This window comes from Bacillus sp. A015, from assembly GCF_053851875.1.
Genome location: NZ_JBSPZB010000005.1, coordinates 114888 through 172558, shown reverse-complemented (window position 1 = coordinate 172558; position 57671 = coordinate 114888). Strand labels below are relative to the sequence as shown.

Genomic DNA, 57671 nt, shown 5'->3' with positions numbered 1-57671 from the left:
GTGCGCTTATGTACCTCTTATTTGACCAGTATCGATGATTCACACATAATAAAAGGAACAAAATCGTCTATGAAAGGGTTGAATAATGGACAAGCTCTCTGCTCTTTTTAACAAACAAAAAGTCTTTCACAAGCCGGCGGTTCAAGAACGTATCCGCATCCTTAAAGACTTGAAAGCAGAAATCAAACAGTTTGAAAAGGATATTTTACAGGCCTTAGCCCATGATTTACATAAATCCGAACAGGAAGCCTATACAACAGAGATTGGGATGGTGTATGAAGAAATCAATCATACCATCAAGCACCTTCATAAATGGGCAAAGCCATCCCGCACGAAAACACCACTGACTCATATTGGATCGAAAAGTATGATCATCAAGGAACCTTACGGAAGTGTTCTCATTATTGCCCCTTGGAACTATCCTTTCCAACTGGCCCTTTCGCCATTAGTCGGCGCGATTTCTGCGGGAAATGCTGTGATCTTAAAACCGTCTGAGCTGACGCCCCATGTCTCACAAGTGATCAGCACAATGGTGGAACGTGTCTTTCAAGAAGATCATGCGGCAGTCGTAGAAGGCGGTGTAGATGTCAGTACAGAGCTGCTGAAGCTGCCCTTTGATTATATCTTCTTTACTGGAAGTGTGGCTGTCGGCAAAGTCGTGATGGAAGCCGCCGCAAAGCATCTGACACCTGTCACACTTGAGCTTGGCGGAAAAAGCCCTTGCATTGTCATGCCTGATGCAGACATCAAGCTTGCTGCGAAGCGAATCACTTTTGGGAAATTCACCAATGCGGGGCAAACATGCATTGCACCAGACTATTTACTCGTGCATGAATCCATCAAAGAAGACCTTTTGCGGGAAATGACAGCCTGTATCCGTGACTTTTATGGTGAACACCCCGAAACGAATCCGCACTTTGGGAAAAATGTCAGCCAGCGTCATTTTGACAGACTCTCACAATTTCTCTCAAATGGAACAATCGTCACGGGTGGACAGCGCAATGAACAGGAGCTCAAAATCGCACCGACCATTTTAGATCACATCACATGGGAAGATCCCGTGATGCAGGAGGAAATTTTCGGACCGATTCTGCCTGTCATGACCTTCGATTCGCTGCACGAGGCAGCGCAAATGATCAAAGCAAGGCCGAAGCCGCTTGCCCTTTACTTATTTACAACTAGTAAAGAAACAGAAGCATATGTCCTAGACAACCTCTCATTTGGCGGAGGCTGTATCAACGACACACTGATGCATGTGGCCACGCCTTACTTGCCATTTGGAGGCGTCGGAGAAAGCGGCATAGGACGATATCATGGGAAGGAAAGCTTTTTCACCTTTACGCATGAAAAAAGCGTCCTGCGTCAGACCAATCGCTTCGATTTTTCCTTCCGTTATCCAAATGCGAAAAACGGACTCGACTTGATCCGTAAATTTTTAAAATAAACAGGACGAAGGGGCTTTCCCCTCGTCCTATTTTGTTTCGATATCCTTGATACACCAGTTGATTTCTTCAATCCCCATTTGCTTTAAATACGCGTTTACCTGAGAAAACGGACGGCTGCCAAAAAAGCCGTTTCTTGCAGAAAAAGGACTTGGGTGAGGTGATTCAATGATGTAATGCTTGCTTTGATCAATGCGTTCTTTCTTATTTTGGGCATGTCTTCCCCATAACACAAAGACGACGGGCTGATCCCGTTCATTCAGCACATCAATCACCCGGTCTGTCACGCGTTCCCAGCCCTTGCCTTTATGCGAATTCGCCTCACCCTTTCTCACAGTTAGCACGGTGTTTAAGAGCAGCACACCCTGTTCTGCCCAGCTGACAAGCGAGCCATGGTTTGGGACAGGACAACCAAGATCATCCTTTAGCTCCTGAAAAATATTTCTCAAAGACGGCGGCTGTCTGACACCAGGCTGAACAGAAAAGCTTAATCCGTGTGCCTGTCCTGGGCCATGATAAGGGTCTTGTCCCAAAATCACCACTTTGACCTCTTCATACGACGTCAAATGAAGGGCACGATAAACGTCATCTGGTTTCGGAAAAACGGTCTGCATGCGATATTCTTCCTTCATCCACTCACGTAATTCCTGATAATATGGCTGTTCAAATTCACTCTTCATGACAGCCCACCAGCTATCATTTAAAAATGGCTTCATTGCGGTTCTCCTCCTTCTGTCTGCTGTGCCAATCTTGAGATCATCGGTTTTCCATCCCACACAATCTCACTCTCTGATTCTCGTTTTTTCATCGCTGGTTCTTCTAGTAGGACAGCAAAGTTAGCTGTCGGCAGATCGCCCAGTTCATGCTTTTCACTTAAATCATTTAAGTAGTTCTTCCTTGTTTCACCAAGATCACTAGACTGATTTCCACCGCCATCAAAAAACGCATAGATCACGCTGGCAGCTGGTACTCGTTTGACCCGGGCATGCTGTGATACACGCAAGAAAAAGTCCCAGTCCCAATAATGATGCATGGCTGGGTCAAAGCAGCCAATTTCTTCGTGTATGTGGCGTTTGTACATACTGCCGGAAGGAACATATGTAGAAAAAACACGCATATCCTCAATGTCCGCTGTATAAGCAAACAAACGTCTCGATAATGGAAAACGGGTAACTCCTTTTTCTTCAAATGAAACAATTTCTGCATCAGAAAAGACAAAATCGGCGTCTTCCAGCGCCTTGCTCATACGTTCGATATGACAAGGTGTGAAGTAATCATCGTCGTCACTCAGCATGATGACATCGCCTGTCAGCTCCCGCACCCCCACATTTCTTGCATTGACATGCTGGACATTCTCATCTAAATGAATCAAGCGGATCGGAAGCTCAGGATAGAGTTCCTGAATGATGTCCACTCGCTCCCCTGCATCATTCACTACTACAATTTCAAAAGGCTGTACGGTTTGTCTCGAAATGGATTCAAGCAGCTCACACAGCGCGCTTAGTCTGTTATGTGTCACAATTAATAAGGAAATCTTCATATTCAGCTTACTCCTTTAATAGATTCGTCTTTTTCCATTAAAACATAAATTGGCTTTCTTCTCATGATATAAAAGGCGGTTTGATCTTGTGGGAAAATGGGGATTTTTGATGAAAAGGAGTGATCACTTTGGAATATATCACGGTAGAGAATAGCAAAGAAGCGAAACAGACCATTGAAAATAAAGGATGCCGTCTTCGTTTTTGCGTACGATCCAGAACGCTCTGATACTGTAACTGAGTATACAGATGCCAAAAGCATGACAGCAGTCGATCAAGGAATTTTAGATCAAGTTGCCAATGTCATTCGCACCCGGGATGATGAGCTCATGGCCAAAATGATGTCGGTTGGTGCTGATCAGGAATTAGCTTTAACGCTTTTAGATGAGTTAAAAAAAGGAAAATTGGTGATTTGTAAGAGGTAAGGAAGGCGTTCCAAAGAGTGGGACGCTTTTTTATGCCGTTTCATTGTGATAAATGGAAAAGCTGATTATAATAAGGGGTAGAACAATAACTGTTACACATCACATTGGAGGTTCAGCAACTATGTCTATGAATAAAGCACTCACCATCGCAGGCTCGGATTCAAGCGGCGGTGCAGGTATCCAAGCAGATTTAAAAACGTTTCAAGAGAAAAACGTCTACGGGATGACAGCTTTAACAGTTGTCGTTGCAATGGACCCTCATAACTCATGGGATCATCAGGTGTTTCCAATCGATACGGCGACCATTCGTGCGCAGCTCTCTACAATTGTGGAAGGCATTGGAATAGATGCTCTGAAAACAGGCATGCTCCCAACGGTCGACGTGATTGAACTCGCAGCTGAAACCATCAAAACATATGATTTGAAAAATGTCGTCATTGATCCTGTCATGGTTTGTAAGGGTGCAAACGAAGTCCTTTACCCAGAGCATGCTGAAGCTTTACGTGAAAAGCTCACGCCACTGGCAACCGTCATCACACCTAACCTTTTCGAAGCAGGTCAATTAAGCGGGATCGGTGAAATCAAAACGATAGAACAAATGGAAGAAGCAGCAAAACGCATCCACGAACTTGGTGCAAAGTATGTCGTCATCACTGGAGGCGGTAAGCTTAGCCAAGATAAAGCGATTGATTTGCTTTATGATGGACAAACCTTTGAACGCCTTGAATCTAATAAGATCGACACACAATACACTCACGGCGCAGGCTGCACATTCTCAGCGGCAGTCACAGCTGAACTAGCGAATGGATCAGACGTGAAGGAAGCCATTTATGCAGCAAAAGAATTCATCACTGCTGCCATCAAAGGCTCTTTCCAGCTAAATGAATATATCGGACCAACCAAACATTCCGCTCATCGTTTTGACAAATAAAACAGTAAAAACCGATTTACCTTTTTAATGGGTGAATCGGTTTTTTGTTGAAGATTTTATAAGCTCTTGTATACCTTTTCTATTCTCTCAAATTCGTCACTCAAATCACTATCATCAGGTCTTCCCGTAATTACCTCTAAAAACTCGATAAATTGACGACCTGATTCAATCAGTTGATAGACAAACTCCTTAAAATTCGCCACCAATATCTGATTTTCAAGTGATAACATGATTTCTTGATCAGATTTTTTCTCTAATTGTATTTCTAGGGGTAAACTCGGATAATAAACCTTTCCATACCCTTCTTCAATGTAATCTATTAATACATTTTTATAATAATGCCATAACTCTTCAATAGAATCTGGATTTTCGAAATCCTCTATTTTCCCCTTTTTACCATGATCAAATGTAATTGTTCCCTCTAGATTTGTAAATCCCTGTTCCATAAAATCTTCTTTCGTAGCAACGAATTTCTTGATGCTTTCAATATCATTGATCGTTACAAACTTCTCCTCGTCCTCCAAATAAATATAAGTTTCTATCTTCAATTGTCAGCACCTTTCCTTTTTCATTCCATGAAAAAAAGCGCACCCGCACCCGAGTACACTCTTTTGCCCCTACATGAATACCTACTTTTGCTGATCCGATTCTTTCGCTATTTTTCGAATAAAGGCTTCAATGGATTCAACAAATAAGGCATATTCTTTCATTTGTTTATACGTATCTGACAGCTTCTCCTTTAATTCTTCCTGCTCTAGAGAAGGTTCACCGAGAATAGATTGGACTTGAATGAGCAATTCTTTATATTCTTCACGTTTATCTTCAACATGATCTGCCATTGTCTCCAAGCGCTTTCTAGTCGTCGGCTGCTGTTTTGAATTCAAGTAAACAACCCCTTTTGTCCTGCCGCATTTGGATAAACGTCAGCCTCAGCTGTATATATTTTAAAATGATACCATAATTCAACCTGTTATCATATATGTAAAACGTCATCAAACCGCTCACCACCGCCTGAGGCAACTCTTGTTTATATGCGCTATAGGATTTAAGATACAGGCTGATCTCACTAGAAAAAAGCAGATCAATGACCTGCTTCTTTTTGTAAATGCCATGTCTTTAGTTTAAGCTTCGTTTCATTTCTGCCACTCATCGAGATTGATTTATTTCCCGGGGAAGGAAAGTAACGTGAGGTAAATACTTCCCTGCCTCCGTTTACAAAAATCTCAATCGACGATGCATCGATAAAGATATGCAGGTCCTGTAATTCCTCTATTTCTACTTCACGAATTTCCTTTGCTCGATCTTCAAATCGATCTCGTTCTAATGTCAGTTTCCCCTCATCTTTATCATAAAAGATACGGGCAGCCGCACGAATACAGCATTCAAACCCTTTTTGTGTTTCAATTTGATCAATGAATACCTCTGCGCTCGTAATATCATCTACAGGAATGGAATGAACAGAGCGCTTAATATGAAATACATGCTCTTGTTCATTTGTCCGCATGGTCTGAAGCTCAGTTACTGGCTTTTGAATAAGATATCCCTCATCATCTAAGCGGAGCTCTCTCGGAATCGTTAAACAGTGTATCCATTGATAGGAAATCGTCGGGTGATGCTCTTCTCCTTGATCAGGCACACCCATCCATCCAATTAAAAGACGTCTGCCTGATTCGTCTTGAAAGGTCTGCTGCGCATAGAAGTCAAAGCCTCGATCCAGCTCCTCAAATTCTCCGTGTGTATATTGGTAAGAGCTATCATCCAATGTACCAACAAAATAGCCTGATTGATGTGTATTTTGATATTTTAAGCCATCAGGCTTCAACCCTTGCGGTGACACAATCAATACATCACGGCCGTCTAATTCGAACAGATCTGGACATTCCCACATATATCCGAAATCTTCTAATCCATTCTTTCCACTGCCTGCAATCATGCCCTGAAATGTCCAATTGTCTAATGTATCAGAGGTGAACAAGACAAGATGTCCTTTGAGGTCTTGGCTTTGTGCACCTAGAACCATGTACCACTGACCATTTCGCTTCCATACCTTCGGATCACGAAAATGTGCGGTGAATCCTTCTGGCAATGTCGCCACGACACCCTTTTTCTGAAAATGAATGCCATCGTCTGAAACAGCTAAACATTGATATGTCTCACGGTTCCCTTGTTCATCACGAACATTTCCGGTATACATCACATACATGTTTCCATCGTCAATGACGGCACTGCCAGAATAACAGCCATTTTGATCAAACCAATCACTTGGGGCAAGAGCGGCTTCTTCATGCTGCCAATTCACTAGATCTGTAGATGTGTAGTGACCCCAGAATTTTGCACCATGTCCCGTTTTGAATGGCTGCCATTGATAAAAGACATGGTAAATCCCCTTCCACTGAATCAATCCATTTGGGTCATTTAAAAGACCAACTGGCGGCATCAAATGAAAATGCTGGCGGTACACATCTTTTTTCACCAAATGCTCATAGTTTCGAATACGGTCTGCTACTTTTTGACGAAGTGCTGCGTCAATTGTTGTCATGACTGTGACCACTCCTTGATTATTTTTCGACTTCTTTTACTTTAAAGATGATGGTGAGAATAAATGAAACAGCAACAGCGATTAACATACCAATAACATAATTTACCACATTTTGTAAACCGAATGGTGCTGCAATGGCAATCATCGGAATACCTGTTAAACCATAAGCGTTAGCTGCTACCTTCGTGAAGACAACGAATGCCCCGCCTAATGCGCCTCCGATCATTGCGGCAATAAACGGCTTACGATAGCGCAGGTTCACACCGAATATCACAGGCTCTGTAATGCCTAAGAAAGCAGAAAATGCGGCTGGAAGTGCGATTTCTTTTGTTTTCGCACGCTTCGCTATGAAAAAGACAGCCAACCCCGCCCCGCCTTGCGCTACGTTGGACATCGCCCAGATCGGCAGCAAATAGTTCCGTCCAATGTCATTCAGCAGTCCTGCCTCAATCGCATGGAAGCTATGATGAACCCCTGTGAGCACAATTAAAGAGTAAGCACCTCCGAAAATGAGTCCTGCTAAGAACCCTGCATGGTCATAAACAAATGTCAGTGCATTTGAAATTCCTGTACCGAGCATTCTTCCGAGCGGCCCAACCGCTATAAACGTCACAAATCCAGTCACAATCACCGTCACAAACGGGGTCACAAGTAAATCAATACTGTTCGGCACGACTTTTCTTAAATTCTTTTCAACAAGACACATGATATACACAGTCAATAAAACCGGGATGACTGTTCCTTGGTAACCAAGAAGAGCAATATCAAAATTGAATAAATGCATATACTCTGGTTTCGCCTCTGTCAGTCCCCATGGGTTGAGCAGGTTCGGGTGAATCATAATTCCCCCAATGACGGCACCTAAGTACGGATTTCCACCAAACTCTTTCGCTGCACTGACACCAATTAAAATCGGTAAAATGATAAAGGCAGCACTTGAGAACATATCAAGCATTTGGAAGATCGCGGAGCTTGGATCAACCCATTTAAATGCTTTCATCATGCCTAGAAGACCCATTAATAAACCGCTCGCAACAATCGCCGGAATAATTGGTACAAAAATATTCGATAACGTCTTGGCAAAACGGGCAAGTGGATTCATTTTTTGTTTCACTGCTTCATCATGGCTGACAGGCTTTTGTTTCTCGTCGTCTGTCTCAAGACCGGTCTCACGAGCAAATGGCTCATATACTTTGTTGACAGACCCAGTCCCAAAAATGACCTGAAATTGTCCTGAGCTTGAGAAGGCACCCTTCACACCATCAAGCTCTTCAATGGCCTCTTTGTCAATCAGATCCTCATTTTTCATCACCAACCTGAGCCGTGTGGCACAATGCGTTGCACTGATGACATTTTCTTTACCACCTAATAATTTTGTTAATTCTTTCGCTGTTTTTTGATAATCCATGTTGTCTCCTCCTTTTTTAAAGCAAAAAAGACCTAAAATTCACCAACGATCAAAGGACATACACGTCCCATCGTTACGCAAATTTTAGGTCTTGCCTGCCTAACAGTCACAATCCCACGATATCGAATTTTGATTACGCTTTCATCATAGTATAAGAATGTGTCCTGCGTCAATCTATTTTTTCGAATCAAATGACCCATATACACTAATAAGAGTAGTGTGCATAAAAAAAAGCCTGCATGCAGGCACAACCATTAAACCAATTCGGCATCTTGCAGACGCTGGACATGCAGCGTGATGTAGCCGATCTCCGATTTAGGGAGATGAAGTCCATATTCATTTTTCAACAACTCAGCGAGTCCAAGTGCACACTGGTATGCCGAATCATACTTTGTTTGGATAAAAATCAGCATCTCATCGTCCATAATTTGAAATGCCTCATTCGATTCCAACCTGCCTAATGCATACCTCAAATGTGTCACTAGCCGCTGATAGGAAATACTATCCTCATCAATCGAGTGATTAAAATAGCTTTCAATATGCTCGATCATTTCTTTGATCATCGTTGTGTATTTGACGGTCTTCTTCATGGACTCCGTATTCATTTTGGCCGTATGAATATGAAGCGCCACATATCCTGCCTCATCGTCCGGCAGTTCAACCCCAAGCCGCTCCTTTACATAACGAATGGCATACTTTCCAATGTCATATTCCTGCTTATATAAGACTTTGATCTCACCAAGCAATTTATTATATAGCACAATGCCTTTTTGAACGCGTTCAATGGCGAAGGATAAATGATCCGTCAGTGATATGTGGATATGATCACTGAGCGGCAACATGAGTTCACCCTCTGCATAACTGATAATATGCTCTGCCACCTCAATATGCGCTTCTGGCAATGTCGCAAGAATTTGTTTGAATTTCTCATTTTCTTCACGCACAACAAATATTTTCTCTATTTTTTGAACGGGAACGACGTCATTTTTCCCCTTCTGAAAAGCAATTCCGGGCCCCATCACAATTTTCTCCTGATCCCCCTCCTTTACAACCACTGCATTGTTATTCAATATTTTATATATCTTCAAGGGGTATCCTCTCCCACCAGATAACGTTTCTTATGTGGGATTTTACCCTGTTTCACCTCTTCTGTAAAGGTAAAGCGGACCAGCACGCGCCTCTCTCGTCGTCTTCTCATCAAGCATCATCAGACTTTGCTGAAACAGTTTCTCTGCCCTGCGCTTCTTCTTATTTTTCTCTGTCAGCTTCTCTCGCTGTCTCTCTTTCTCTACTTGAAAGAACTCAACATCCACTGCGACCGCTTTAAACCGCTGCTGCTTCATCATCACACCAGGATTCACAAACACATTCATCATGAAACCAAACCATACACTCAACCAGCTTTTCAATTTCTTCACTGAACATCCCTCCGCTTTTCTTAGAATCTAGCAGCTCTAGCAAAATAACTGCTCCTATCATATCCCGAGAAAAAAGAGAGGTTTGTCACAATATGGGTGAAAAAACAAACTAGTTTTCAGAAGTTTTGTTGAAAAGTGCAGAAGATCATCACGTTCCATGATCTTTTAAGAAAAATATTATACACACACTATCCAAAAGATAAGCACACCTTATCAACAGAGTTTATCCACATATCAACACCCTCTCACTAGATTTTGTGTATGGATTTTTTTTATTTTCCATATATGTATCCGGATATTTGAGTTATCAACAGACAATTGTGCATAAGTGCGACTTTATAAACAAAATAGTTCTTTATAACTATGTAAAATAAGACCATTTTAGTAAAGGAATTGTTTTCATCGTATTGAATACTTAATAACGGGCAGTGAATCTTTCCTATTTATCCACAAAAAGAAAGGCTATCTCCCTAAATACACAGCTAGAAAGGGGAAAATTAATTGAAAAAAGGAATCTCTCGTTCTTCTGTTCTATTGTTCTCCACTATTTTTATTTTATCCACATTCTTTTCAGGTCAACAGGCTATTGCCGCTCCATCTAACAAACAGATGGAACTTGAAAAAGCAGAAATCTTCGGCGAAATCAATGTCAACTCAAGAAAACAAACCACTGTCATTGTTGAATTAAAGGAAAAATCCTTAGTTGAAGCCAAACAAGAAGGCGAAGCACAAACGAAAGCCTCCCTCAAAAAATCTCGAACAAAAGTCAAGAAGGCAGCACTCAAAGAGGTAGATAAAGCGAGTGTTCGACAAGAATATGAAAAAGTCTTTTCTGGTTTCTCTATGAAACTTCCTGCTAACGAAATCCCGAAGCTGCTCGCAGTTGACGGAGTAAAAGCCGTTTATCCGGATGTTACATATAAAACAGATGAAGTGAAAAAGGAAAGCATCCAGCTACCCAATGAGGATGTCTCCCCGCTTATGGATAAAAGCGCTCCATTTATCGGTGCACCAAAAGCATGGGATGCCGGCTATTCTGGAAAAGGGGTAAAAGTCGCTGTCATTGATACTGGCGTAGACTATACCCACCCTGATTTAAAAGGAAACTTCGGTTTATACAAAGGCTATGATTTTGTTGATCATGATTATTCTCCGCAAGAGACGCCTAAAAGAGACCCTAGAGGCGAATCCACAGATCACGGCACACACGTCGCAGGAACGATTGCGGCGAATGGACAAATCAAAGGTGTCGCAAAAGATGCCACGCTTCTTGCGTACCGTGTACTTGGACCAGGTGGATCCGGGACAACTGAGAACGTCCTTGCAGGCATTGACCGTGCTGTCACTGACGGAGCAGATGTCATGAACCTATCTCTTGGAAACAGTGTCAATAACCCCGACTATGCAACGAGCATCGCACTCGATTGGGCCATGTCAGAAGGCGTTGTCGCTGTCACATCAAATGGAAACAGCGGTCCGAACAGCTGGACAGTCGGTTCTCCTGGTACGTCAAGAGATGCCATTTCTGTCGGAGCAACTCAGCTTCCGTACAGCCTTTACAATGTGAAATTCCCGAACTATTCTACGGCAAAAATCATGGGCTATTATCAAGAAAGTGATTTAAAAGCACTTGACCAAAAACAAGTCACACTCGTCCCAGCAGGTATCGGTGACGAAAAAGCATTTGAAAACATCGATTTCAAAGGAAAGGTTGCGGTGATTGAACGCGGAGCCATTGCCTTTGTTGATAAAGTGGACAATGCAAAAGCCGCTGGTGCAATCGGCGTTGTGATGTATAACAATACCGATGGAGAAATTCCAGTAGATGTACCGGGTCTCGCTCTTCCTACGATTAAGCTTTCAAAAGCTGAAGGAACAGCGCTTGTCAAAGCCATTGAGGCTGGAAACCATACAACGACTTTCTCCATTCAATTTGTCAAAGAACTCAGTGAGCAAGTAGCTGACTTCTCATCTCGCGGACCTGTTGTGGATACGTGGATGATTAAGCCTGATCTATCAGCGCCTGGCGTCAGCATTGTGAGTACGATCCCAACACATGATCCTTCGCAGCCTTACGGATATGGCTCTAAGCAAGGAACAAGCATGGCATCTCCACATGTGGCAGGGGTTGCAGCGATCATTAAGCAAGCGAAACCATCGTACTCTACTGAACAAATCAAAGCATTGCTCATGAATACAGCGGAAAAACTGTTTGACGCAAATGGCAGCCCATTCCCTCACAACACACAGGGAACAGGCAGCGTTCGAATCATCGAATCACTCCAAGCGTCTTCTATTGTTTCTGATGCCAGCTATTCTTACGGCACTTTCTTAAAAGAAAAGGGCGTTCAAATCAAAGCGAAGAAATTCAAGGTAGAAAACCTTTCAAAAGCACCGAAAACCTATACCATTGATTACAAATTCGACGGCACCGGCATTAGTACAAACGGAACGAAAAAAATCACCGTCAAAGGGAATTCCACTGGATCATTTACTTCTGCGGTACAAGTGAATTACGCAAAAACCAAAAAAGGAACGTACCAAGGCAGTATCACGATCCGCGAAAATGGCAGAAAGGTCACTGAAATCCCTACTTTATTGATTGTGAAAGAGCCTGATTACCCGCGCGTCACTTCGGTTTCAGTTGAGCCGGATAACCGTGCTGGAAGCTATGTCATTAGCAGCTATCTTCCTGGTGGTGCTGAAAACCTCGCATTCCTCGTCTACTCGACAGATGGAGAGTATTTAGGTGAAGCAGGTGTTTATCAACATGTTGATAAAGGGCAACAGCGCTTGAAATGGAACGGCACGATCAATCAAGGCCAAAAGCTAGAAGCAGGTGAATATATAATGCTTGCGTATGCGAGTTTGAAAGGCAAATCAGATACCGTTCAAACGAAAGAACCTTTCGACATTTATCCTGAATAAACGAGAATCACATAAAAAGCCTTGTATGAGCGGATAAGCTCATCAAGGCTTTTCTATCATGTATGGAGGAAAGAGAGATTGATGTTGATATTGCTATGGATCGTTTCTTTTTTTACTGCTTTTTTTCTTACGATCATCTTGGTTTGTTTTTTGACCTTTTTACACGCAAAACAGCCTCGTCCTTTTCATCAAGCATGCGAGCTGACTGTCTATGTCTCCTGTATCTATCCGCTCAGTTTGCTGGTGACAGCCGCCTTTATTTTTGCTCCTTTTCCCCTTTTACTGGCTGCGTGGACGGTAAATATACATATTATGCATCAAATGCTTCCTTTAATAAACGATACGATGTGAGCCGATCTTGCATATGATGTGTGATGGTCACAGCGATCAATTCATTTGTATGATAAGCCTTTGCTAGTGCTGTAAGCTGCTGTTTCACAGAAGATGGCGTCCCAACCACCATCCTCTTCCGATTGGCAGCCACTCGTTTTTGTTCATATGGACTGTAGGAATAAGCCTGTGCATCTTCATATGAAGGAAAGCCCCCAAGATTCTGACCCTGTTCATTGGCTAGTAAGGATAAATCTAGGCTGACAGCCAGCTTCTCTGCCTGCTCCTCTGTTTCTGCACATAAAACGAAGACCGCAAGACTGACGCGCGGCTCATCACCGAATGCTGAAGATTCGAACCGGTTGATATATTGCTCCACAGAGTCTTCTCCGCCTTCACCATTAATAAAAAGAGCAAACGTGTAGCCAGCACCTGCTTTCGCTGCAAGCCTTGCACTCTCTCCAGATGAACCAAGCATCCATACCTCTGGTGCGGTTTCTACCTTCGGAGAAGCGGTCAGGTGAGGCAGCGGGTAAAATTCATCAGCTAGATCATGTAAATAAACCTTCAATTCTTCTACCTGCTCAGGATATTGATCACCTAGACGCTTTCGCTCACCATGATGAAGTGCAATGGAAGAGATCGGCATTCCCCCAGGAGCACGCCCAATTCCAAGGTCTATTCTGCCCGGAGCTAACGCTTCGAGAACTCTGAAGTTCTCTGCTACTTTATACGCACTGTAGTGAGGAAGCATGACACCGCCTGAGCCAATGCGTATGTGTGACGTAACGGCTGATAAATGGCCGAGAAGCACCTCTGGGCTCGATCCTGCAAGCCGGTTTGAAAAGTGATGCTCTGATACCCAAAAACGGTGATAGCCCCACTTTTCCGCCTGCTTTGCCAGCTCAACGGTTTGTCTCAGCGCTTCAGCAGGCGTGGCATCTCCAATCAAAGGAGATTGATCCAGTATACTTAATTTCATGATGCTGCACCTCTTACAAACATCCCCCTCTCTCAATCGAAAGGGGGATGTCATTATTTATTTTCGATTAAAGCCCTTCTCTTTCACAAAATCTCCAAGGAAGGCACGCTTTGGCTTGCTAAAGCCCCGAAGCATCTGCTCAGACCAAGTATCTTTTCTCTCGCCGTTTGTTCGTTCTTCATAGTATGCTGAAATACGATCATCGTATTCTTTTAAATAACGATCCACATGGGCTTCATCTTGCTGATATGAGTTTTCATGATAAATCAGTTCAACTGGCAGCCGTTCCTTTTGTGAAGATGGATTAGCTGGATGCCCTACAACTAGACCGAATAACGGCAGCACATAGGAAGGTGTTTCAAGTAATTCAGAGACTTCTTTCAGCTGATTACGCAGTCCGCCGATATAGCAGATCCCAAGTCCCATTGATTCTGCGGCTACACTGACATTTTGCGCAGCCAATGCCGCATCAATCACACTAATGAGGAAGGCTTCCGTATTTTCAAGCGCCTCCTGATGGTTCTTACCTGCTTTTTGAGCAATGTAATCGTGACGTTTCAGGTCTGCGCAGAAGACAAAGAAATGCCCATTCTTTTCAACGTATGGCTGATTCCCAGCCAGTTCAGCAAGCTTGGCCTTCTTCTCCTGATCTGTTACACCAATGATGCTATACGCCTGCACATAGCTTGATGTTGAAGCGGCCTGCGCACTTTTCACAAGTGTCAGCACCTCTTCCTTTGTCAAACGCTCGTCTGTAAACGAACGGATGGATCGATGATTTAATATGGTTTCTATTGTTTTGTTCAATTCGAAGACCTCCTTCACTTCTTCTATCATAAGACAAAGTCATATTGCTTTTCAAAAATTAGAACTCGCACAAAAAAGACAGCCTATGCTTAGACTGCCCTTTACCCATTTATTTAAATAAATAACTTTGATATTTCGTTAATTGAACACTTGCGTTATATGCGATCCCGAATCCAATGAGAACAGATAAAACAGAGCTTCCCCCGAAGCTGATAAATAAGAGTGGAATCCCTGTTACAGGCATCACGCCTATGTTCATCCCAATGTTCTGGAACGTATGGATGACAATGAGTGCTGTATATCCCACACAGAAAAATGACGCAAATCGGCTATAAGGATGGATACGGTCGATCAGTACGACAAGCCGGTAGATCAGGAAGAAGAACATGATCACAACAAATGCACAGCCGACAAAGCCAAAGGCTTCTCCTATAATCGAGAAAATCATATCTGTTTGCGCTTCTGGGACATAGACTTTTAAGTTCTTAATGCCATTCCCAAAAATTTGACCTGCACCAATGGCCATGATGGCCCGATCAACCTGAAACTTGTCACTACTTGTAGCATCTTGTATTTTAGTTTGTTCAGTATTCGCGGAGCTATCTGGGATCCAAGCAGTAATTCTATTGATTTGATATTGCTTAACACCGAGACTTTCTTTAGCGAAATCAGGAAATAAAAGTACTACAGAAAGAACCGTGATTATTAAAAGTACAACAACAGAACCAATTAATGAAATTATCTTCCAATTAACACCAGACAAAAATACCATTACCATTACAATAAACATACATACTGCAGCAGTACCTGCATCCTGCATAAAGATAAGTCCCACCGGCACAGCAGACACACCAGCGATTTTTAATAGAAGAATAATATCATCTTCTAATGTCCGCTTTCCTCTAGGGGTTGCCTTTCCAATGACAGATGCGAGCATCATAATCAAACCAATTTTCATGAACTCTGAAGGCTGAAATGTTCCAATACCCGGAAGTATAAACCAACTTTTTGCTCCGTTTTTTATAGGGGCAAAGTCTTTACCAGCAATCTGAGCTGGACTCAGTTTTAGAATAATTAAAAGAAGTATCCCACCTAAAAAGATGTATATACTCAACTTTTCAAGTTGCTCAAGGTCAAAATAATTAATAGCTACAATGCAAATTGCTCCAATAAGATAATAAATGATTTGCCTTGACCATGCACTACTACCATATTGTTCAAACTGACCAGCCGCATATATAGAAATGACACTGATCGCAAAGAACGCGAAAAATATAAAAATCAAATCTCCCTGATAGTAAGGAGATGTATTCTGCTTGTTCATGAACTAACCACCTTATTACAAAACATAAAAGCCCTTATTTATATTAGATTGAAATTTTCACAAAAGCAACTCACCTTAAATATGACGGAAGATACGTCCGAAAGGTTCCAATCAATTTTCTAAAAATGAAATACTTTTCATCCTAACAATAGGAAAAAATTCCTTTCCACTCTTTCATTTCAACCCATCACAAGTCCTTTAAAAAGATTATTTTACAGATGTTAAGGGGAAAATTCAATGACCTATGTGGCGATATGACAAGCAAACATCAAGCCAGCATAAAGATGTACTGAGGAATGAGGAAAAAACCATTTTCTACGGAATAAGGCCCATTTCCCAATGATTGAGTTTACTTCAAAGTCAATTGTGGTATAATACTTGTAACAAAATGTTCACAATATTCCCTAAAAACAGACACAATTGCATCCTGACCTCTCATTTGATTTGAACATCAACTAACAAAGGAGTTGGATACGATGGATATGTTCTTTGCGTACCTATGTATTGCAACGGCTACACCCCTGTTTTTATGGTTAGAAAACAGAAAAATCGCATTAGCTTCAATTCCACCTATTTTGATTATGTGGATTTTCTTCGGTCTTTACATGACAAGCAGTTTATCTCCAACAGGACATACCTTCATGATCGCATTCTTTGCCATTAACGTGATTCTGGCTCACATTGCAGCGTTCCTCATCTATGGACTTCCATTCATTCGCAAAAGATTCAGCAGCAGATAGATATCGCACCACCAATTGGAAGCGCTATCGCAATCATCATAAAAACCACTCATCTTCGATAGATGAGTGGTTTTTTATTATTGATCTGAATGCTCAGACTGCTTTGGCGCAGACGGTGAATATCCGTCTTTGCTGTTCTCTCCGTGGCTGTAGTGAGCCGCGAAGATCCAAACAGATCCGATGACGAAGATAATCGCACAGAATAGACCAAATAGTGTATTTCCGACTTGAACAGTCCCGTTCTCGCTCTCTGTCATGTGCATGAACATGAACAGCTGCAAGAATGCTTGAATGAATGCAAAACCAAAGATAATCCATAGTTTTGCGGCACTGCCAATTTCAGCTCCAATGGCAATCCAGAATGCTAAGATTGTTAGCACGATGGATAGGATGAAACCAACTACGTGTTTCCAAGGGAAGTGATCGTGCTCTGCTGAGGAATGTGTTTTTCCAGCCATATCACAAAAGCCCCCCTAATCCGATCAAGTACACAGCTGTGAAGATGAAAATCCATACAACATCAAGGAAATGCCAATATAGACTTGAAATAAAGATCTTCGCTGCTGTTTGTGGAGTTAAACCACGTTTTTTAATTTGGAACAAGACCCCAGTAATCCAGAAGATACCGATTGATACGTGTAGTCCGTGAGTTCCTAAAAGAACAAAGAATGCAGACCAATACGCACTTGTATGGATGCTGGCACCCTCGTGTACATAATGGAAGAACTCATAAATCTCAAAGCCAACGAATCCTGCACCTAGAAGCAGTGTAAGAATTGTCCAAATGACAACCCCTTTTGTACTTCCACGGCGCATTTCATGAACGGCAATCCCACATGTAAATGAGCTCACTAATAGCAGGAATGTCATGATCAATACAAGCTTCATATCAAATAGCTCAGCTGGTAAAACGCCGCCAGCTGTTCTGCCATGAAGAACAAAGTAGGTCGCAAAAAGTGTTGAGAATAACACGATTTCCGCGCCAAGGAATATCCAGAAACCAAGGATGTTTAAACGTCCGGTTTCAGACTGATATTCAAGCGGTGCATTTGCATAGCTGCTATCATTATGTCCCATTACTTCTGCGCCTCCTTATTCTTTTTCTCTGTTTCAATCACTTCTTCAACAGGAATGTAGTAGCCATCGTCATATTCAAATGAACGTAAAATCATTGTTGCGAATACACCGATTAAGCCGATAACGCCAATCCAGTACCATTCAAATACAAGACCGAATGCACCAAGTCCGAAGAATGCAGACATGATCAGTGGTCTGCCTGAATTGTGCGGCATGTGAATTTTCTTGAACTCTTTTTCTGGATGAACGTCCACATTGTTTTTCTTCCAATGATGGAATGCATCTGGTGTTGTCACTTCTGGAAGTGCTGCAAAGTTATAATGCGGCGGAATTGCAGAAGATGTCGCCCAGTCAAGTGTACGTCCTTCTCCCCAGCTGTCTCCAGACACTTCACGTTTTGCGTGTCTCCAGCTGTAGTAAATGTTATAGCAAAGGATGATGAATCCGATACCCATCATGAATGCACCAATTGTTGAAATAAAGTTTAGTGCAGTCCAGCCATCTTCTGGTCCATACGTATAAATACGTCTTGGCATTCCTTGCAGTCCTAAGAAGTACTGCGGGAAGAAACAGATATTGAATCCGATCATGAATACCCAGAAGAACCATTTGCCGATTCTTTCGTTTAACTTGTAGCCAAACATTTTTGGATACCAGAAAACGAGACCAGCGAAACAAGCAAATACAGTACCTGCGATTAATACATAGTGGAAGTGGGATACAAGGAAGTACGTATTATGGTACTGGTAATCCGCAGCTGCCATCGCAAGCATAACCCCAGTTACACCACCGATCACGAAGTTCGGGATGAAACCAAGTGCCCAAAGCATTGGTGATGTAAAGCTGATACGACCGCGATACATCGTAAAGAGCCAGTTAAAGATTTTAACACCTGTTGGTACAGAAATCGCCATTGTTGTAATCGAGAAGAATGAGTTAACCGCTGCACTGTTCCCCATTGTAAAGAAGTGGTGAACCCACACAAGGAAGCTCAGAACAGAGATTGCCACAATCGATACAACCATCGCTTTGTAACCAAACAACTGCTTTCTTGAGAACGTCGCAAAGATTTCTGAGAAAATACCGAAAGCCGGCAGGATCACGATATATACCTCAGGATGTCCCCAAATCCAGAAAAGGTTCGCCCAAAGCATTGGCATACCGCCTGCTTCGAGTGTAAAGAATGCAGAACCGAATAAACGATCAAATGTCATAAGTGCTAAAGCAACTGTTAATACAGGGAAAGCGAAAACGATGATGACAGACGTAATCAATGTTGTCCATGTAAACATTGGCATACGCATAAGTGTCATACCTTTTGTACGCATTTTTAAGATGGTCACCATGAAGTTAATACCTGTCATCAGTGTACCAATACCTGCAATTTGGAGCCCGAGCAAGTAGTAGTTTTGTCCAGGTCCTGGTGAGAAATCATTTCCGGCGAGCGGCATGTAACTCGTCCAGCCTGCACTTGGTGATCCTCCAATAACGAAGGAAATGTTGAACAGCATTGCTCCGACCATGAATGTCCAGAAGCTAAGGTTGTTCAAATACGGGAATGCAACGTCACGTGCACCAATTTGAAGAGGAACAACGACGTTGATTAAACCAATTAAAAATGGCATCGCCATGAATAGAATCATGATCGTACCATGTGTCGTGAAAATTTCATTATAGTGGTTGGAATCTAAAAACGTATTATTAGGAAGCGCCAGCTGTGCGCGCATCATCAGTCCGTCTACCCCACCGCGGAAGAACATAATCACAGCAGCAAGGATATACATGATCCCTAGCTTTTTATGGTCAACTGATGTTAGCCATTCTTTCCAGAGCCATTTCCACTTTTTGAAGTATGTTAAAACAAAAACGATGGCAATGGAAGTAAGAGCGATAGAAATTTGCGCACCAAGAATTAATGGGTCTCCAGTTACAAAAAACTCATCCCATTTTAAATGCATAACGGCCTCCTCCTTTCCTTAGTCAGTTTATTCACTATCTAGTTTTCTTTTATAGTTCTTCACATTCTCGAAAGGATCTGTTTTGGAATGCGGAGAAACTGATTGATAACCTAAACGTTTGCGTGCTTGGAGTGCATATTCAGAGTCCTCTCCATGCTTCGCAAAAGATAAATGTGTTGATGAGAATGTCTGCACATCTGCTGCATCAGGAAGCATCAGGATGTCATACGTTTTTTTCGTTAACTTTGGTGCTTCTTTTTTCGTTTTGTTTACCCATTTATCATAGTCAGACTGCGTCATCGCATTGACTTTGAATTTTTGCTGAGCAAAGCCCTCACCTGTGAAGTTGGCGTTTCTTCCTTCGTATGTGCCTACTTCATCAGCTTGAAGATACTGTTCCATTTCCATTCCAGCCATCGCATACTTCTCCCCGCCTAGCTGAGGAATCCATAGTGATGCCATTGTATCAGCGGAAGTGATTTTGAATAAAATCGGCTGTTCTTTTGGAATGTTTAAGTAGTTCACTGTTTCAATATTTTCCTCTGGATAACTAAAGATCCATTTCCAATCAACTGCTGTAGCATAAATGACAAGTGGATCTTTATGGCTTGTTGCTTGAGGTGCCTCTTCCAAAGAGTAAATTGTTTTGACAGTTGGAACTGAAAGGGCAGCAACGATTAATATTGGGATCACTGTCCAGACAACTTCTAGAAGCGTATTCCCGTGTATTTCTGGGTTATAAGAGGCGTTTCCAACGTCCTTACGCTCACGGTATTTAACCAAAATGATGGTAAACAGTACAAATACCGCGCCAACGATAAAGAGCATAAATCCGATAGATAAAAGGATTAAGTCTTTTTGTTGTGCTGCGACAGGTCCTTTAGGATCTAAAACAGCGATATTGCTGCAACCTCCTAATACAAAAACACTCACGAGCATCGCTAATAAAAGCATAGGTTTAATGGCTCTGAACAAGAAGATCACCATCCTTCCTTAGATAATGTATAAATTGCTGAATAATTGTGAAAAGCCATCTGCCTTCGAAAACTTTTCTTCCCTTTGTAATGCTATCAAAATCTGTAGGAGTTAGCTTCCCTTTTTTCAAAAGTTCATTTATTTTTCAACAGATTTCTATTAAAATGTCATAAATTCGACATAAATTTATATTATTGCATACACAATAAATTTACAGGAATTTGAAAAGTTGAGAGTTGAAGGCAAAGGACATACAATCTAGAACTTTGTCAAATTTAGGTTTACCACAATAAAAAAGTTTGGTCAAATTTCAATTTAACTTAATGAAATTTTATCTAGGTAAACAATTTCGAGATAGGTATCCCCACATTTAACAAAAACCTTACTCATTTTAACGCAAGTTCACAAGAAAAGAAAGGATCGATCTTCAGTCTGTGCGCTGTAACAATTGGTAATGCTGATGAATAAGTGGAATCTCACTAAAGACTTCCAGCAAAAAACCGGCTCATCGCCGGCATCCTGCATTTATTCATCTCTTACCAAGATGTCAGGTCGTCTATAGATGTCCCCTTCATGCTCGATGTCAATGTACGTCCACTTGCCCGTATAGGTTAAAAAGCGATTCTTCTCTTTTTCTACTACCATCGTATCCTCTGATTTCAGTCCAGGCAATGAAGGATTCCAGGTGAACACTTGATGAAGCTGAACCTCCTCCTTCGATGAGGGAACGGCAATGATTTCTCTAGATACAAAGCCAGTCTTTCCCCCTTGGTGAAGTTTTTTCCAACTATCTGAAAATCCTTCTTTTTCGTACTGAACAATTCCTGCCTTCAGTACATCTCCAATGGTTTTTCCGGGACGGGTGGCCGCATTCATGACCGTGTCAATTCGCGCAAGCCGTTCCTTGTTTTCTTCAAGCTCCTTCGGAAGCTGACCAAAGTAAACGGATCTTGTCACATTGGCCACGAGTCCGTGCCGTTCAGCACAAAGCACAACAAGTGCATGCTTTTGAAGCGCCTTTTCTGTTGGAGTCGGATGACGGTATTGATGGATACGGTCATCTGTTGCCACGAGCAGCACTTCAATCGTCATGCCTTGCGCAATCGCTTTTTGGGCGACAAGCGAAGCGATTTCATGCTCCGTTTGCCCTGGAACGATTTCTTTACAGACACTCTCTACAATAACAGCTGTTTCATGGCAAAGGGTTTCATATTGACTGAGCTGTGATGCCGAAAGGATCGATCGAACGTGCGACAAATCTGGCTCGATCCACTCAAACCCTTCCATTTGAATGTCTGCCCCTATTCGTTTGCCTTTTGTGAGTGTGTGAATGTAGGGGGCATCATCCTCATACCAATCCATTGTGACCACTTGAAAGGGATGGTCGAAATACGCCATTTCTTCTTCAATGATCCGCTTTTCTTCCATTTGATTCACAATCAGGACAATGTCGTCTTTCAACACGAGCAGCTGACACACGCCCTCTGGCGTATTTAACACAATGTGATTCCTTCTTCCTCCTGTGAGCCAGGAGAAGTTATTTCTCTTTCGGATCAGGACACCGTCGAGTTGTTTTTCTTCCATTAAGGTTCTTACCTGTTCAATCATCTAATCACCTGCCTGTATGGAGTGTTTGAATGAAACGTTTAAAAGCTGTTTTCCCTTGCTCGGTTCTTTTAAACACACCCGCCTGCGAGAGAATTCGAGAAAAAATATAGCCGATTTCTTTTTGTAAAATGGCTTCTGTATTGTCCTCTGTGAAGATGTTCTCTTCAAGCAGGCGCTTCGCCCATGTTTCGTGCTTCGTGATTGCAGGGCGGGCTTTGATTTCTTCAAGTGGTTTTTTGGATAGCAGCGCCGCTTTTAACTGGCTTAATTCCTCAGCTAATCTGCCAGGAAGGACGGCAAGACCCATCACTTCAATTAACCCGATATTCTCTTTTTTAATATGATGGACTTCTTCGTGCGGGTGGAAGATCCCGTCTGGGTGCTGTTCGTCTGTACGGTTATTACGCAGCACTAGATCTAATTCATAGTCATCCCCATGGCGGCGTGCGATCGGTGTAATGGTATTGTGCGGAGTCTCTCCTGTATGAGCGATCAGCCCCACTTCTTCATCTGAATACATTTTCCACTTGTTTAAGATAAAGTCCGCTGCGCCGGCGAGCGTTTGCCGGTCGTTACTTTGAAGCCGAATCACAGACATCGGCCATTTTACAATGCCAGCCCTCACATTTGGAAACGCTTTGATTGAAAAGACGTCTTCCATCTCTGCTTTCGCCATCGGAAATTCATGAGCACCGCCTTGAAAATGGTCATGGCTTAATATACTGCCTCCAACAATAGGAAGGTCGGCGTTCGATCCAATGAAATAGTGCGAGTATATAGATATGAAGGAAAGCAGACGTTCAAAGGTCTTTTTTGTGATGTTCATCGGCTCGTGTTCGCCCTTGAACACAATACAATGCTCGTTGTAATACACATAAGGTGAAAATTGCAGAAACCACGATTCGTCTGTGAGCGTGACAGGGATAATCCGGTGGTTCTGTCTCGCTGGATGATTGATCCGCCCCCCAAACCCAACGTTTTCTTTACAAAGCAGACAAAGAGGATATTGCTTTTGACTGAGCTTCTTGGCTTCAGCGATCGCTTTTGGATCCTTTTCCGGTTTCGATAGATTAATAGTGATTTCCAGCACACCATCATCTGTTGTTGTAAACCACTGCACATTTTTGGCGATTCTGCCTGTATGAATATAATGTGCATGCTGCTGCATCTCATAGAACCAGCTTGTGGCAGCCCTTGGTCCTTCATGCTTGCGTTTCTCTTCAAACTTCGCATAGATAACACTTGGAGGCGCCACCAAGCAGCCCATGATTTTTGCATCTAGTAAATCACGATACGTATCCGTCCCCTCAGGAATAAGGCCTGTTTCTACTGCCCAATCAAGTATCGGCATTAAGATGTCTTCAAGGTCGTTTCCAGCTGAGACCGTCCTTGTTTCAGCGTCATCGAGCCCAAGCACCTCAAGCAGTCGATTCCTTGTATAATCGATATCTAGTGGTGATATCAGCTCTTTATTGATCCCGTATTGAATCAGCTGTTCCAGCTTTTCAAAAATATCAATCGCCATTCCCTCTGTCCCCTCTCTTGCCTGCCTGTTATGCTTTATTCACTTTGGTAGCCTTCTGGATGTTTCTGAAACCAATCCCACGCACTTTGAATGATGGTGTGAAGATCTGCATATTGAGGCTTCCAGCCCAATTCTTGCAGTGCCTTTTCAGAAGAAGCAATCAGCTTTGCCGGATCTCCCGCACGTCTTTTGACCACCTGTGCCGGGATGGCATGCCCCGTTACTTCCCTTACGGCTTCTACGACCTGCTTCACAGAGAAGCCTGTGCCATTTCCTAAGTTGTATGTCGCACTTCCCTTTCCTGCACGCAGACGATCAACGGCTAAGATGTGCGCCTCAACTAAATCCATGACATGAATGTAATCTCTGATGCACGTGCCGTCCTCTGTCTCATAATCATCACCGTAAATCATGATCTGATCCCGTTTTCCTAAAGCAACTTGAAGAATAATCGGAATCAGATGTGTCTCAGGCTGATGATCTTCACCGACAAGCCCTTCTGTATGAGCACCGGCTACATTAAAATAGCGAAGCACAACGTATTCCAGGCCATATGCTTGCTCAGACCACTTCAACATTTTTTCAATCGCTAGTTTCGTTTCTCCATAAGGATTCGTCGGGTTCGTCTCATCCGTTTCAACAATCGGCACACGCTTTGGTTCACCGTACGCGGCAGCGGTTGAAGAAAATACGATGTGCTTCACATCAAATTCATTCATCACCTGAAGTAAAGCCGTTGCCCCTCCGACGTTGTTGTCATAGTACTTGAGCGGGTCCGTCACACTCTCACCAACAAGTGAATCTGCTGCAAAGTGCATCACCGCTTCAATTTGATGCGTTTGAAAAACCCGTCTTAAAAAAGCTTGATCTCTTAAATCTCCTTCTTCTAATACAGATCCCTCTACAACAGCTTCTTTATGACCTGTCTGCAAATTATCAACTACCACCACTTGTTCGCCTTTATCTAAAAGAGCCGCTACCGCATGACTGCCAATGAAACCTGCTCCTCCACAAACTAAAATTGTCATCAATCTTCCTCCTTCGTTAATTCTCTTGCGCCGCCTCCAATTCCAGCTGTGTAAAAGGAGGCTTGAATGCCCGTTTTTTCTTGATACATCGCACCTGTTTCTTCTATAAATGAGTCCAGCAGCTCTTCTTTCACAATGCTGATCGTGCAGCCGCCAAAACCTGCTCCTGTCATACGAGAGCCTATCGTCCCAGGATGAAGCCAAGCAGCTTCAGCAAGTGCATCTAGTTCAAGTCCAGTCACTTCATAATCATTCTTTAAAGAAAGATGAGAAGCCTTCATGAGAGCACCTAGTTCTTCCATTTTATCATCTTTCAGAAAATTTACTGCTTTCATGGTCCGCTCGTTTTCCGTCACCACATGTCTTGCACGTTGGCGGCACGTGTCATCTTGAATCAAGTGGGCATGCTGGGCAAATTCTCCCGCAGTGAGCTCACATAAATGCGCAATGTCCATTTCTTTTCTAAGGTCGTTTAAAGCAGATTGACACTCTGACCGGCGTTCATTGTATTTGGAGTCTGCCAGTGTCCGCTTTTTGTTTGTATTCGCAATCACAAGCGCCAGCCCCTCTTGCCGAAACGGACTGTATTCAAAGGCAAGGGTGGAACAATTGAGTAAAATGGCGTGATCTTCTTTTCCGAGGGCAATCGAAAACTGATCCATAATGCCGCAATTGACGCCAATGAAGTCATTTTCTGCACGCTGCGAAAGAAGGGCAAGATCAACATGTGATGTGCCGAATGAAGACCATTCATTGATCAAGACAGCTGTGACGAGCTCAATGGAGGCAGATGAGGACAGCCCTGCACCATTTGGAATATTGCCGCCGTACACGATATCAAAGCCTTCTTTGATATCCATACCTGCTTCTATAAACTGATTGAACACTCCCTTTGGGTAGTTCGCCCAGCCGTCCGATTCTGCGTAAGCGATTTCAAAAAGGTCGAATTCTTTCACACCATCTTCTTCAAAGTTTAAGGAATACATTCTGACGCGTCCATCTGACCGTTTTGCACCGGCAGCATACGTACCGAGAGTGAGCGCGCAAGGGAAGACATGACCTCCATTGTAATCGGTATGTTCACCAATCAGATTCACCCTCCCTGGGGCGAAAAAATAACGAAGTTCTTCTTTATCTCCAAATTGCTGGTGAAATGCTGCGCGTAACCTATCGATCATATCCATTCCCCTTTTCTCTTCTGATAATCTTATTTTAGTTGCCTCAACAGCGGAAGTTCAATGGTAAAAAAACCGTTAAAAAATACCCTTTTTTTGCTGTGGAATGGTACGATGTGATATGAGGTGTACCATGATTCAAAATAGAAAAAGGTTGTTTTTTGCTGTGAAGGGGGATTTCCAATTTGAAGAAGGAAGCATTTGCATTTCGTTTTCACCATTCTGATGTTACATTGCCAGCGCAAATATGGTCTGTTGGCTGGGAAGTTCAATCATCTTCGTTATACAGCTGGAATGGCGTAGAGCGGAAGGATCAGGGCAAGTGCATCTTTCAGCTCACACTGTCTGGACATGGCATGATTGAAATCGGACAGAAGCGATTCAAAGTATTGCCGGGGCAGGCCTTTCTCGTGAAAAGCCCAAGTGCCTATCAATATTATTTTCCAGAGGACAGTGAGCATTGGGAATTTCTATATTTGACGCTTTACGGGGAAGCCTGCGATCTTTGCTTTGATCAATTTATGGATCAAGGAAAGCAGGTCATGCGTTTTCATCCAAATTCAAAACCGATCCGCCTGCTGAAGAAAATTTATGATGAAGCCAGTGAAAGACGGATTACCAATCCATTTGAGGGGTCTAGCCTTGCTTATCAATTTGTCATGGAACTGTATTCATATTTGCCAAAGCTTGAGGGACAAATGGAGAAATGGCCTGAGCCCATCGTCCAAGCAGCCTTGTTTGCAAGCCATCATTTTCACGAGGAAATTGGCCCAGACGATATGGCAGCTGCGGCACGTTTATCCAAAAGTCATTTTACGAGGGAATTCAAAAAGGCAACTGGCTTCACACCGATTCACTACTTAACCAATATTCGATTAGAAAAGGCGGAAACGTTACTGAAAACAACGAAATATTCGATTGAAGAAATCGCCATACAGTGCGGCTACCGAAATGCGAATTACTTGAATAAAGTCTTTCGAAAAAAAATCGGCATGTCTCCAAAGCAATTGCGGGAAACAAGCGATGCATAATAAAAAGCAGCCGCTTTCAATTGGCTGCTTCTTTTACGCTTTCGTCAGATCAACACGAATTCTCCCTTGTCTTAAAACAATGGTCATTTGCGTGTCAGGGGTCATTAAGTTTTCTAAAATGTCTGTTGCCGTTTGAAGCGCAATGTCCATGCGGTTGATCTTTTCCTTTTCTTGTTCTGAAAACGCTTCTGGATGTGCGGTCATTTCTTTGACCAGCCTCAGCACTTGTTCATGCTGCTTTTCTGTTTGTTGATATATGGCATCATATAATGCGTCTGGCCTGCTGCTCATTTCACATCACCTATCTTTTTTCATGTGTTAAATCGCATCTTCTTTTGTTTTCTTAAAGACGAACCATTTACTGGCGACATAATTGACCACCACAATCACAAAGTTGACAAGAATTTTTGCGACAGTTTCATTGAGCGCCATTTGGCTCACAAATAAAATCATCAGCCCTAGATCTACACCTAGAGACATGAGACGGACACTAAAAAATGAAGAAAGCTCACGCATAAGACTTTTTGTGTCACGAGCCTTTTGCTTGAAGACATACTTCTTATTGGTGATATAAGCAAAGAGAACAGCAAATACCCATGAAACAACCGTTGCTGTTTTATAATCCATGGAAAACATCTCAACGAATAAATAGAAGCTGACTATATTGACAATGGTTGTGCACACACCCATAACAAGATACATGACAACTTCTTGATACTTTTGAAAAAGGCTATACATGTCTTTCTTCATTCCTTCTTGGTGGTTTCTGTTTCTTTTAGAATACCATCTTGAGAAGAACTTCCCAAACGAACAATATGTACGTCCTGCAAAGATGAAATTTGTTCTAATTGATGGCATATGACAACCTAATCGGTTTATATGAGTCAAATGATTTAGGTCTTTATCATTATTTTAATTTATAATCTTTTAACTGACTTTACAATTGTTTATTATTAGAAATAAGAAATCAATAATTTTGGGTTTTTTAGTCATTTTTTTAGGAACGTGGTAGGTGATAGTTTTTACAAAATAGGTTAAATGTCATCATTTTTCGGCAAAAATCTAATTTGTGCTGTTTTCACACACACGTACAGTTACTAGACGGTTTGTTCAAGTCATTGGTTGCAGATGAATATGTCTTATTGAACTGGAGGATATTATGGATACGCAAGTGAAAAGAAGAGTTGACGAAGAGTGGGTTTATTTGATTCAGGAAGCGAAAAAAATTGGACTAGGCATCGAAGAAATACAAGCTTTTTTAACATCCAACGGTGATCAGAAGATGATAAACAAACCGTAAATCAACGCCGTTATCCTTTGTCTTTCAGACTGCTTTGGCTAAAAGTTCTGACCTTTCAATTGACCTTTTGAAAATCCTTTCATGACGATACGCTACAATAATTGAACACCTCTTTATACCAATCCCTTCCACTCAATGGGGTTCTGTCTTTCTATATTAGGAGGACAGTCCGTTTCCCGTTCTTTATATGATCTCTTTTTAGCTGCCATTCATGAAAATTGCCCATCTCTTATTATAAAACCAAGCTTCCCACCCATATAGTAAGCATGAGAACATCGAGAAAAAAGAAAGGTGGGTAGTGCATGAGTTCAGATTCCCTTTCCTATTATCACCAAAAAAAGGATCAGTATTATCACGGTGTAAACCCTGTCATCGTCAGCCGTATTCGTGAGGAATGGACGTCTATTTTGGATATCGGATGCGGCACAGGCAAGCTTGGAAAAATCCTTAAACAAAAGGACCGGACCATTTACGGGATTGAATCTTTTGAGAATGCAGCAAAGCAGGCTGAGCAGGAGCTAGATCATGTTCTATGCGGCAATATTGAACAGATGGCTCTCCCTTATCAACATGAACAATTTGACTGCATCATTTTCGGAGACGTACTCGAACATTTATTGGACCCGTGGGCTGTTTTAAAAAAGGTCAAACCCTTCCTTAAAAAAGAAGGTGCCATCCTGTCATCCATTCCGAATATCGGCCATATTTCAACGGTTTTAGAATTACTAGCCGGCAGATTTTCTTATACAGATGCAGGGTTAATGGATCAAACCCATTTACGTTTCTTTACCCTTCACGAAATTCATGCACTCTTTCATTCAGCGGATTTTCGCATTCGCGAACTTGAAGCCATTCGCGTACAGCACCCTTCCTATGCGAGTGTGATGAATGATTTACATGAATTACTCGTGAAGCACGGCATCCGTTTTGATTTTAACGAAGCAGCTACAGCCTATCAATATGTGGTTGAGGCGGTTCAATTCAATGAGTAACCCCACTATCCTATTTGTTTTATGTGTGAATGATGAGTCGATGTTTCAAGCTTGCTTCCAGCAGCTCGCTTCACTTCCTGCTCCGCATGGTTATCATGTGGAGGTCTTGCCGATTAGACAGGCATCCAGTATGGCCTCTGGATATAATGAAGCCTTCGCTCATCCTGCTCAGTTTAAAATATATCTTCATCAAGATACACTGATCGTCAAACAGCATATGCTCCTCGAGCTCATCCCCCTTTTTTTGCAAAATCCGTCACTTGGCCTGCTTGGGGTGATAGGTGCAGAAAGTGTGCCTGACAATGCGATTTGGTGGGAAAGCCAGGATTGTAGGGGGAAAGTGATTGAATATCGGCACGACACCTATCAGCTGCTTTCGTTTGAATCGGGTCGTCAACAAGCGGAGACCCAAGATTATATCAAAGCTTCGGCTATTGACGGTCTCTTCATGGCGACTCAACATGATATTAGGTGGCGTGATGATCTCTTTGACGGCTTTCACTTCTATGATGTATCGCAGTCTTTTGAATTCGTGAAGCAAGGATATGAGGTCGGGATCGCTAGACAAGAAGAGCCTTGGTGTATACACAAATGCGGAGATCATTTTGATGCAGAAGCATATGAAAAAGCGAGACAAACATTTCTTGCGAATTATCGGTAGAAAGCACCCTTTTCGGGTGCCCAGATTGTTGATAAAGGGCTAAAATGAACTTTATTTTAGCCCTTTGTCTTCTTTTCAGCGTGATAGAAAACCTTTGAAGTCTAGGAAGAACGAGCACTGGCGCGGAGCGAATTTGACATTCGTGAGCACCAGCGCGCAGGACTGACAACGAATGCGAGGGTTTGTCTACACGCTGAGCACCCTTTTCGGGTGCCTTTTTTATGCTATACTGTCATAAACAACCAGATCGTCTCATATGCATTGGAGTACCTTGTCCCTAATTCGTACAAAGGAGGAAACAATGGCAGACAAAAAAGTTCATTATAAGAAGGTTGCCGCTTCAGAGGATTTTCGAAAACTTCTTGAGGAAAAACGCAGATTTATCGTACCGATGACGATTTTCTTTTTTCTCTTTTACTTTTCACTTCCGGTTGCTACATCCTACTTCACCTTTTTGAACACACCGGCAATTGGTGCTATCTCATGGGCTTGGTTATTCGCCCTCACACAATTTGTCATGACATGGGTTTTATGTGGACTTTATGCGAAAAAAGCGGCTCAGTTCGACAAATATGTAAGCGCTTTAAAAAATGAATCGAGAGGTGATGACGAATGAGCATGACCGCTTTTATTTTATTCGTAGCGATCGTAGGGCTCACATTGGTCATCACATATTTTGCTGCGAAGAAAACAAGCAGCGCGAGTGATTTTTACACAGCAGGCGGAGGTCTGACAGGGTTTCAGAACGGTCTTGCCATCGCAGGCGATTATATGTCCGCTGCATCATTTTTAGGAATTGCCGGAATGATCGCGTTAAATGGATTTGACGGTTTTTTCTATAGCATTGGTTTTCTGGTGGCGTATCTTGTCGTTCTTTACGTTGTGGCCGAACCGCTTCGAAATCTAGGGAAATATACGATGGCAGATATGATTGCTGCACGATTCAAACGGCCTGCCATTCGAGGGGTTGCTGCCTTTAACACGATCACGGTATCTACTTTTTATATGATTGCACAGCTTGTTGGAGCAGGCGCATTGATTAAACTGCTTCTTGGCATTGATTATTGGATCGCCGTGTTGATCGTGGGTGTCTTGATGACCATTTATGTGGTGTTTGGCGGCATGATTGCTACCAGCTGGGTACAAATCACAAAAGCCGTTCTCCTCATGCTTGGAACCTTGATCATTTCACTGCTTGTGTTTGCAAAGTTTGATTTTAGTCTGCTGAAGATGTTCGAGCAGATGAAAACAGCGACCCCGCTCGGCGAGTCGTTCCTACATCCGGGGAATAAATATGATGTGCCATTGGAAACCCTGTCTCTGAACCTTGCCCTAGTGCTTGGTACGGCCGGTTTGCCACATATTTTGATCCGTTTTTATACGGTAAAGGATGCCATTTCCGCGCGAAAATCTGTCCTTTCAGCCACTTGGATCATTGGGATTTTTTATTTAATGACAGTTTTCCTTGGCTTCGGTGCCGCTGCCTTTGTCGGATCAGAAGCGATCACAGCAGCCGATGCAGCAGGGAACATGGCCGCACCTCTGCTCGCACAAGCCCTTGGAGGAGATTTCTTATTTGCCTTTGTTTCCGCAATCGCCTTTGCGACCATATTAGCTGTGGTGACAGGACTCGTATTATCCGCCGCATCTGCTTTTGCCCATGATTTTTATAGTCAGATCATCCGCAAAGGGAAAGCGAGTGAACGAGAACAGGTCAAGGCCGCACGCTTTGCTTCAATTGGCGTGTCCATCCTCTCCATCGCCCTTGCGTTATTTGCCCAGTCCTTAAACGTTGCTTTTCTCGTGTCTCTAGCCTTCGCAGTTGCAGCAAGTGCGAATTTACCATTGATTATCTTCACTGTCTTTTGGAAACGATTCAACTCCACTGGCGCCATTGCAGGGAGCTTAACAGGTCTTCTGAGCGCACTCATCATCGTATCGCTCAGCCCAAGCGTCTGGGACCCATCGGGAGCAGCCATCTTCACAGGCGAGCCGCTCATCCCGCTGTCGAACCCAGGGATTATCTCTATCCCACTTGGATTCCTTGCCGCTTACTTAGGCACCATTTTCTCCTCTGAAAAAGCAGATGAAGAGACCTTTACAGAAATTCAAGTAAAGGCACATACAGGCATGCATATGGATACTGATTCATAAGGAAAAGCCGGCTCAACAGCCGGCTTTTTTGTGTTCTTTCTATTTAAAAACAGGTCTCAATACGGTTTAAATTGACCCTTTAATTTATTTTTATACCTTTCTAATCTAGCAATTCTTCTAAACGTGATCAAAGAGCAGCATGCAATGATGATCAACAGAATTTCATGATCTTCCCCTCTGTTATCAAAGATACTCTTCATTCATATCCCCTCCCCATTATGGATCGTATTTGTGGACACATATTCTCCCAAATGAAGTCATTCCTATGTTATCATTTTAAACACATATTGGAAATTATTTTAGGCTCTGGAGGTATTCACCTTTTATATAGAGTACTCTTAGGTTAAACACATCAATAACAGTCAAAAAACGCCTACAAGAAAGACGTGAGATCACATATGCGTAGAATTTATTCTGCAAAATTATTATTCGAATCCATCTCATCACCAAGTGTTAGATCAGATAAGATCTTTGAAGAACGAATCATCTTGGTTAGAGCAAAAAACCGCCGTAAAGTGAAGGAAATAGTAAAACACAGCTTTCCAAAAGACACCTTTGATAATGCGGATGGTGGACAAACAACCACAAAGTTAGCAGCCGTCCTAGATATCTTTGAGCTTGTAGATAGCTTAGAAGAAGAACCACTACACTTAAGTGAAGTGTACAGTCGCCACCTTATTTTTGATAAAGAAACATCTGCTGAAGAAGCCATTGAGGCATATTCTTTAGACCAATAAAAGAAGCCGGCTATTGAGCCGGCTTTCAGATTGTTGACAAAGGGCTAAAATGATCTTTATTTTAGCCTTTTGTCTTCTTTTCAGCGTGTGAAAGAAAACCCTTGAAGTCTAGGAAAGACAGCTGCTTTTGCGGAGCGAATTGAACATTCGTGAGCACCAGCGTGCAGGACTGACAACGAATGCGAGGGTTTGTCTACACGCTGAGACATGAATTGAGTCATTCATGTCTTCTACAGGTTAAAGAGATGCTTTTTCTGATACAACAAGTGATTTTAGTTCTTCTGCTGCTTTTTTTGGATCCGTGCTTTGGCTAATGGCGCTAATGATGCTAATGCCATCTGCTCCTGCTTGTATGACTGGTGAAGCATTTTCATATGTGATGCCGCCAATCCCAACAATCGGAATATGAAGACCATGACGACGTACTTCGGTGATCAAAGACACACCTTGGACACTGCGTGTATCCTTTTTCGTCTCTGTTGGGTAGACCGGACCCATCCCGACATAATCTGCCCCGTCCTTCATCGCTTGTTTCACTTCATCTATATGATGAGTGGACACGCCTAATAGTTTATTTCCGATCCTCTGACGCACGTCTTGTGCATTTGTATCTTCCTGACCAACATGGACACCATCTGCATCAAGATCTATCGCTAGCTGTACATCATCATTTACGATAAAAGGGACATTCGCTTCTTGGCACAGGGCTTGTATGTCCCTCGCCAATTGCTTCTTCTCTTCACCTTGCAGGGCTCCTTCACCCTTTTCACGAAATTGAAACATGGTGATCCCGCCTTGAATGGCTTCTTTCACGACATCAAGCGGATGCCTGCTTGTATTCGTTGTTCCCATAATAAAATAAACCGATAATTGCTGTTTGATTTGCTGTTGATCAGCCTTTGTCATGCGAAACTCCCCCTATTTTCCCCACCGTGATCACATCATCGCTATTTGTGTTTGATAATGCGTTTAACAATTCTATTTGAAAGGTTCCTGGTCCACTCCCTTTTGTCTGCTGAGCTGCCTTTTCAGCTGCGACACCATAAAACAGCAGAGCAGCTGCCGACGCATGAAGCGGCAGTTCATCCGTTGCACAGAATGCGCCGATGACAGATGTGAGTAAACAGCCAGTCCCTGTCACCTTTGTCAGCCATTCATGTCCATTATGAATGGACAGCACCTCATCTCCATCTGACACCACATCGACTTTTCCTGTAATCACCACAACGGTCTGAAATACTTTTGCCGCTTGCTTCGCTAATGCAGATACATCCCCATTCGTCTCTTTCGCATCAACGCCTTTTGACTGCCAGCCATCCACTCCGAGTAAATGAGCGATTTCAGCAGCATTTCCTCTCACAACGGATATCTTTACTTGCTGTAACAGCTGTTTCGCCGCTCTCGTTCGAAACGTTGTCGCACCTGCCCCAACAGGATCTAATAGAACAGGTACACCTTTCTCATTGGCCGCTTGTCCTGCGATGACCATAGCCTCCACAGTGTCCTTTGTCAGTGTGCCAATATTGAGTACAAGTGCATCCGCTAATTGCGCCATTTCGGCGACCTCCTCTTTGGCATTTGCCATGACCGGAGAAGCACCTAAAGCAAGCAGGCCATTCGCTGTAAAGTTCGTCACGACTTGATTGGTGATATTATGGACAAGTGGATTTTCCGCTCGAACCTTCTCCAATAGATGAGACGCGCAGCTTATTTTCATCAGTATCGTCCTCCCTTTTACTCTGCATCCCAAACATAGGATTTAGTATGCTTTAACCATTCTCTTGCTGCAAAGGACAAATAGCGGTCCTTTCGCCAAATAACACCCAAATGCCATGGGATAGATGGGTGTAAGGAAATAACCTTCACCTTTTCAGGATCAAGATCTCGGCAGATCCGTTCAGGGAGAAGCCCGATCCCAAGGTTCTCGGCTACCATTTCACTAATGAAATCCCATTGAGACGTTTCATAAATGACATTTGGCCGGAACCCTGCATTCATACATTCATTCAATATTCGGCTGTGCAGAACAAAATCTTCTCTAAAGAAAATAAAAGACTCTTCATTCAAATCAGCTAAATGCACCTCATCACGCCCTGCCATCGGATGCGATGGATGCGTCACAAGCTTCATGTTCTCTTTAATAATGGTGTACGTATGAAAAATTTTATCATTTGCAGGCAGAACAATGACACCAATATCTAACGACCCATCCTCGACGCCTTCCTCAACTTTAATGGAGCCGTGCTCCACCAATTGAAATGTGACATCTGGATACTGCTGGCGGAATTCTCCCATGACATTTGGGAAAAAACTCGATCCAATCATCGGCGGCAGTCCGATGCGGATATGCCCTTTTTTGACATTCATTAAATCATTTAATTCACTCGTTAAATTCTGAAATGATTGGGTGATTTCACTCGCCTGTGTATACATCGTTTGTCCAGCATCTGTCATTTCAACCTGCCGACCATTTCGGTAGAACAACTGCACCCCCAGCTCATCCTCCAGGTTTTTGACCATCTTGGAAATGGTCGGCTGCGACACATAAAGGGATTGCGATGCTTTCGTGAAGCTCTTTAACCTTGCCACTTCTAAAAAATATGTTAAATGTCTGATGTCCACATGGCTCATCCTTTCTATAGACAAAAGGAATAATAACTATTCGATATATGTATTTTACCTATAACAGAACGTGCTGTACACTTTAAAGTAAGCTCATCAATAAGAACGTTGTCATGTTTTTGTGAAACAGTGAACAATTTATATAGAAAAAGGAGTGAACAGAAAGTGCAATTGCTCAAAACGCCGCTGATTGCTACCCTTCAGATTATGGCTTTATTTGTTTTTGCGAAATTGATGAATGTGCTGGCGGCCTTTTTGCATTTAAGAATTCCGGGCACGATCTTAGGCATTCTTGTCATTTTCTTATTACTTCATTTTAACATCATTAAATTAAAATGGATTGAACTTGGCGCCGTATGGCTGCTCGGAGAACTGCTGCTCTTCTTTATCCCGTCAGCAGTAGGTGTGATTGATTATGGAAAACTGCTTTCTCAATCTGGCACAAGTATTGTCCTTGTCGTCTTACTTAGTACCTTTGTGGTCATGCTCTCGACTGGCATGATGACGCAAATGATTGCGAAAAGAAAGGAGCGAAAAAAGCTATGTTAGTTGGCGGACTATTTCTGATCTTAACGGTTCTTTTATATCTCGGATCAAAAGCGGTGTACAAACGGCATCCGAAAGTCTATGTTTCCCCGTTACTTGTGACTCCGCTTGTCCTTGTGGCCCTGCTGTTAATCGTAAACATTCCTTACGATGCTTATAATCAAGGCGGGAAATGGCTCACGAATATGCTTCAGCCTGCGACTGTTGCTTTTGCCATTCCTTTATATAAGTATTTTCACATTCTGAAGAAGCATGCAGTGGAAATTATTTTGAATGTGGCTTGCGGTTCTGTCATTGCCATCTTATCAACGGCATTTATCGCCAAATTGTTTCATTTGGACACAAGCCTTATTGAGAGCCTTGTCCCAAGGTCGGTCACAACACCAGTGGCAATGAGTGTGTCAGAAATGATCGGCGGCATGCCGTCCGTTACGGCTGTATTCGTCATTTTAACGGCACTGTTCGGTTCGATCATCGGTCCAATGGTCATCCGTTATTTCCGCATTGATAATGACATTGCAATGGGCGTCCTGCTTGGTACAGGTGCACACGGGGCAGGAACATCGAAAGCCTTTGAATTAAGCTCTGTCTCAGGTACAATCTCAAGTGTATCGATGATTATTTCCGCCATTATTACATTATGTGCAGCGCCTATCCTCATGTCGTTCGCCTTATAAAAAAAGCCATTTCCGCTGATCGGAAAATGGCTTTTTCTTATGCTTGAATGAAGACAACCTTCAAATAGTTTCCTTCAGGATAATTCTTAGTTGTACGGAAATCCTCGGGAAGGGTATACTCTTCGAGGATACGATACGTTTGTCCAGATTCTTTAAAGGCATCAGCAATAAATCCTTTAAATTTTTTCATTCCAAATGCACTGCTATTGGTTGATGCCACAATGACGCCGTTCTCAGCCGTGATTTGGATGGCTTCTTTTAATAGCTTTTTATAATCCTTCGCTGCACTGAATGTGTGTTTTTTCGTTCGTGCAAAGGAAGGCGGGTCTAAGATGACTAGATCATAGGTCCATCCCTTCTTCGCTGCAAATGGGAAGTATTTAAATACGTCCATGACTTTGATATCCTGTCCGTCCACATCAATTCCATTGACGTCAAACTGCTCGGATGTTTTTTTCAAGCTGCGGTTTGCGACATCCACACTTGTCGTACGGCTCGCTCCGCCAATCGCTGCTGCCACCGAGAAAGCGCCTGTGTAAGAAAATGTATTGAGCACAGTCTTTCCTTTTGCATAACGATCTCGGATTGCTTTTCTCACATGACGCTGATCAAGGAAAATACCTGTCATAGCGCCATCATTTAAGTAAACCGCCACGTTCATACCGTTTTCTTTCACGATGAGAGGAAAGTCCCCTTTCTCTCCCTTCACAAAATCATCATCCTCAATGTATTGTCCAGACGTATCAAAGCGTTTCTTTTCATAAATTCCTTTATAGTCTGGATATACCTGCTCAAGCGCAGCCAATACATCTGCTTTTAATGTATAAACACCTTCGCTATACCATTGGATGAGATAGAATCCGTCATAATAATCAATGATGATTCCACCAATTCCATCACCTTCTCCATTGAACACACGAAAAGCAGTCGTCTGCGTATCACGAAATAAATGCGTTCTACTTTTCGCTGCCTGCTCAAGCTTAGAGACAAAAAAGGCCTGATCTATTTTTTCGTTCGCATCAAAGGAAAGCACCCAGCCGATTCCTTTATTTTGCACACCATAATACCCTTTTCCTAAAAAGGAGCCTCTTTCATCCACCCATTCAATGAGCTCGCCTTCCTGCACACCGTTCACACGCGATACAGCATCTTTTGAAATGAGCGGATATCCCTTTTTCACTTGTTCTGCAAATGTTTGTTTTAATGAGATTTTTTTCATTTGTGTCATCCTTATCCTAAATTGACTCTCTCTATCCTACCATATGAATGTATACGTTACTTCTATTATGATAAGATGAGGAGAAAAATATCAATATGACATAGAGGAGGCTCTTCTTTTGACGACATTACGCTTAGATCATACAGGTATTATGGTCACGAATATTGATCAGTCCATTGATTTTTATGAAAAAGTTGTGGGCATGAAATTAAAGGATCGGATCACTCATACAAACGGAGTGATTGAGCTTGCATTTCTTGGATTCAAAGACGAAGCAGAAACGGAAATTGAGCTCATTCAGGGCTACAGCAGTGACCTGCCATCTGAAGGAAAGGTCCACCACCTCGCCTTCACAACAGACAATATTCATGCTGAATTCAACCGTATTCAAAAGCTGCAAATTGAATTAATAGATGAGGAAATCACAACATTGCCAAATGGATATTGCTACTTCTTTTTCAGAGGACCAGATCAAGAATGGATTGAATTCTTCCAGCGCTAATATTTCCTAGGAAATGCTTGTTGATCAATTGAAAACTTTGATAGGCAAAAACACCAATTGTTTTTGCCTAATCTATTTTTAAGTACACGCACCTATAACAGCAGAGATATTAAAAAAATCTAATAGAGCAGGTCTCAGGTTTTTATCGACCTGATTTGACACTTTTTGGCTCGCCTTTTTTAAAGCCACTTTCCTTGAGGAACCTTGTTTTCTATATTTATCATAAAAATATTTAATTGATTCCACAAGTTTTATTGTCCCTCCAAACATATCAATAGCTTTCTTTAGCTTCAAAATTTTTGAAATAGGTATACCATTAGAAAGAATCGCTACTCCTATAGCACCAACACATGCGGGAATATTAATATTTTTAACACTTATTTCTTTCAATTGATTCAGATCGAATGTAAGTGTATCACCTTGAATTATCGTTTTAATTCCCGAATTTTCTTCTATCCATCTAGCAGTTTTTTCGCCATCATTGCTTATCATATACTCAGGTATTTCTTCAATTGTTTGCAAGATTGCTTTAACTGAATTAAAATCCTTCACATCAACATTTATCTGATCGGAAGCTTTTATTTCACGATTAAAAATGCAACCGCACAAAGAAAAAACTAAAGATAAAACAACAAATTTCCTCATTTCTTTTAGAAAACACTCCTTTTATCTTATTTATCATTATAATAAAATATGTATATCATATAATATAACATAATTGGGGGTTTTTAACATATATGAAGATACAAATAAAACGGGCATTACCTTTTATTGGAGCCATCTTCCTTGCCATCATTGCACTTCTTAATTTATTTATTGAACAACGCATCGTTGTAGGCAGTGTGAGCATCGGTTTGTTCATTCTAATCACGTGTCTCTATTTTTCCACAAAAGAAAAAGAGTAAGAGCATGATATCTGCTCTTACTCTTTTTTTATAGCACCTTGCTAAGGAATGATTTTGTACGCTCATGCTGCGGGTTTCCAAAGAGTGCTTCCGGTTTGTCTTCTTCGACGATATATCCGCCATCCATAAAGATCACGCGGTCTCCTACCTCTCTTGCAAAGCCCATTTCATGTGTGACCACAATCATCGTCATGCCTTCGACTGCTAATTGTTTCATAACAGCTAATACGTCTCCAACGACCTCAGGGTCAAGTGCCGATGTCGGTTCATCGAATAATAGCACTTTCGGGTCCATCGCCAAGGCTCTTGCAATGGCGACACGCTGTTTTTGTCCACCAGATAATTGGTTAGGGTAGCTTCTGGCTTTGTCTTTTAAGCCGACCTTTTCAAGCAAGTCTATGGCTTTATCGACTGCTGCCTTTTTTTCGACACCATTTACCTTAATTGGTGCGATCGTGATATTTTCTAAAACCGTTTTATGAGGAAATAAATGAAAGTGCTGAAATACCATGCCCACTTCTTGTCGTACTTTATTGATGTTGACCTTTGGGTCTGTAATCGTATGTCCGTGAACAACGACTTCTCCAGCAGTAATATCCTCTAATTTATTAAGACATCTTAGAAACGTGCTTTTTCCTGATCCAGAGGGACCAATGACACACACTACCTCCTTTTCCTCAATGACTGCATTCATATCCTTTAAGACTTCGTTTTCACCAAAGGATTTCTTTAAATTTTTCACCGTAATCATACTCATTTGATATCAAATCTCCTTTCTGCATAGCTAGCCAGTAGAGAAAGTAAATAAATGATCACGAAATAAATGACACCGACAATGAGCCAGACATTTAAAGGATCAAATGTGGCCGATGCTTGAACTTGTCCTCGCTGCATAATATCGGCGATCCCGATAATAGATAAGAGGGACGTATCTTTCAAGCTGATGATGGCTTGGTTTGTAATCGCTGGAAGCATCCGGCGAAATGCCTGCGGCAGGACAATAAAGCGCATGTTTTGTCCCCCTGTAAAACCTAGAGAGCGTGCGGCTTCTGTTTGTCCTTTATCAATGGACTGAATCCCTGCACGAATAATTTCTGAGAAATAAGCCCCCGCATTAATCGCTACTGTAATAATCCCTGCCGGCACTCGATCAAGCGAAATGAATTCAAGTGTATTCAAACCAAAATAAATGAAGAATAGCTGTACGATAAACGGCGTACCTCGAATGGCATTTACAAAAACGAGTGCGATGAAATTCAAGATTTTAAATGGTGACAGGCGGAATAATGCCACAATTAAACCGATGATAAATCCTAAAATGATAGCAACAACAAAGATATATAAAGTGGTTTGCAAACCATCCATTAAATATGGAAATGCATTCATAATCGTATCCATGTTTCTCCCTCCCTAATTCACATACGGTGTACACATAAAGAGAGCGCGCTCGGAGCGCGCCTCGCTTGTGTTATGACTTCAAATATTTATCAATGATTTTGTCATATTCACCGTTTTTCTTTAGGTTCTCTAGGCCTTTATTAATTTTCTTCAGTAAGTCTTGGTTTTTCCCCTTCATCACAGAGATACCGTATTGGTCCCCATTCAAACGGTCTCCAACTGTTTTCAATTTTAAATCTTGTTGGGCGATCGCATACGTAATGACAGGATAATCCTCGATCAATGCATCTGCATTTCCGTTCGATACTTCTTGGAACATAGATGGACTGTCATTAAATTGAACAACTTCATACCCATATTTATCTGCGTTATCTGATGCAAATTTTGCTCCTGTTGTCCCATTTTTAACAGCTAGCTTTTTCCCCTTTAAATCATCAATTGATTTGATGCTGCTGTCCTTTTTCACGACAACTGTCAGTCCAGCGTCGAAATATGGATCTGAGAAATCTACTTTCTTTTTACGCTCATCTGTAATACTCATCCCGCCCATTCCCACATCAAGCTGACCTGCTTGCATCGCTGGAATGATCCCTGAGAAATCCATTGCTTCAAGCTTCACTTTGAAATCTTGGTCCTTTGCAATCGCGTTAATTAAATCAACGTCTATTCCTTCATATTTACCGCCCTTTTCAAATTCAAATGGCGGATATGTTGTATCTATCCCAATTTTATATGTGCCTTTGCCTTCTCCCGAACCGCTGTCCGATTTTGATCCACAGGCTGCCATGACAAGCACAACAATTAGTCCCATGATCAGTAACATCGATTTCTTCATAAAACACGACCCCCTATTGTCAGTTTTGTCTAAATATTCGCAATAACAATATTACTATACCACGCTAAATCTATGGTGTGTAATGTTTTTTATCAATACTAAAGATCCATACAATTCTAGATCAATAGTCTCTTTAAATTTTACTTTTTTGCGAATAACTCATTTTATTCTGAAAGAAGAGGGATTCACAATCATGATGTAAGATAATCTCACGAAAAAATGAGACTGCACCTTGAAAATCGCCGTTTCTTTCTCTTCTACGAAAAAACACTCATCGACCGCCATTCTCTCTCTATTGATATTGCAATATATTTTTTCAAAAACCCTCTATTTACCTAAAAAATGTAAGCGTATACAAAATCCTCTAAATCCCTTTATTTTTCACTATTGGTTGAATTTACATCAAAAAACATGTTTTACAATTCGCGAGAGAGCGCTTAAAATATAAGAAGATACTTAATATGGAAAGTTGATTCAAATGACCGGAAATCGAAATAGACGGATAGATGAAGAAAGGAGGATATGAGTTGGCAGAAACTAGGGTTTTGTCGTCCGTTGATGTAGCGAATATGCTAAATGACTGGTATGTCATGATGAAAAAAAGAGAGATACAAGAAGCGATACAGCTAAAAGAAGACATTCTTCAAGCGTTTGATCGAATGGAAGAGAATCAAGACGTCTTACTTTACTATCAATTACTAGAATACCGATTTAAGGATCTCATCGAAGATACAGCTTCGTTAGATCATAGTCTTTTTGTTGATGAAAATGCGATCCGTACGGATGATATGCTCAGCTACTATTTCTATTTCTTTAAAGGCATGTATGAAATGCGCAGAGGGAATCAAGATACGGCATTTCATCATTTAAAATTGGCCGAGGAAAAATTAGACCTCGTGCACGATGACATTGAAAAAGCAGAATTTCATTATAAAACTGGGTGCCTATACTATAATATTAGGTCCACGCTTCTCTCCATACACCACTTAAAGATGGCTTCATCTATTTACGACGCAGATCCATGTTATGTGAAAAAATCAATCAGCTGTCAAATGATGCTTGCTTTGAATTATGCTGATCAATCGAAATATGATGAGGCAGAGACGTTGTTTGAAGAAGTGATTCATTCACTAGAACAGATGGAAGACCCAGACTTACTTGGTCACGCGTATTGCAATGCAGCCTTTATTAAAAGTTTAAGAAATGAATACAGTGAAGCTGTACCGCTCCTAGAAAAAGCTTTATTCATTGAGACATTCGAAACTTCTTCTCCAGGCGGCTATTTACTTGCCATGTATACCTACACAAAAGCACTATTTAAGCTGAAAAAGCCTGGTATGTTCCACTATTACGTACAGCTTTCACTTCAAAAAGCAGAAAATTTAAAACAACGAAACATTTCACTTAAATTATCCATTTTAGAAACACTCATGCTTCAGCCAGACAACATGATCGAGCAAATCATGTCTTATTGTGATCAATTAGAATCAATGAATTTCCTTGTCGATCTTGAAGCCATCTGTCAGGATGTAGCAGCTTACTTAACGGATAATGGGCTTCATGAAGAATCCACTTATTTTTGGAACAAGGCGTTGTCCTTAAAAACTTGTTAAGAATATGGAGTGATGTATGATGAAGAAATGGCTCATCACAAGTGCGATTTTTACGCTCTTGATAACAGGTATTTTCATTGGAACTTCTACCCAAAAAGACAGCCAATCTGCACAATCTCAAGACAAGGGTACGACCATTCAAAAGAGAGATCGCGGAACCAACCCTTAATATGGAAGCCTTTGTCTTCTTTTCAGCGTGATAGAAAACCTTTGCAGTCTAGGAAGGACGAGTACCGGAGCGGAGCGAATCTGAGATTCGTGAGCATCGGCACGCAGGACTGACACAGAATGCGAGGGTTTGTCTACACGCTGAGAGTAGCTGTGATCAAAAACAGCTACTCTTTTTATCTGCTAATCAATTTCTCGTTTGATATTTTGCATTTTTTCATCTAAGTAATGGGCGATATCTGCCGCTTCCTTCAGTTCATCGGTGAGCTGATGAGGGACATCGTTTTGCAGTTTATAATAGATTTTATGTTCAAGACTCGCCCAGAAATCCATCGCAATGGTCCGCACCTGAATCTCGACCTTCACATGCTCCACACGATTCGTTAAGTAGACAGGAATCTCAACAATTAAATGAAGACTTCTGTAACCGTTTGGCTTTGGATGTTGAATGTAATCCTTCACTTCAAGGATCTTTAAATCCTCTCTTTGCCTCAATACATCAATAACGTTATAGATATCCTGAATAAAGGAGCAGATGATGCGTACTCCAGCGATATCATGAATATGCTCCTTTGCACATTGTGTAGTGATGTCGCATCCCTTTCTTGCTAGCTTATTTACGATGCTTTCAAAGGATTTGATCCGTGATTTTGTATGCTCTATTGGGTTGTGTCCATGGATTAAATTATATTCCTGACTAATAATTGAAAACTTTGTATCCATTTCATCTAACGCAAATTTATATACTAATAATTCATTTTTCCAGTCTTCCATGACACTTTTCAAATCTTCTACATGAGTTGCTGACATATTCATTCTATTTGTCATCTCCTTTTGGCAAACGGCGGTTACACCGCTTTCCGTTTACTAGACGGAGAGAGGACTCGAATGGTTTTAAAAAAATACGCCTTAGCTACGCTGCTTGTAATACGTCAGCGCCAGCGCAAGTGCAAGCACCGATCCTTTCACAATGTCCATCGCATAGTAAGGGACAGACATCATCACAAGTCCATTTTGTAAAATACCGATGAGCACAGCACCAATAAAAGTGCCAAATGCGTTTGGCTTACCTGCTCCCATGACAGAAAAGCCGATAAAGGCAGCCGCTACTCCATCCATTAAATAAGGCCCTCCAGCATTAATTTCTGCTGTCATCACCCTTGACGCCAGTACAATACCACCTATCGCTGCAAATAAAGCAGAGAGAAGATATGCTGCGATTTTGTATTTGTTCACATGAATGCCAGACAATCGAGCCGCTTCCTTATTCCCACCGATGATGTACATCAATCGGCCATGCTTTGTGTAGGTCATGAAAACATGCGCAAATAGCACGATGGCTGCCATAATCAGAATGATATATGGCACCTGTCCGATTTTGCTGAAAAAGGCGGGGATGATACGTGCATGGTCATTGACTTGATTAACTGCCGACGATTTTCTTAGCAGGTGAAGATTTCTTCAGACGGAAATCATATTTTTTCTCATTCACATATTGTGGATTGAGGTGTGCTGATCCTTTATCTTGACCGCTTTTAGAGCGATACGTTTTGTAGCCTTCCATCCATTTTCCGCGCCATACCCACTGTGATGCTTTCGCACCTTTGCGGTCATCATAGACATTCTTCTGGAATGTATTCTTTTGGTTCACTTGATAAAGGTTCACGACTAAGTAATGCGATCTACTAGCTGTCATGATATTATTCGTGATCCGATTGTTCACTGCTTGATATTGCATGAGCAATTGACCGCCTTCTAAGCCGGCTGTGTCATTTTTGTACAAAATATTATGCGAGATGGTCGTGTTTGTTGTTCCGCCCCGCTTCTTATCATAGCCGCCAATTGAAATTCCTGTATAACGGTTTAGATACACTTGATTGTGCTCGATGCGAATGCGATCCGCCATTTTCCCTTTATGTTCACTTGTGACTTCAATCCCAAGGTCATTGTGATGTGTGATGTTATGATCGATCACTATGTCTTTCCCGCCATCCACATAAATCCCGCCAGCGGATATGTCCTTGCCGTAGGCTGGATTCCCATAACTTGTAATCTCATATACTTTGTTTCTAGATACGACACCATTTCTGACCTGATCATATTTTTTAGAAGGTGCTACGTTCTCAAAACCAATTAAATCAATGCCAATATTATCAGTGTGCCTGACCGTGTTATGTGTCACGCGAAATTTTTTGACGTTCCCGTTTAACACAAGGGCTTCACTGAAGCCCACAGATTGTTGACAAAGGGCTAAAATGATCTTTATTTTAGCCCTTTGTCTTCTTTTCAGCGTGATATGAAAACCCTTGAAGTCTAGGAAGGACGAGTACCGGAGCGGAGCGAATTTGACATTCGTGAGCACCGGAACGCAGGACTGACACCGAATGCGAGGGTTTGTCTACACGCTGAGGGCTTCACTGAAGCCCAGTTTTAATTTTTCAACGGTATTTCCTTTGATTTCAATGTCTTCAATGGCCGCAGGAGCTTTTGTCCCATAGACAGCAATACCATGCGCATTCCCATTTTTGTGTGTCGTCTGAATGTCATACACTCGGTTGTTGAGCAGCTTGACTCCTTTGCCGCTTCCTTTGATGAAAATACCGGCTGGCGTTACATCTTCTTTATTCGTCTTAATATGCCCAACCGTAAGACCTTTGAGGGTGATGTAGCTTTTTTGATCGATCGTTACAAGACCGCCATCTGCTTGATTTCCTTTAAGGGAAGCCCCGCTGATGACAGGCTTTTCTTTTCCATAAGCTTGAAAGACAACTGGTGCTTTCTTTGTTCCTGAATGACGGACAATCAATTTCTCTTGGTATGTACCGCCTCTCATGTAAATCGTTGCCCCAGCTTTAGCCATACTTGCCGCTTTCTTCAGTGTGCGGAAAGGCTTTTGCTTCGTTCCCGGGTTTTTGTCGTTTCCGTTTGTTGCCACGTAATAAGTTGTGCCTTGCTTGGCGCCAGCCTCCTCTGTCATCGCTTGACAGCCAAAGCTGATTACGGTCATGAATATAATCAGTAAGATACCTGGTATCATTCGTTTCATCTCGTTGTTTGCTCCTTTCACTTCTCTTCTTCCTTTATCGGTTTAAAAAAAGAGGATTAAAATATGGCGCTGCCCCTTGCAATGTACTGGTCAAAAGGTGTATGGTTGAAAGAATATCTTACAGAAAAACCACTCGTTTTTAAATTGTCAGATTAATCAGTCAATAATGTATTTGGATTTTATTTCTTTTTTTGAAAAGGGGTGACATCAGCCAAACTAACGGGAGAGAAGGAAAGCGCTTTAACAGATTTTTCTTGTCTGAATTCCAGAAAACCTATTGCTAATATTTTTTGAAGGTATAGAATAGAATCATAATTATTTCATATTATTAGAATTTTCAAATAATCAAACAGCAAGGAGATTTACGATGCCAAAACAACCCATCCGCGTTGAACTTAGTTCAACCAAAAAACCAAAACCTCAATCTGATCAACTTGAATTCGGAAAAATCTTCACAGACCACATGTTTGTGATGGATTATTCAATTGATAAAGGCTGGTACGATCCAAGAATTATTCCTTATCAGGCGATTCCAATGGACCCAGCTTCTATGGTCTACCATTATGGTCAATCTGTTTTTGAAGGCTTAAAGGCTTATGTTTCGGAGGATCAAAAAATTCTCTTATTCCGTCCAGAAAAGAACATGGAACGCTTAAACAGATCAAATGACCGCCTATGTATCCCGCAAATTGATACAGAAACGGTTTTAGAGGGCTTAAATGAACTCATTCGTATTGATAAGGATTGGGTACCTGATGCAGAGGGCACTTCCTTGTATATTCGTCCATTCATTATTTCCACTGAGCCATATTTAGGCGTTGCACCGTCAAGCACGTATAAGCTGCTCATTATTTTATCTCCAGTGGGATCATACTATAAAGAAGGCATCCATCCGGTGAAAATTGCGGTTGAAAACGAGTTTGTCCGTGCCGTTAAGGGTGGAACAGGAAATGCCAAAACAGCTGGAAACTATGCATCAAGCCTGAAGGCACAGCAAGTCGCTGAAACCAAAGGGTTTTCACAGGTTCTTTGGCTTGATGGAGTCGAGAAAAAGTACATTGAAGAAGTCGGCAGTATGAATATCTTCTTTAAAATCAATGGAGAAATCGTGACGCCTGAATTGAACGGCAGCATTTTAGAAGGCATCACACGTAACTCTGTACTTGAGCTGTTAAAGCATTGGGAGATTCCAGTGACAGAACGTAAAATTTCAATTGATGAGTTAATTGAAGCACATCAATCAGGCGAGCTCGAAGAAATCTTTGGAACTGGGACGGCGGCCGTGATCTCTCCTGTCGGTGAATTAATTTATCACGATCAGCCATATGTCATTCAAAATGGTCAAACAGGCGAAGTATCGAAGAAATTGTACGAAGCCATTACTGGCATCCAAAAAGGGACACAGCCAGACATCTTCGGCTGGACAGTAGAAGTCGATTCGGTCGTCAAGCAGGCTTAAGCATGTGAAAGAACCTTTCATTTCATGAAGGGTTCTTTTTTTGCCCCACAACATACCTTATCATGGTAATTATACATCTAAGGAGTGATGGTATGTTTTTTACTTATCTACTAGCGATCTTTGGTATTTGCCTCGGATCAATTATCGTAGCCACAGGTTTCGAGGATTCACCATTCCTCACCCGGTTTCTATTTAAGCTTCTTGGAATTTCTATCATTGCTTGTTCCATTACTTTTGTAAAGGCCAGGCGAAAGAGGTTACACAAGCAAAAGACAAAATAATGACCCGTCAGCCTCTCATCAAATCGTGCACCAAAACAAAATCGATACACCCACAATGCCCCCTGCATATATCCACTGTTTCCCTTTCAAGCTCCGCTTCCTTTCAATCAGTAAAAAGATCTCTGGTAAAAAGATGATGATGATTTCTATTATCAAGACAAGGTTGTAAGCAAGCGGCACCGGCTGGAAATCAAAGTCTCTTTCATCTCCTCCAATGGTTGCAAAGTACATCAACAGGTTGGTCACTGGAATGGTGAAACAAACAAGCAGACGAAGAATATAGATCCACACGTAGTCCCTATGCCGAATGAGACCAACAAATGAAGCAATGATGCCATATAAAAACAAGATTTCTGTGCCATAACTCATCACAGGCTGGACGACAAAGCCGTAAAGCATTAAACCAATTGCAACCATCTTCCAACAGTCCTTTCTTTGAAGCCGTACGTGCTGTTTTTCTATCATACACTTCTTTCTCCAGTTTCCATATGGTCAAATCATAAAAAACGACCCCATAAAGGGGCCATTTCATTTTACGCATTCACTGATTTGAAGAATTGCGGTAAATACTCACGGTGCGCTTCAAGCATTTCATCTAACATTTGCTTTGCAATTTCGTCAGAAGGGACAAGCGGGTTGATCGTCATGGCGACAAGAGCCGTCTCGTAATTTCCTGTCACAGCCGCTTCAGCTGCCACGCGCTCAAATGATTTGATTTGCTGAACGAGCCCTCTCACTGCCACAGGCAGGTCACCTGTCGCTATTGGTTTTGGTCCGTCCTTCGTAATGATACAATTCACTTCAACCGCCGATTCCGGTGGAATGCTGGCAATCGCTCCTCTGTTCACTGTATTCACGGGTTGAATGTCATGCTTATCATTATAGATCGAGCTGATTAAGTTACATGCCGCATCGCTGTAATACGCCCCGCCTCTTTTTTCGAGCTGCGGCGGTTTAATCGATAAATCAGGATCTTTATATAGCTCAAATAATTCTTGCTCGACCTGCTGCACAACCTCTGCTCTTGTTCCTTTTTCTTGGGCCGCCTTTTGCTCTTCTTCCAGCATATCTTTCGTTTTATAGTAGTAACGGTGATACGGACATGGGATAACCCCTAAGCCTTTGACAAAAGATGGCTCCCAGTTTTTCGCTTCAATGTTTTTCATGGACCACTGGCTATTCGGATTTCCTAGTTCATCGAGCACTTGATCCATAATGCTGACCCCGTCTAAATACACGTCTAATCCATAGACCATGTGATTGAGACCGGCAAACTGCACCTCAATACGTTCAACATCCACATCTAACGCCTTGGCAATCCCCATTTTGATCCCAATCGGCACATTGCATAGACCGACCACTTTTTTTAGATTCGTGTACCGTAAAACAGCTTCTGTGACCATGCCCGCTGGATTTGTAAAGTTCACAAGCCATGCATCTGGACAAAGCTTCTCCATATCCTTCACGATCTCTAGAATGACTGGAATGGTGCGAAGACCTTTAAATAAACCGCCTGGCCCGTTCGTTTCCTGCCCAATGACACCGTATTTGAGCGGTATTCTCTCATCCTTTGCCCGTGCTTCCAGCAGTCCTACACGAAATTGTGTCGTGACAAAGTCTGCGTCCTTCAGGGCTGCCCGGCGGTCAAGAGTCAGGTGTACCTCAATCGGCAGACCGGCTTTTTCGACCATACGTTTTGCAAGAGCACCCACGATGTTTAGCTTTTCCTGCCCTGCTTCAATATCCACAAGCCATAATTCCTTTACAGGCAATTCATGATACCGTTTGATAAAACCTTCAACCAGCTCAGGCGTATAGCTCGATCCACCGCCTATTGTGACAATTTTGATTCCGTCTTTCATGAATTGACACCTCCGAGTTGCTTCATTTTTTCATGGAGCTCTATGATTTCCGCTGCAAGCTCCTTGACAGTCATGGCGTTCATGAGATGATCCTGTGCATGAATCATTAAGAGACTGATGCCTGCCTTTTCTCCTCTGATTTCTCCTTGGATCAGCTCTGTCTGTGCGTGATGCGCCTCATTTAACGCGTCTTGTGCTTCCTGCAATTTTTGCTTCGCCTCATCAAAGTTGCCTTGCTTTGCACATGTAATGGCCTCCATTGCTGAGCTTCTGCCATTTCCACCGTGTAAGATGAGTTGAAACACAATTTGTTCCATTTCCATCGGCCGCATCCCCCTTGTTCCCTCTATTACATGCTGACGACATTTTCATCAGTTGATGCTTTTGTTTCCAGTTCACTTTCTTCTTTCCATTTCTGCTTATCCCACATTCTAAAGAACGGGTAGTATAGAGCAAATGACAACGCGAGGTTGATCAGCTGCATGACAGCGCCAGAGATTTTCCCGCCTGTTGCGAGATAGCCTGAAATGATTGGCGGCATTGTCCATGGCACAGCGATTCCTGCCGGTTTTGCCACAAGTCCTGTGCTCATTCCGATATATGTGGTGATGATCATCATGATTGGCGTGAGGATAAACGGAATGAGAAGCATTGGGTTCATCACAATCGGCATTCCAAAAATGATGGGTTCGTTGATGTTAAAGATGGCTGGCCCAATGGCAAGTCGGCCAAGCTGTTTCATTTGTTTACTTCTGGCACGTAAGATCATCGTCAGCACCAAAGCAAGTGTCGCGCCGCTTCCGCCGACATTGATGAAAATTTCAAAGAACTGCGCTGTGAAAATATTCGGCAGCACTTCTCCTGCTTGAAACGCAAGACGGTTCTCATCCATCGCACCGAGCCAAATCGGACCCATGACGCCGCCGACAATTGTTGCTCCATGAATACCGCATGCCCAAAGGAGCATTTGCACACCCACGGCGACGATACTCCCGCCTAAGCTTCCACCAAGAATGGAAAGCGGTGTGCCAATTAAGACGGTGATGATATTATGAATACTCTCAAAAGGTGTCATCTCAATCACAAGTCTCGCGACCCAGATCAGCGTGATGACCACAAAACCTGGAATAAGTGCGATAAACGATTTACTGACGGCCGGCGGTACACCATCAGGCATTTTAATAACGATATTCCGCTGTACAATAAAGCGGTAAATTTCGGTTGAAAGCATGGCAATAATCATGGCAACGAATAACCCTTTACTGCCCATCAGTGTGACAGGAATTCCGCCATTCACTAGGATGGCTTCTGTTGAGCCTTCAGGTGTGAAAGGCACTTGATATGGCGTGGCCAAAAGGAAAGCCGCGACAGCGATCGCACCAGATGATAATGCATCAACGGCATACTTTTCAGCAAGCCTGTAGGCAATCCCAAAGGTTGCAACAAGTGCCATAATGTCAAAGGTTGCATTAACAGGATAGGATAGTTTCGTGGCCCATTCGGCTCCAAAGATACTTGCCATAAAATCGCTGTATCCTGGGATCGGAAGGTTGGCTAAAATGAGAAACAGTGAACCGACAATAATGAGAGGCATGGTTAAAACAATTCCGTCACGCAATGCTTGTAAATGTCTTTGAGCGGCAATCTTTCCTGCAAACGGCATAACCTTCTCTTCTAGAAATCGGTTGAATCCATTCATCCCTTCCGCCCCCTCTATCCGTTCACTAGCTGTTCAGCAGATTTTAGAACCTCGGCGCCATTACACACGCCATAATGCACGGTATTAATGACGTCTACCGGAATCCCTTTTTCTTCTCCGATCTTTTTCATTTGTGGTAATAAATATCGAACCTGAGGTCCTAATAAAAGCACATCGGCTTGATCAATATGACTTTTTGCAGCATCTCCAGATACCGCCCAAATGCGATAGTCTTTTCCTTGTTCTTGTGCGCTTTTCTCCATTTTTGTGACAAGTAAGCTTGTTGACATACCTGCTGCGCAAACCAATAAGATGTTCATGTGTAAACGCCCCCTTTTCAAAGTGTGAAGCTTTTCTTTACACATTCATCTTATTATGAAACCGCTTTCATAAACACCTATACTTTTTCCTTTAGGAAGCGGAAAAAGTTAATGTCACACTGTTAGTTCTTGTACGAAGGGGCCTTTTTATACATGATATCAAGCATGTCTTCAAATGTATCACAGGCGATGAGATGCTGAATGAATTTCACATTATGCACAAGCTCTCCTAGCAGCCGGTACATCCCTTTTAAATCTTTGGCGTTCTCTTTTTCGACACAAAGCAAGCAGACAAATTGAACCTTTTTCTCTCCCCAAATGATCGGTTTTTCTAATGTACATATCACCCAAAACGTCTCTTCTGTCAGCGGGGTCATCGGATGCGGAATCGCTGTATAATGCCCGAAGGAGGTAGGTGCTGCCTCTTCTCTTTCCATCACAGATGGTGTGAGCTCTGCTGGTGCTAATCCCATGTCGATGACTTTTTGCGTGAGAAAGGTCATGACCTCTTCCTTTGTTTGAAAAGCACGTTTTGTAAAGACCAATTCCCTTTTCATATATTGTGAGGCTAATGTCACTCTTGTTTCACTCGTCAGGGCTTCTTCAATTTTTAAAAAGTCGCCGCCTCCTAAAATGGTGTTCACTTGAATGACTGGAATCGGTAAATCTATATGAATAGGGATCGTCGTAATAATCAAATCCAGAGCATGTAAAGAGACTTGCGGAAGTGAATAAAGCTCTGCTGTTCCTAAAATGGTCAGCTTTGACCCAAATTGTGACCGCAAACGATCCTGCAATAGTCTTGCACTCCCTGCACCAGAGGCACAGACAATGAGACATCGCTTCGGCGGAATCTCCATTTTCCTGCGCTCTAAGGCCGCACCAAAATGAAGTGCCATATATCCGATCTCATTTTCATGAATGGACAAACCCGTCTCTTCTTCAATGACCCTGCTGGCAATAATCCCTGCTTCAAAGGCAAGTGGATACCCCGCTTTTATTTCATCAAGCATCGGATTTCTTAAGTTCATTCCATATTTACACCGGTTCATGGCAGGCTTTAAGTGCAGACTGAGCCCAATCATTAATTCCGCATCACTAGCTAAATCAAGCTGCAATTTTTGATCAATGGCTTTCAGCATGAGCTGAACGAGATGGCTCGTGTCATCATCCACAATTTGTTTTTGACCGTTTGATGAAAAGGACTGTACCATTTTGGCTGTTCCTAGCAAATGAATGGCGATATAGACGATCTCCTCTTGTGGAAATGAGACATCCAGCAGCCCTTCGAGACGTTCCACCATTTTTTTGGCTACCTTGTATTCCTTTGCCCGTGGAATTTCGTTGATTTCCTCTGGAAGAACAGATACATAGTTTCCGTGTCTAATTCGTTTACAGGCAATGGCGACATGGACTATTAAATTATTCACACAAATGTCTGATAGATTCATTCTTTCCTCATTGATATAATCAATCATTGTTTTCTGAATCAATTCCAGCTCATGTTTTGGCAAAATGGTGACAGCTGTGTTCAGCATCGTTTGGTAGGAACGGCGTTCATTGAATAAAGATTCTGACATACAATAACGAATTTTCATCTCCGATCCTTTGATCCGGCAGCCTTTATTCGGCTTCGCTTCCAGCTTCAGATCAAAGGGCTCAAGCTTGCGTTTGACCCATTTCATATCGTTACTCATCGTCGATTTACTAATAAACAGCTGCTCCTGTAAATCCTCTAGCTTCACATACGCTTCTGCCAGAAGAAGCTTTTTTAAAATAAACCGAACACGCTCCTCCGGCAGAACGGCAAGCGGTTCTTCCTGTTCAACCTCCTCCTTCATAAAACGGCGAAAGGCATTCTCATCCTTGATCAACAGCTCATAGCCAGCTCCTCGAACAGCTGCTACAGCCGCTTGATAAGGGGCGAGACGGTCGTTCAGTTCCTTGATGTCTGTACGAATGGTGCGGCTTGTCACTTGTAAGGTGACAGAAAGTGCTGCGCTTGTGAGTGGGGTCTCAGCTGCCATCAGCTGACTTAAGATGTGCGCCAGTCTTTTACTCAGCATCAAATCGGCCTCCTTATGTAAGGGTGGAGAATCTGCCTTGTCTGGACAGGTTGTATACGCTTGCAGTTCTCTTCATTACTCATATTCTACTGAAAAGAAATAAAAATTGCCAATTCATTTATATGACAAATGCCCCTATTTATACGACTAACCATATCTAATGACCTACGAATTTCCTTCTTAGATGTTGCTGCGGAAATCATTAAAAAAAGGCGTTACACCTTCGTGTAGCCGCCTTTTTTATGAGGAGATGAGCTGTGTAAAGACAACCAATCTTTTTTCATGTGTACCTGCTGCATGATCAAATGTCCCAGTACATGTGATTAAATTGAGATTCCGTGTAAAGGCGTACCCGAAAAAAGCATTTGGCTTCTCTTCACGCGGATAGCTTTGCACTTTGATGACTTCAAAGGTTCGCTTTTTTCATGTTCATCTGTTATTGCCTCCTCTTTCCGTTTGTTATGTACTGAACGGAGTAAGAGTGGAAATGGATCATTCGAATCTATTATTTTTTCTTTCATCACAGGGTCTGTATATGATTCCATAAAAAAAGCCGGATGATCCGGCTGATACGTTACGACCTTTTGATGCTTTTCGCTCTTTATATATTTTCCTCACCACTGGATAAATCACTGGTGCCCATTTGACAATTTGTTTCAGCCATTTTTTCATTTTCTCCCGCGCCTCCTTATTGTCATTCTTACAGGACGATTCCCCATCTTGTCATGAAATAAACAGGTGCGGGAGAGCAGGAGTTAAATCACGCCTTGTGCCATCATGGCATCTGCCACTTTGCGAAATCCTGCAATATTTGCTCCTACCATTAAGTTCCCAGAGTGTCCATATTCGGCTGCTGTCTCCGTACACTGACGATAAATAGACTGCATCATTTGTTTCAGCTGATCATCTACTTCTTCGAATGTCCACGACATCCTTGCACTGTTTTGCGCCATTTCCAGTGCTGAAACACCTACACCGCCAGCATTCGCGGCTTTTGCTGGCGCAAACAGAATACCATGCTGTTCAAATACTTTGACGGCCTTAAGAGTGGATGGCATATTGGCCCCTTCTCCTACAGCGATGACCCCGTTTGCCACGAGCTGCTGTGCATGCGCTTCAGATATTTCATTTTGTGTCGCACATGGCAGTGCAATGTCACAAGGAAATGACCAAATTTGTTCGCAATCTTCAATCAATTCAGCATGCGGGTGAATGTCTATGTATGCCCCAATCCGCTGATTGTCGACTTCCTTCAACTGCTTTACTGTCTCAAGTGAAATACCTTGCGGGTCATAAATGGCTCCGCTTGAATCACTACAAGCAACAACCTTACCGCCTAGCTCTATTACCTTTTCCATCGCATAAATAGACACATTACCTGAGCCAGAAACGACAACCGAACGCCCTTTAAATTGCAGCCCATGGGCTTTCAGCATTTCTTCCATAAAGTACACCAGTCCGTAGCCCGTTGCTTCTTTTCTCGCTAAGCTGCCGCCAAACCCCGGACTTTTCCCTGTGAGCACACCAGCCTCATAAGCACCGCGCATTTTTTTGTACTGGCCGAACATATAGCCAATTTCCCGTGCCCCTACGCCAATATCACCTGCTGGTACATCTTGATCAGGTCCAATATATCGGCTGAGTTCACTCATAAAGCTTTGAACAAAACGCATGATTTCTCCATCAGATTTCCCTTTTGGATCAAAATCTGATCCACCTTTCCCTCCGCCGATCGGCATACCAGTCAGTGCGTTTTTAAAGATTTGTTCAAATCCTAAAAACTTGATGATGCTTGCATTGACGGATGGATGGAAACGAATGCCTCCTTTATAAGGACCAATGGCACTATTGAATTGAACCCTAAACCCTCTATTGACTTGTACTTTGCCCTCATCATCTACCCATGGTACTCGAAACACAACAAGCCGCTCAGGCTCAATTAACCGTTCTAAAATGCCCTGTTTTTCATACTCTGGGTGTTTTGCAAAAACCGGGACGAGTGATTCCAGAATTTCTTTTACCGCTTGCTGGAATTCCTCTTCGCCTGGATTTCGCTTTTCCACCTCCTCTAACACACGGTGGATGTAGCTTTGTGCTGTTTGTGCTGCTCGATCTAAGGTCAACATGTCTCATCTGCCTCCTTGTAGATATCTTCATACATTTATTTGTTAGATTTTCTAACGCATATTGAGATTAATTTAACACCAATTGGAAAATCTGATCAATATTGATAACAGATGAAAATGATGCCGAATTGAGATGGATCAAGCAGCAGCAGCTATCGTCTTTAAAAATGACCGCTAAAGGAATGACTATTGTGCTAGAAATGATCAATTGGACTTTACACGTCCCGCTTTCTTTGACAAATAGATGAATCATGATCTATTTCTAGATGGTTTCAAAACGAAAAAAAGGCCAAAAGTTTGATGGAACGCGTTCAATCCTTTCGGAGATTCTCGCCTCTTTTTCGATCAGGTAATACGACACAAAGCCAATATAAAATTGAAGACGATGGGAAGTTAATTAAACCGACAATGCCCCAGAACCACTTATAGCGCCCTCTTTTTTTTGCATCCATAAACAAAAGAAATCCCTGTACAAACAATAACGGCAATGCACACAATAAGATGATCATTTCCGTCTGACTCATAAAGACCCTCCTTTAATGTGTTGATATTCCTTGATTCCTACCACTACACAGAGCGGGACGCTCACCACTTGGAGAAGAATTAAGATCATAGGCAAATGGGTGATGGCAGCTGCAAAAAGTGCCAGAATGGTGAGACTGATGAGAACGTACGCCAGCATTTCTTGTTTAAAACGCCTTTTCTCTTTTTCCTTTGCCTGCTTTAGCATCATCATGACAGCCTGCTCACTTGGTTTTTTCACTTCAATCTGTTCATCTAGCTGCTGTAACTCTTCTTTTAAACGCTCGGTGAAACAATCTTCCTTCATAAGAACCACTCCTTTCGAATTTTCTTTAATCCATGATGAACCCTCGACTTCACAGTGCCTTCTCTCATACCGAGCATCGAAGCAATTTCTGGGTAAGTAAAGCCATAATAATAATGCAGAATAATCGGTGCTCTCTCCTGAGCCTTCAACTCATTTAAAGCATCCCACATCTCATGCCATGTGTGTCCCTTTTGCTGAACGTCCCATTTGAATCGGCGTATGGCTTCTTGATTCGCCTTCCCTTCTCTCATTTGTTCACGTTTTCTTTTCTTCTGGTGATCTAAAAATTGTCTCGATGCAATGGAGATGAGCCATGTTGAAAATAAGGAATCTCCTCTAAATGAAGAAAGTTTCATGTACGCTTTCAGCATCGTCTCTTGCATGATTTCTTCTGCCAGCTCTTGTTGAAGGGTGAGCTTCATCATATACCGGTAAAGAAAGGAATAGTGCTGCCGATAAAGTGCT

Annotated in this window: 61 protein-coding genes and 3 pseudogenes (1 of these 64 only partly in view); 19 read left to right on the top strand and 45 right to left on the bottom strand. The window is 42.3% G+C overall.

The window, feature by feature from the left end:
• Positions 1–85 precede the first annotated feature (85 nt).
• Positions 86–1444 carry an aldehyde dehydrogenase gene (locus ACSLGF_RS06640; protein WP_456003613.1) on the top strand — a complete coding sequence of 453 codons (1359 nt, stop codon included), beginning with the start codon at positions 86–88 and terminating at the stop codon, positions 1442–1444.
• Positions 1445–1471: 27 nt separating this feature from the next.
• Here ACSLGF_RS06640 and ACSLGF_RS06635 read toward each other — a convergent pair whose 3' ends face one another.
• Together ACSLGF_RS06635 and ACSLGF_RS06630 are read right to left on the bottom strand one after the other, a co-directional pair.
• Positions 1472–2158, bottom strand: coding sequence for a uracil-DNA glycosylase (locus ACSLGF_RS06635; protein WP_456003610.1), 687 nt, complete (start codon positions 2156–2158; stop codon positions 1472–1474).
• Entirely contained in the window at positions 2155–2982 is an 828-nt protein-coding gene (locus ACSLGF_RS06630) for a glycosyltransferase family 2 protein (protein ID WP_456003607.1), read from the bottom strand. The genes ACSLGF_RS06635 and ACSLGF_RS06630 overlap by 4 nt, the downstream gene beginning before the upstream one ends.
• A gap of 174 nt (positions 2983–3156) precedes the next feature.
• Here ACSLGF_RS06630 and ACSLGF_RS06625 point away from each other — a divergent pair, with 174 nt between their 5' ends.
• On the top strand, positions 3157–3405 hold the full coding sequence (locus tag ACSLGF_RS06625) for a general stress protein (RefSeq protein WP_456003604.1): 249 nt from the start codon (positions 3157–3159) through the stop codon (positions 3403–3405).
• A 121-nt stretch (positions 3406–3526) separates the two neighbouring features.
• Complete coding sequence (locus tag ACSLGF_RS06620; protein WP_456003601.1) at positions 3527–4336, top strand: bifunctional hydroxymethylpyrimidine kinase/phosphomethylpyrimidine kinase; 810 nt, start codon at positions 3527–3529, stop codon at positions 4334–4336.
• A 56-nt stretch (positions 4337–4392) separates the two neighbouring features.
• Here ACSLGF_RS06620 and ACSLGF_RS06615 read toward each other — a convergent pair whose 3' ends face one another.
• The 6 genes from ACSLGF_RS06615 to ACSLGF_RS06590 form a co-directional block, all read right to left on the bottom strand.
• Positions 4393–4884: a hypothetical protein gene (locus ACSLGF_RS06615; RefSeq protein ID WP_456003598.1), complete on the bottom strand. Its 492-nt coding sequence runs from the start codon at positions 4882–4884 to the stop codon at positions 4393–4395.
• 81 nt (positions 4885–4965) lie between these two features.
• Complete coding sequence (locus ACSLGF_RS06610; RefSeq protein ID WP_099728014.1) at positions 4966–5220, bottom strand: hypothetical protein; 255 nt, start codon at positions 5218–5220, stop codon at positions 4966–4968.
• A gap of 197 nt (positions 5221–5417) precedes the next feature.
• The gene (locus ACSLGF_RS06605; protein ID WP_456003595.1) at positions 5418–6875 is read right to left on the bottom strand and encodes a sucrose-6-phosphate hydrolase; all 1458 of its coding nucleotides are present in this window, start codon (positions 6873–6875) and stop codon (positions 5418–5420) included.
• A gap of 19 nt (positions 6876–6894) precedes the next feature.
• Positions 6895–8283, bottom strand: coding sequence for a sucrose-specific PTS transporter subunit IIBC (locus ACSLGF_RS06600; protein WP_456003592.1), 1389 nt, complete (start codon positions 8281–8283; stop codon positions 6895–6897).
• A 254-nt stretch (positions 8284–8537) separates the two neighbouring features.
• Positions 8538–9371, bottom strand: a complete 834-nt coding sequence (locus tag ACSLGF_RS06595) for a PRD domain-containing protein (RefSeq protein ID WP_456003589.1) — start codon at positions 9369–9371, stop codon at positions 8538–8540.
• A 42-nt stretch (positions 9372–9413) separates the two neighbouring features.
• Positions 9414–9701, bottom strand: coding sequence for a hypothetical protein (locus ACSLGF_RS06590; protein ID WP_456003587.1), 288 nt, complete (start codon positions 9699–9701; stop codon positions 9414–9416).
• A 501-nt stretch (positions 9702–10202) separates the two neighbouring features.
• Between ACSLGF_RS06590 and ACSLGF_RS06585 the strand changes: the two genes are divergently transcribed.
• Positions 10203–12629 carry a S8 family serine peptidase gene (locus ACSLGF_RS06585; protein ID WP_456003584.1) on the top strand — a complete coding sequence of 809 codons (2427 nt, stop codon included), beginning with the start codon at positions 10203–10205 and terminating at the stop codon, positions 12627–12629.
• 310 nt (positions 12630–12939) lie between these two features.
• Here the strand turns inward: ACSLGF_RS06585 and ACSLGF_RS06580 are convergent, their stop codons facing one another.
• The 3 genes from ACSLGF_RS06580 to ACSLGF_RS06570 form a co-directional block, all read right to left on the bottom strand.
• Complete coding sequence (locus ACSLGF_RS06580) at positions 12940–13944, bottom strand: LLM class flavin-dependent oxidoreductase (protein WP_456003770.1); 1005 nt, start codon at positions 13942–13944, stop codon at positions 12940–12942.
• 54 nt (positions 13945–13998) lie between these two features.
• Entirely contained in the window at positions 13999–14748 is a 750-nt protein-coding gene (gene nfsA / locus ACSLGF_RS06575) for an oxygen-insensitive NADPH nitroreductase (protein ID WP_456003582.1), read from the bottom strand.
• Positions 14749–14857: 109 nt separating this feature from the next.
• Positions 14858–16072, bottom strand: a complete 1215-nt coding sequence (locus tag ACSLGF_RS06570) for an FtsW/RodA/SpoVE family cell cycle protein (protein ID WP_456003580.1) — start codon at positions 16070–16072, stop codon at positions 14858–14860.
• 476 nt (positions 16073–16548) lie between these two features.
• On the opposite strand from ACSLGF_RS06570, the gene ACSLGF_RS06565 reads away from it, so the two are divergent.
• Positions 16549–16812 (top strand): spore morphogenesis/germination protein YwcE, encoded by a 264-nt coding sequence (locus ACSLGF_RS06565; RefSeq protein WP_034321979.1) that lies wholly within the window; start codon positions 16549–16551, stop codon positions 16810–16812.
• A gap of 77 nt (positions 16813–16889) precedes the next feature.
• Here ACSLGF_RS06565 and qoxD read toward each other — a convergent pair whose 3' ends face one another.
• From qoxD to ACSLGF_RS06525, 8 genes are all read right to left on the bottom strand, one after another.
• Complete coding sequence (qoxD, locus tag ACSLGF_RS06560; RefSeq protein ID WP_099728024.1) at positions 16890–17270, bottom strand: cytochrome aa3 quinol oxidase subunit IV; 381 nt, start codon at positions 17268–17270, stop codon at positions 16890–16892.
• A 1-nt stretch (position 17271) separates the two neighbouring features.
• Positions 17272–17889, bottom strand: coding sequence for a cytochrome aa3 quinol oxidase subunit III (gene qoxC / locus ACSLGF_RS06555; RefSeq protein ID WP_099682291.1), 618 nt, complete (start codon positions 17887–17889; stop codon positions 17272–17274).
• Positions 17889–19847 carry a cytochrome aa3 quinol oxidase subunit I gene (gene qoxB, locus ACSLGF_RS06550; RefSeq protein WP_034321971.1) on the bottom strand — a complete coding sequence of 653 codons (1959 nt, stop codon included), beginning with the start codon at positions 19845–19847 and terminating at the stop codon, positions 17889–17891. The genes qoxC and qoxB overlap by 1 nt, the downstream gene beginning before the upstream one ends.
• Positions 19848–19874: 27 nt before the next feature.
• Entirely contained in the window at positions 19875–20831 is a 957-nt protein-coding gene (gene qoxA / locus ACSLGF_RS06545; RefSeq protein WP_456003768.1) for a cytochrome aa3 quinol oxidase subunit II, read from the bottom strand.
• Between the two features lie 516 nt (positions 20832–21347).
• Complete coding sequence (locus ACSLGF_RS06540) at positions 21348–22430, bottom strand: M24 family metallopeptidase (RefSeq protein ID WP_456003578.1); 1083 nt, start codon at positions 22428–22430, stop codon at positions 21348–21350.
• 4 nt (positions 22431–22434) lie between these two features.
• Positions 22435–23955, bottom strand: a complete 1521-nt coding sequence (gene galT / locus ACSLGF_RS06535; RefSeq protein WP_456003576.1) for a UDP-glucose--hexose-1-phosphate uridylyltransferase — start codon at positions 23953–23955, stop codon at positions 22435–22437.
• A 35-nt stretch (positions 23956–23990) separates the two neighbouring features.
• A complete protein-coding gene (gene galE, locus ACSLGF_RS06530) occupies positions 23991–24983 on the bottom strand; it encodes a UDP-glucose 4-epimerase GalE (RefSeq protein WP_456003573.1) in 993 nt (330 codons plus the stop codon).
• Positions 24983–26161 (bottom strand): galactokinase, encoded by a 1179-nt coding sequence (locus ACSLGF_RS06525; protein ID WP_456003571.1) that lies wholly within the window; start codon positions 26159–26161, stop codon positions 24983–24985. The genes galE and ACSLGF_RS06525 overlap by 1 nt, the downstream gene beginning before the upstream one ends.
• Positions 26162–26343: 182 nt before the next feature.
• On the opposite strand from ACSLGF_RS06525, the gene ACSLGF_RS06520 reads away from it, so the two are divergent.
• Positions 26344–27189 (top strand): helix-turn-helix domain-containing protein, encoded by an 846-nt coding sequence (locus ACSLGF_RS06520; protein ID WP_456003569.1) that lies wholly within the window; start codon positions 26344–26346, stop codon positions 27187–27189.
• Between the two features lie 33 nt (positions 27190–27222).
• On the opposite strand, the gene ACSLGF_RS06515 is transcribed toward ACSLGF_RS06520, so the two are convergent.
• Both ACSLGF_RS06515 and ACSLGF_RS06510 read right to left on the bottom strand, forming a co-directional pair.
• Positions 27223–27480 (bottom strand): hypothetical protein, encoded by a 258-nt coding sequence (locus ACSLGF_RS06515; RefSeq protein WP_456003567.1) that lies wholly within the window; start codon positions 27478–27480, stop codon positions 27223–27225.
• A 27-nt stretch (positions 27481–27507) separates the two neighbouring features.
• The gene (locus ACSLGF_RS06510; RefSeq protein ID WP_012011676.1) at positions 27508–27891 is read right to left on the bottom strand and encodes a GtrA family protein; all 384 of its coding nucleotides are present in this window, start codon (positions 27889–27891) and stop codon (positions 27508–27510) included.
• Positions 27892–28348: 457 nt separating this feature from the next.
• On the opposite strand from ACSLGF_RS06510, the gene ACSLGF_RS06505 reads away from it, so the two are divergent.
• From ACSLGF_RS06505 to ACSLGF_RS06485, 5 genes are all read left to right on the top strand, one after another.
• A complete protein-coding gene (locus ACSLGF_RS06505; RefSeq protein ID WP_008345506.1) occupies positions 28349–28489 on the top strand; it encodes an anti-repressor SinI family protein in 141 nt (46 codons plus the stop codon).
• Between the two features lie 302 nt (positions 28490–28791).
• Entirely contained in the window at positions 28792–29481 is a 690-nt protein-coding gene (locus ACSLGF_RS06500) for a class I SAM-dependent methyltransferase (protein WP_456003564.1), read from the top strand.
• On the top strand, positions 29474–30142 hold the full coding sequence (locus ACSLGF_RS06495) for a glycosyltransferase family protein (RefSeq protein ID WP_456003561.1): 669 nt from the start codon (positions 29474–29476) through the stop codon (positions 30140–30142). The genes ACSLGF_RS06500 and ACSLGF_RS06495 overlap by 8 nt, the downstream gene beginning before the upstream one ends.
• Positions 30143–30443: 301 nt before the next feature.
• Entirely contained in the window at positions 30444–30758 is a 315-nt protein-coding gene (locus ACSLGF_RS06490; protein ID WP_256499105.1) for a DUF485 domain-containing protein, read from the top strand.
• The gene (locus tag ACSLGF_RS06485; protein ID WP_456003559.1) at positions 30755–32296 is read left to right on the top strand and encodes a solute symporter family protein; all 1542 of its coding nucleotides are present in this window, start codon (positions 30755–30757) and stop codon (positions 32294–32296) included. The genes ACSLGF_RS06490 and ACSLGF_RS06485 overlap by 4 nt, the downstream gene beginning before the upstream one ends.
• A 56-nt stretch (positions 32297–32352) precedes the next feature.
• Here the strand turns inward: ACSLGF_RS06485 and ACSLGF_RS06480 are convergent, their stop codons facing one another.
• Positions 32353–32496: a hypothetical protein gene (locus tag ACSLGF_RS06480; RefSeq protein ID WP_456003556.1), complete on the bottom strand. Its 144-nt coding sequence runs from the start codon at positions 32494–32496 to the stop codon at positions 32353–32355.
• 198 nt (positions 32497–32694) lie between these two features.
• On the opposite strand from ACSLGF_RS06480, the gene ACSLGF_RS06475 reads away from it, so the two are divergent.
• Positions 32695–33033 (top strand): DUF4288 domain-containing protein, encoded by a 339-nt coding sequence (locus ACSLGF_RS06475; protein WP_456003553.1) that lies wholly within the window; start codon positions 32695–32697, stop codon positions 33031–33033.
• A 237-nt stretch (positions 33034–33270) separates the two neighbouring features.
• Here the strand turns inward: ACSLGF_RS06475 and thiE are convergent, their stop codons facing one another.
• Genes thiE through cidR form a run of 3 tightly spaced genes read right to left on the bottom strand, consistent with a single transcriptional unit; the run spans position 33271 to position 35655 of the window.
• Entirely contained in the window at positions 33271–33939 is a 669-nt protein-coding gene (gene thiE / locus ACSLGF_RS06470; RefSeq protein WP_456003550.1) for a thiamine phosphate synthase, read from the bottom strand.
• Positions 33926–34750 carry a hydroxyethylthiazole kinase gene (gene thiM, locus ACSLGF_RS06465; RefSeq protein WP_456003547.1) on the bottom strand — a complete coding sequence of 275 codons (825 nt, stop codon included), beginning with the start codon at positions 34748–34750 and terminating at the stop codon, positions 33926–33928. The genes thiE and thiM overlap by 14 nt, the downstream gene beginning before the upstream one ends.
• A gap of 17 nt (positions 34751–34767) precedes the next feature.
• Positions 34768–35655 carry a cidABC operon transcriptional activator CidR gene (gene cidR, locus ACSLGF_RS06460; protein ID WP_456003544.1) on the bottom strand — a complete coding sequence of 296 codons (888 nt, stop codon included), beginning with the start codon at positions 35653–35655 and terminating at the stop codon, positions 34768–34770.
• Between the two features lie 165 nt (positions 35656–35820).
• Between cidR and ACSLGF_RS06455 the strand changes: the two genes are divergently transcribed.
• Both ACSLGF_RS06455 and ACSLGF_RS06450 read left to right on the top strand, forming a co-directional pair.
• The gene (locus tag ACSLGF_RS06455; RefSeq protein WP_099728039.1) at positions 35821–36204 is read left to right on the top strand and encodes a CidA/LrgA family holin-like protein; all 384 of its coding nucleotides are present in this window, start codon (positions 35821–35823) and stop codon (positions 36202–36204) included.
• Positions 36198–36878 carry a CidB/LrgB family autolysis modulator gene (locus ACSLGF_RS06450; protein WP_456003541.1) on the top strand — a complete coding sequence of 227 codons (681 nt, stop codon included), beginning with the start codon at positions 36198–36200 and terminating at the stop codon, positions 36876–36878. Before ACSLGF_RS06455 ends, ACSLGF_RS06450 begins: the two co-directional genes overlap by 7 nt.
• A 37-nt stretch (positions 36879–36915) precedes the next feature.
• Here ACSLGF_RS06450 and ACSLGF_RS06445 read toward each other — a convergent pair whose 3' ends face one another.
• A complete protein-coding gene (locus ACSLGF_RS06445) occupies positions 36916–38097 on the bottom strand; it encodes a class I SAM-dependent rRNA methyltransferase (protein WP_456003539.1) in 1182 nt (393 codons plus the stop codon).
• Positions 38098–38215: 118 nt separating this feature from the next.
• Between ACSLGF_RS06445 and ACSLGF_RS06440 the strand changes: the two genes are divergently transcribed.
• Positions 38216–38599: a VOC family protein gene (locus ACSLGF_RS06440; RefSeq protein WP_008345541.1), complete on the top strand. Its 384-nt coding sequence runs from the start codon at positions 38216–38218 to the stop codon at positions 38597–38599.
• 78 nt (positions 38600–38677) lie between these two features.
• Here the strand turns inward: ACSLGF_RS06440 and ACSLGF_RS06435 are convergent, their stop codons facing one another.
• Positions 38678–39244: a hypothetical protein gene (locus ACSLGF_RS06435; protein WP_456003536.1), complete on the bottom strand. Its 567-nt coding sequence runs from the start codon at positions 39242–39244 to the stop codon at positions 38678–38680.
• Between the two features lie 92 nt (positions 39245–39336).
• On the opposite strand from ACSLGF_RS06435, the gene ACSLGF_RS06430 reads away from it, so the two are divergent.
• Positions 39337–39504: a hypothetical protein gene (locus ACSLGF_RS06430; protein WP_456003533.1), complete on the top strand. Its 168-nt coding sequence runs from the start codon at positions 39337–39339 to the stop codon at positions 39502–39504.
• 28 nt (positions 39505–39532) lie between these two features.
• On the opposite strand, the gene ACSLGF_RS06425 is transcribed toward ACSLGF_RS06430, so the two are convergent.
• From ACSLGF_RS06425 to ACSLGF_RS06415, 3 genes are all read right to left on the bottom strand, one after another.
• Positions 39533–40261 (bottom strand): amino acid ABC transporter ATP-binding protein, encoded by a 729-nt coding sequence (locus ACSLGF_RS06425; protein ID WP_456003530.1) that lies wholly within the window; start codon positions 40259–40261, stop codon positions 39533–39535.
• Entirely contained in the window at positions 40258–40902 is a 645-nt protein-coding gene (locus ACSLGF_RS06420; protein ID WP_099682311.1) for an amino acid ABC transporter permease, read from the bottom strand. The genes ACSLGF_RS06425 and ACSLGF_RS06420 overlap by 4 nt, the downstream gene beginning before the upstream one ends.
• 70 nt (positions 40903–40972) lie before the next feature.
• Positions 40973–41737 carry a transporter substrate-binding domain-containing protein gene (locus tag ACSLGF_RS06415; RefSeq protein WP_034660424.1) on the bottom strand — a complete coding sequence of 255 codons (765 nt, stop codon included), beginning with the start codon at positions 41735–41737 and terminating at the stop codon, positions 40973–40975.
• A 527-nt stretch (positions 41738–42264) separates the two neighbouring features.
• On the opposite strand from ACSLGF_RS06415, the gene ACSLGF_RS06410 reads away from it, so the two are divergent.
• Together ACSLGF_RS06410 and ACSLGF_RS06405 are read left to right on the top strand one after the other, a co-directional pair.
• Complete coding sequence (locus tag ACSLGF_RS06410; protein WP_456003526.1) at positions 42265–43350, top strand: Rap family tetratricopeptide repeat protein; 1086 nt, start codon at positions 42265–42267, stop codon at positions 43348–43350.
• Between the two features lie 19 nt (positions 43351–43369).
• A complete protein-coding gene (locus ACSLGF_RS06405) occupies positions 43370–43519 on the top strand; it encodes a hypothetical protein (protein WP_456003523.1) in 150 nt (49 codons plus the stop codon).
• A 182-nt stretch (positions 43520–43701) separates the two neighbouring features.
• Here ACSLGF_RS06405 and ACSLGF_RS06400 read toward each other — a convergent pair whose 3' ends face one another.
• From ACSLGF_RS06400 to ACSLGF_RS06385, 4 genes and pseudogenes are all read right to left on the bottom strand, one after another.
• Positions 43702–44334, bottom strand: a complete 633-nt coding sequence (locus ACSLGF_RS06400) for a GTP pyrophosphokinase (protein WP_099728045.1) — start codon at positions 44332–44334, stop codon at positions 43702–43704.
• A 93-nt stretch (positions 44335–44427) separates the two neighbouring features.
• A pseudogene (locus ACSLGF_RS06395) lies at positions 44428–44916 on the bottom strand (ABC transporter permease); the annotation flags it as partial.
• Between the two features lie 25 nt (positions 44917–44941).
• On the bottom strand, positions 44942–45730 hold the full coding sequence (locus ACSLGF_RS06390; RefSeq protein WP_456003520.1) for a right-handed parallel beta-helix repeat-containing protein: 789 nt from the start codon (positions 45728–45730) through the stop codon (positions 44942–44944).
• Positions 45731–45937: 207 nt separating this feature from the next.
• Positions 45938–46564: pseudogene (locus ACSLGF_RS06385) on the bottom strand (DUF1565 domain-containing protein); the annotation flags it as partial.
• A gap of 367 nt (positions 46565–46931) precedes the next feature.
• Here ACSLGF_RS06385 and ACSLGF_RS06380 point away from each other — a divergent pair.
• The gene (locus ACSLGF_RS06380) at positions 46932–48023 is read left to right on the top strand and encodes a branched-chain amino acid aminotransferase (RefSeq protein ID WP_034321895.1); all 1092 of its coding nucleotides are present in this window, start codon (positions 46932–46934) and stop codon (positions 48021–48023) included.
• Between the two features lie 299 nt (positions 48024–48322).
• Here the strand turns inward: ACSLGF_RS06380 and ACSLGF_RS06375 are convergent, their stop codons facing one another.
• From ACSLGF_RS06375 to sigY, 11 genes and pseudogenes are all read right to left on the bottom strand, one after another.
• Positions 48323–48721, bottom strand: a complete 399-nt coding sequence (locus ACSLGF_RS06375) for a hypothetical protein (RefSeq protein WP_456003765.1) — start codon at positions 48719–48721, stop codon at positions 48323–48325.
• Between the two features lie 116 nt (positions 48722–48837).
• The gene (locus tag ACSLGF_RS06370) at positions 48838–50166 is read right to left on the bottom strand and encodes a 6-phospho-beta-glucosidase (protein WP_456003517.1); all 1329 of its coding nucleotides are present in this window, start codon (positions 50164–50166) and stop codon (positions 48838–48840) included.
• The gene (locus tag ACSLGF_RS06365) at positions 50163–50489 is read right to left on the bottom strand and encodes a PTS lactose/cellobiose transporter subunit IIA (protein WP_230031591.1); all 327 of its coding nucleotides are present in this window, start codon (positions 50487–50489) and stop codon (positions 50163–50165) included. Before ACSLGF_RS06365 ends, ACSLGF_RS06370 begins: the two co-directional genes overlap by 4 nt.
• 26 nt (positions 50490–50515) lie before the next feature.
• Positions 50516–51865: a PTS cellobiose transporter subunit IIC gene (gene celB / locus ACSLGF_RS06360; protein ID WP_456003514.1), complete on the bottom strand. Its 1350-nt coding sequence runs from the start codon at positions 51863–51865 to the stop codon at positions 50516–50518.
• Between the two features lie 14 nt (positions 51866–51879).
• Complete coding sequence (locus ACSLGF_RS06355; protein ID WP_456003511.1) at positions 51880–52185, bottom strand: lactose/cellobiose PTS transporter subunit IIB; 306 nt, start codon at positions 52183–52185, stop codon at positions 51880–51882.
• Positions 52186–52307: 122 nt separating this feature from the next.
• On the bottom strand, positions 52308–54251 hold the full coding sequence (locus tag ACSLGF_RS06350; protein WP_456003508.1) for a BglG family transcription antiterminator: 1944 nt from the start codon (positions 54249–54251) through the stop codon (positions 52308–52310).
• Between the two features lie 561 nt (positions 54252–54812).
• A pseudogene (locus ACSLGF_RS06345) lies at positions 54813–54923 on the bottom strand (hypothetical protein); the annotation flags it as partial.
• Positions 54924–55006: 83 nt separating this feature from the next.
• Positions 55007–56377 carry an NADP-specific glutamate dehydrogenase gene (gene gdhA / locus ACSLGF_RS06340; RefSeq protein ID WP_456003505.1) on the bottom strand — a complete coding sequence of 457 codons (1371 nt, stop codon included), beginning with the start codon at positions 56375–56377 and terminating at the stop codon, positions 55007–55009.
• 311 nt (positions 56378–56688) lie between these two features.
• A complete protein-coding gene (locus tag ACSLGF_RS06335) occupies positions 56689–56901 on the bottom strand; it encodes a transcriptional regulator (protein ID WP_456003503.1) in 213 nt (70 codons plus the stop codon).
• Complete coding sequence (locus ACSLGF_RS06330; protein ID WP_456003500.1) at positions 56898–57206, bottom strand: YxlC family protein; 309 nt, start codon at positions 57204–57206, stop codon at positions 56898–56900. The genes ACSLGF_RS06335 and ACSLGF_RS06330 overlap by 4 nt, the downstream gene beginning before the upstream one ends.
• Positions 57203–57671, bottom strand: partial view of an RNA polymerase sigma factor SigY gene (gene sigY, locus ACSLGF_RS06325; RefSeq protein WP_230031596.1) — the 3' portion only. Its footprint extends 65 nt past the window's final position; 469 of the gene's 534 nt are visible here — the last part of the coding sequence; the start codon falls outside the window, past its right edge; the stop codon is at positions 57203–57205. The genes ACSLGF_RS06330 and sigY overlap by 4 nt, the downstream gene beginning before the upstream one ends.

Coding starts and splice junctions, on each gene's coding strand:
- ACSLGF_RS06540 (WP_456003578.1), bottom strand. CDS start 22,430: ATGATTGAACAGGTAAGAACCTTAATGGAAGAAAAACAACTCGACGGT.
- ACSLGF_RS06570 (WP_456003580.1), bottom strand. CDS start 16,072: ATGAACAAGCAGAATACATCTCCTTACTATCAGGGAGATTTGATTTTT.
- ACSLGF_RS06330 (WP_456003500.1), bottom strand. CDS start 57,206: ATGAAGGAAGATTGTTTCACCGAGCGTTTAAAAGAAGAGTTACAGCAG.
- ACSLGF_RS06480 (WP_456003556.1), bottom strand. CDS start 32,496: ATGAAGAGTATCTTTGATAACAGAGGGGAAGATCATGAAATTCTGTTG.
- ACSLGF_RS06425 (WP_456003530.1), bottom strand. CDS start 40,261: ATGAGTATGATTACGGTGAAAAATTTAAAGAAATCCTTTGGTGAAAAC.
- qoxD (WP_099728024.1), bottom strand. CDS start 17,270: ATGGCTGGAAAAACACATTCCTCAGCAGAGCACGATCACTTCCCTTGG.
- ACSLGF_RS06375 (WP_456003765.1), bottom strand. CDS start 48,721: ATGGTTGCAATTGGTTTAATGCTTTACGGCTTTGTCGTCCAGCCTGTG.
- thiM (WP_456003547.1), bottom strand. CDS start 34,750: ATGAAAATAAGCTGCGCGTCTCATCTATTGGAGAAGGTTCGAGCGGAA.
- ACSLGF_RS06335 (WP_456003503.1), bottom strand. CDS start 56,901: ATGAGTCAGACGGAAATGATCATCTTATTGTGTGCATTGCCGTTATTG.
- ACSLGF_RS06445 (WP_456003539.1), bottom strand. CDS start 38,097: ATGAAAAAAATCTCATTAAAACAAACATTTGCAGAACAAGTGAAAAAG.
- ACSLGF_RS06620 (WP_456003601.1), top strand. CDS start 3,527: ATGTCTATGAATAAAGCACTCACCATCGCAGGCTCGGATTCAAGCGGC.
- celB (WP_456003514.1), bottom strand. CDS start 51,865: ATGAATGGATTCAACCGATTTCTAGAAGAGAAGGTTATGCCGTTTGCA.
- ACSLGF_RS06630 (WP_456003607.1), bottom strand. CDS start 2,982: ATGAAGATTTCCTTATTAATTGTGACACATAACAGACTAAGCGCGCTG.
- ACSLGF_RS06405 (WP_456003523.1), top strand. CDS start 43,370: ATGAAGAAATGGCTCATCACAAGTGCGATTTTTACGCTCTTGATAACA.
- galE (WP_456003573.1), bottom strand. CDS start 24,983: ATGACAATTTTAGTTTGTGGAGGAGCAGGTTTCATTGGCAGTCATGCG.
- ACSLGF_RS06430 (WP_456003533.1), top strand. CDS start 39,337: ATGAAGATACAAATAAAACGGGCATTACCTTTTATTGGAGCCATCTTC.
- qoxB (WP_034321971.1), bottom strand. CDS start 19,847: ATGCATTTAAAATGGGATGAGTTTTTTGTAACTGGAGACCCATTAATT.
- ACSLGF_RS06495 (WP_456003561.1), top strand. CDS start 29,474: ATGAGTAACCCCACTATCCTATTTGTTTTATGTGTGAATGATGAGTCG.
- ACSLGF_RS06435 (WP_456003536.1), bottom strand. CDS start 39,244: ATGAGGAAATTTGTTGTTTTATCTTTAGTTTTTTCTTTGTGCGGTTGC.
- ACSLGF_RS06500 (WP_456003564.1), top strand. CDS start 28,792: ATGAGTTCAGATTCCCTTTCCTATTATCACCAAAAAAAGGATCAGTAT.
- ACSLGF_RS06510 (WP_012011676.1), bottom strand. CDS start 27,891: ATGTATCTTGTTATGGGTGTGTGCACAACCATTGTCAATATAGTCAGC.
- ACSLGF_RS06600 (WP_456003592.1), bottom strand. CDS start 8,283: ATGGATTATCAAAAAACAGCGAAAGAATTAACAAAATTATTAGGTGGT.
- galT (WP_456003576.1), bottom strand. CDS start 23,955: ATGGCGATTGATATTTTTGAAAAGCTGGAACAGCTGATTCAATACGGG.
- ACSLGF_RS06515 (WP_456003567.1), bottom strand. CDS start 27,480: ATGAGCAGCAGGCCAGACGCATTATATGATGCCATATATCAACAAACA.
- qoxC (WP_099682291.1), bottom strand. CDS start 17,889: ATGGGACATAATGATAGCAGCTATGCAAATGCACCGCTTGAATATCAG.
- ACSLGF_RS06365 (WP_230031591.1), bottom strand. CDS start 50,489: ATGGAAATGGAACAAATTGTGTTTCAACTCATCTTACACGGTGGAAAT.
- gdhA (WP_456003505.1), bottom strand. CDS start 56,377: ATGTTGACCTTAGATCGAGCAGCACAAACAGCACAAAGCTACATCCAC.
- ACSLGF_RS06415 (WP_034660424.1), bottom strand. CDS start 41,737: ATGAAGAAATCGATGTTACTGATCATGGGACTAATTGTTGTGCTTGTC.
- ACSLGF_RS06635 (WP_456003610.1), bottom strand. CDS start 2,158: ATGAAGCCATTTTTAAATGATAGCTGGTGGGCTGTCATGAAGAGTGAA.
- thiE (WP_456003550.1), bottom strand. CDS start 33,939: ATGACAAAGGCTGATCAACAGCAAATCAAACAGCAATTATCGGTTTAT.
- ACSLGF_RS06370 (WP_456003517.1), bottom strand. CDS start 50,166: ATGAAAGACGGAATCAAAATTGTCACAATAGGCGGTGGATCGAGCTAT.
- ACSLGF_RS06565 (WP_034321979.1), top strand. CDS start 16,549: ATGGATATGTTCTTTGCGTACCTATGTATTGCAACGGCTACACCCCTG.
- ACSLGF_RS06420 (WP_099682311.1), bottom strand. CDS start 40,902: ATGGATACGATTATGAATGCATTTCCATATTTAATGGATGGTTTGCAA.
- ACSLGF_RS06525 (WP_456003571.1), bottom strand. CDS start 26,161: ATGATCGATAGGTTACGCGCAGCATTTCACCAGCAATTTGGAGATAAA.
- ACSLGF_RS06450 (WP_456003541.1), top strand. CDS start 36,198: ATGTTAGTTGGCGGACTATTTCTGATCTTAACGGTTCTTTTATATCTC.
- ACSLGF_RS06380 (WP_034321895.1), top strand. CDS start 46,932: ATGCCAAAACAACCCATCCGCGTTGAACTTAGTTCAACCAAAAAACCA.
- ACSLGF_RS06605 (WP_456003595.1), bottom strand. CDS start 6,875: ATGACAACAATTGACGCAGCACTTCGTCAAAAAGTAGCAGACCGTATT.
- ACSLGF_RS06485 (WP_456003559.1), top strand. CDS start 30,755: ATGAGCATGACCGCTTTTATTTTATTCGTAGCGATCGTAGGGCTCACA.
- ACSLGF_RS06640 (WP_456003613.1), top strand. CDS start 86: ATGGACAAGCTCTCTGCTCTTTTTAACAAACAAAAAGTCTTTCACAAG.
- ACSLGF_RS06355 (WP_456003511.1), bottom strand. CDS start 52,185: ATGAACATCTTATTGGTTTGCGCAGCAGGTATGTCAACAAGCTTACTT.
- ACSLGF_RS06350 (WP_456003508.1), bottom strand. CDS start 54,251: ATGCTGAGTAAAAGACTGGCGCACATCTTAAGTCAGCTGATGGCAGCT.
- ACSLGF_RS06400 (WP_099728045.1), bottom strand. CDS start 44,334: ATGAATATGTCAGCAACTCATGTAGAAGATTTGAAAAGTGTCATGGAA.
- ACSLGF_RS06490 (WP_256499105.1), top strand. CDS start 30,444: ATGGCAGACAAAAAAGTTCATTATAAGAAGGTTGCCGCTTCAGAGGAT.
- ACSLGF_RS06505 (WP_008345506.1), top strand. CDS start 28,349: ATGGATACGCAAGTGAAAAGAAGAGTTGACGAAGAGTGGGTTTATTTG.
- ACSLGF_RS06475 (WP_456003553.1), top strand. CDS start 32,695: ATGCGTAGAATTTATTCTGCAAAATTATTATTCGAATCCATCTCATCA.